General features: G+C 72.8%; 46 protein-coding genes, 2 pseudogenes and 1 riboswitch (1 of these 49 running past the window's edge). Of the genes and pseudogenes, 24 read left to right on the top strand and 24 right to left on the bottom strand.

Going from position 1 to position 57671, the window contains the following annotated elements; all coding sequences use genetic code 11:
* Window positions 1-2488, top strand: the 3' portion of a protein-coding gene (locus ACWEV0_RS13570; protein WP_453149318.1) for a DEAD/DEAH box helicase. 398 nt of this gene lie to the left of the window's left edge; only the last 2488 of its 2886 coding nucleotides appear in the window; the start codon falls outside the window, past its left edge; it ends in the stop codon at window positions 2486-2488.
* Entirely contained in the window at window positions 2485-3945 is a 1461-nt protein-coding gene (locus ACWEV0_RS13565; RefSeq protein ID WP_453149270.1) for an SWIM zinc finger family protein, read from the top strand. Before ACWEV0_RS13570 ends, ACWEV0_RS13565 begins: the two co-directional genes overlap by 4 nt.
* Window positions 3946-3998: 53 nt before the next feature.
* On the opposite strand, the gene ACWEV0_RS13560 is transcribed toward ACWEV0_RS13565, so the two are convergent.
* Both ACWEV0_RS13560 and ACWEV0_RS13555 read right to left on the bottom strand, forming a co-directional pair.
* The gene (locus ACWEV0_RS13560) at window positions 3999-4748 is read right to left on the bottom strand and encodes a hypothetical protein (RefSeq protein ID WP_453149268.1); all 750 of its coding nucleotides are present in this window, start codon (window positions 4746-4748) and stop codon (window positions 3999-4001) included.
* A gap of 123 nt (window positions 4749-4871) precedes the next feature.
* Window positions 4872-5726 carry a bifunctional 5,10-methylenetetrahydrofolate dehydrogenase/5,10-methenyltetrahydrofolate cyclohydrolase gene (locus ACWEV0_RS13555; protein WP_453149266.1) on the bottom strand — a complete coding sequence of 285 codons (855 nt, stop codon included), beginning with the start codon at window positions 5724-5726 and terminating at the stop codon, window positions 4872-4874.
* 28 nt (window positions 5727-5754) lie between these two features.
* Window positions 5755-5873: riboswitch (ZMP/ZTP riboswitch) on the bottom strand.
* A gap of 207 nt (window positions 5874-6080) precedes the next feature.
* On the opposite strand from ACWEV0_RS13555, the gene ACWEV0_RS13550 reads away from it, so the two are divergent.
* The 5 genes from ACWEV0_RS13550 to ACWEV0_RS13530 all read left to right on the top strand — a co-directional run bounded on the left by ACWEV0_RS13550 (window position 6081) and on the right by ACWEV0_RS13530 (window position 17512).
* Window positions 6081-7379, top strand: a complete 1299-nt coding sequence (locus ACWEV0_RS13550; RefSeq protein WP_453149264.1) for a GAF domain-containing protein — start codon at window positions 6081-6083, stop codon at window positions 7377-7379.
* 179 nt (window positions 7380-7558) lie between these two features.
* Window positions 7559-9082, top strand: coding sequence for an acetaldehyde dehydrogenase ExaC (exaC, locus tag ACWEV0_RS13545; RefSeq protein ID WP_453149316.1), 1524 nt, complete (start codon window positions 7559-7561; stop codon window positions 9080-9082).
* Window positions 9083-9738: 656 nt separating this feature from the next.
* The gene (locus tag ACWEV0_RS13540) at window positions 9739-16293 is read left to right on the top strand and encodes an amino acid adenylation domain-containing protein (protein ID WP_453149314.1); all 6555 of its coding nucleotides are present in this window, start codon (window positions 9739-9741) and stop codon (window positions 16291-16293) included.
* Window positions 16294-16418: 125 nt separating this feature from the next.
* Window positions 16419-16628, top strand: coding sequence for an MbtH family protein (locus ACWEV0_RS13535; protein WP_382534794.1), 210 nt, complete (start codon window positions 16419-16421; stop codon window positions 16626-16628).
* Window positions 16625-17512: a methionyl-tRNA formyltransferase gene (locus ACWEV0_RS13530; protein ID WP_453149261.1), complete on the top strand. Its 888-nt coding sequence runs from the start codon at window positions 16625-16627 to the stop codon at window positions 17510-17512. The genes ACWEV0_RS13535 and ACWEV0_RS13530 overlap by 4 nt, the downstream gene beginning before the upstream one ends.
* A 424-nt stretch (window positions 17513-17936) precedes the next feature.
* On the opposite strand, the gene menC is transcribed toward ACWEV0_RS13530, so the two are convergent.
* The 11 genes from menC to ACWEV0_RS13475 all read right to left on the bottom strand — a co-directional run bounded on the left by menC (window position 17937) and on the right by ACWEV0_RS13475 (window position 30831).
* Complete coding sequence (menC, locus tag ACWEV0_RS13525; RefSeq protein WP_453149259.1) at window positions 17937-19052, bottom strand: o-succinylbenzoate synthase; 1116 nt, start codon at window positions 19050-19052, stop codon at window positions 17937-17939.
* A 25-nt stretch (window positions 19053-19077) separates the two neighbouring features.
* Complete coding sequence (locus ACWEV0_RS13520; protein WP_453149257.1) at window positions 19078-19836, bottom strand: GNAT family N-acetyltransferase; 759 nt, start codon at window positions 19834-19836, stop codon at window positions 19078-19080.
* Entirely contained in the window at window positions 19833-20915 is a 1083-nt protein-coding gene (locus tag ACWEV0_RS13515; protein ID WP_453149312.1) for a M20 family metallopeptidase, read from the bottom strand. Before ACWEV0_RS13515 ends, ACWEV0_RS13520 begins: the two co-directional genes overlap by 4 nt.
* A gap of 243 nt (window positions 20916-21158) precedes the next feature.
* The gene (locus ACWEV0_RS13510) at window positions 21159-22181 is read right to left on the bottom strand and encodes a dipeptidase (protein ID WP_453149255.1); all 1023 of its coding nucleotides are present in this window, start codon (window positions 22179-22181) and stop codon (window positions 21159-21161) included.
* Window positions 22182-22263: 82 nt separating this feature from the next.
* The gene (locus ACWEV0_RS13505) at window positions 22264-22956 is read right to left on the bottom strand and encodes an ABC transporter ATP-binding protein (protein WP_453149253.1); all 693 of its coding nucleotides are present in this window, start codon (window positions 22954-22956) and stop codon (window positions 22264-22266) included.
* On the bottom strand, window positions 22953-24770 hold the full coding sequence (locus ACWEV0_RS13500; protein ID WP_453149251.1) for a dipeptide/oligopeptide/nickel ABC transporter permease/ATP-binding protein: 1818 nt from the start codon (window positions 24768-24770) through the stop codon (window positions 22953-22955). Before ACWEV0_RS13500 ends, ACWEV0_RS13505 begins: the two co-directional genes overlap by 4 nt.
* A complete protein-coding gene (locus ACWEV0_RS13495; RefSeq protein WP_453149249.1) occupies window positions 24770-25810 on the bottom strand; it encodes an ABC transporter permease in 1041 nt (346 codons plus the stop codon). Before ACWEV0_RS13495 ends, ACWEV0_RS13500 begins: the two co-directional genes overlap by 1 nt.
* Window positions 25807-27387: an ABC transporter substrate-binding protein gene (locus ACWEV0_RS13490; protein WP_453149247.1), complete on the bottom strand. Its 1581-nt coding sequence runs from the start codon at window positions 27385-27387 to the stop codon at window positions 25807-25809. The genes ACWEV0_RS13495 and ACWEV0_RS13490 overlap by 4 nt, the downstream gene beginning before the upstream one ends.
* A 244-nt stretch (window positions 27388-27631) precedes the next feature.
* On the bottom strand, window positions 27632-28546 hold the full coding sequence (locus tag ACWEV0_RS13485; RefSeq protein WP_453149245.1) for a serine hydrolase: 915 nt from the start codon (window positions 28544-28546) through the stop codon (window positions 27632-27634).
* On the bottom strand, window positions 28543-29484 hold the full coding sequence (locus ACWEV0_RS13480) for a serine hydrolase (RefSeq protein ID WP_453149243.1): 942 nt from the start codon (window positions 29482-29484) through the stop codon (window positions 28543-28545). The genes ACWEV0_RS13485 and ACWEV0_RS13480 overlap by 4 nt, the downstream gene beginning before the upstream one ends.
* A 21-nt stretch (window positions 29485-29505) precedes the next feature.
* Window positions 29506-30831: a serine hydrolase domain-containing protein gene (locus ACWEV0_RS13475; RefSeq protein WP_453149241.1), complete on the bottom strand. Its 1326-nt coding sequence runs from the start codon at window positions 30829-30831 to the stop codon at window positions 29506-29508.
* A gap of 195 nt (window positions 30832-31026) precedes the next feature.
* Here ACWEV0_RS13475 and ACWEV0_RS13470 point away from each other — a divergent pair, with 195 nt between their 5' ends.
* Complete coding sequence (locus ACWEV0_RS13470; protein WP_453149239.1) at window positions 31027-31614, top strand: isochorismatase family protein; 588 nt, start codon at window positions 31027-31029, stop codon at window positions 31612-31614.
* A gap of 6 nt (window positions 31615-31620) precedes the next feature.
* Here ACWEV0_RS13470 and ACWEV0_RS13465 read toward each other — a convergent pair whose 3' ends face one another.
* Window positions 31621-33312 carry a PucR family transcriptional regulator gene (locus tag ACWEV0_RS13465; protein ID WP_453149237.1) on the bottom strand — a complete coding sequence of 564 codons (1692 nt, stop codon included), beginning with the start codon at window positions 33310-33312 and terminating at the stop codon, window positions 31621-31623.
* A gap of 69 nt (window positions 33313-33381) precedes the next feature.
* A complete protein-coding gene (locus ACWEV0_RS13460) occupies window positions 33382-34125 on the bottom strand; it encodes an aspartate/glutamate racemase family protein (RefSeq protein ID WP_453149235.1) in 744 nt (247 codons plus the stop codon).
* Between the two features lie 602 nt (window positions 34126-34727).
* On the opposite strand from ACWEV0_RS13460, the gene ACWEV0_RS13455 reads away from it, so the two are divergent.
* The 3 genes from ACWEV0_RS13455 (at window position 34728) to ACWEV0_RS13445 (ending at window position 38524) form a co-directional block, all read left to right on the top strand.
* The gene (locus tag ACWEV0_RS13455; RefSeq protein ID WP_453149233.1) at window positions 34728-35261 is read left to right on the top strand and encodes a 2Fe-2S iron-sulfur cluster-binding protein; all 534 of its coding nucleotides are present in this window, start codon (window positions 34728-34730) and stop codon (window positions 35259-35261) included.
* Window positions 35258-36259, top strand: coding sequence for an FAD binding domain-containing protein (locus ACWEV0_RS13450; RefSeq protein WP_453149232.1), 1002 nt, complete (start codon window positions 35258-35260; stop codon window positions 36257-36259). Before ACWEV0_RS13455 ends, ACWEV0_RS13450 begins: the two co-directional genes overlap by 4 nt.
* Before the next feature lie 141 nt (window positions 36260-36400).
* A complete protein-coding gene (locus tag ACWEV0_RS13445) occupies window positions 36401-38524 on the top strand; it encodes a xanthine dehydrogenase family protein molybdopterin-binding subunit (protein ID WP_453149230.1) in 2124 nt (707 codons plus the stop codon).
* Here the strand turns inward: ACWEV0_RS13445 and ACWEV0_RS13440 are convergent.
* The 5 genes from ACWEV0_RS13440 to ACWEV0_RS13420 are packed head-to-tail and all read right to left on the bottom strand — an operon-like array spanning window position 38499 to window position 44649.
* On the bottom strand, window positions 38499-38921 hold the full coding sequence (locus ACWEV0_RS13440) for a DoxX family protein (RefSeq protein ID WP_453149228.1): 423 nt from the start codon (window positions 38919-38921) through the stop codon (window positions 38499-38501). The two genes, ACWEV0_RS13445 and ACWEV0_RS13440, sit on opposite strands and share 26 nt — an antisense overlap.
* Window positions 38918-40891 carry an acetoacetate--CoA ligase gene (locus ACWEV0_RS13435; protein ID WP_453149226.1) on the bottom strand — a complete coding sequence of 658 codons (1974 nt, stop codon included), beginning with the start codon at window positions 40889-40891 and terminating at the stop codon, window positions 38918-38920. The genes ACWEV0_RS13440 and ACWEV0_RS13435 overlap by 4 nt, the downstream gene beginning before the upstream one ends.
* Window positions 40888-42504, bottom strand: coding sequence for a bifunctional 3-(3-hydroxy-phenyl)propionate/3-hydroxycinnamic acid hydroxylase MhpA (gene mhpA, locus ACWEV0_RS13430; protein ID WP_453149224.1), 1617 nt, complete (start codon window positions 42502-42504; stop codon window positions 40888-40890). The genes ACWEV0_RS13435 and mhpA overlap by 4 nt, the downstream gene beginning before the upstream one ends.
* A 19-nt stretch (window positions 42505-42523) precedes the next feature.
* On the bottom strand, window positions 42524-43462 hold the full coding sequence (locus tag ACWEV0_RS13425; RefSeq protein ID WP_453149222.1) for a fumarylacetoacetate hydrolase family protein: 939 nt from the start codon (window positions 43460-43462) through the stop codon (window positions 42524-42526).
* Window positions 43463-43494: 32 nt separating this feature from the next.
* Window positions 43495-44649 carry a VOC family protein gene (locus ACWEV0_RS13420; RefSeq protein WP_453149220.1) on the bottom strand — a complete coding sequence of 385 codons (1155 nt, stop codon included), beginning with the start codon at window positions 44647-44649 and terminating at the stop codon, window positions 43495-43497.
* Window positions 44650-44783: 134 nt separating this feature from the next.
* Here ACWEV0_RS13420 and ACWEV0_RS13415 point away from each other — a divergent pair, with 134 nt between their 5' ends.
* The 9 genes and pseudogenes from ACWEV0_RS13415 to ACWEV0_RS13375 all read left to right on the top strand — a co-directional run bounded on the left by ACWEV0_RS13415 (window position 44784) and on the right by ACWEV0_RS13375 (window position 52402).
* Entirely contained in the window at window positions 44784-45419 is a 636-nt protein-coding gene (locus ACWEV0_RS13415; protein WP_453149218.1) for a TetR/AcrR family transcriptional regulator, read from the top strand.
* 440 nt (window positions 45420-45859) lie between these two features.
* Complete coding sequence (locus ACWEV0_RS13410; RefSeq protein ID WP_453149310.1) at window positions 45860-46312, top strand: PAS domain-containing protein; 453 nt, start codon at window positions 45860-45862, stop codon at window positions 46310-46312.
* Window positions 46221-46463: pseudogene (locus ACWEV0_RS13405) on the top strand (PAS domain-containing protein); the annotation flags it as partial. The gene ACWEV0_RS13410 and the pseudogene ACWEV0_RS13405, both read left to right, overlap by 92 nt.
* Before the next feature lie 169 nt (window positions 46464-46632).
* Window positions 46633-47442, top strand: coding sequence for a hypothetical protein (locus ACWEV0_RS13400; protein WP_453149216.1), 810 nt, complete (start codon window positions 46633-46635; stop codon window positions 47440-47442).
* Between the two features lie 364 nt (window positions 47443-47806).
* On the top strand, window positions 47807-47914 hold the full coding sequence (locus ACWEV0_RS13395; protein WP_158688462.1) for a keywimysin-related RiPP: 108 nt from the start codon (window positions 47807-47809) through the stop codon (window positions 47912-47914).
* 112 nt (window positions 47915-48026) lie between these two features.
* On the top strand, window positions 48027-49898 hold the full coding sequence (locus ACWEV0_RS13390; RefSeq protein WP_453149214.1) for a lasso peptide isopeptide bond-forming cyclase: 1872 nt from the start codon (window positions 48027-48029) through the stop codon (window positions 49896-49898).
* Window positions 49899-49903: 5 nt separating this feature from the next.
* Window positions 49904-50161: a lasso peptide biosynthesis PqqD family chaperone gene (locus ACWEV0_RS13385; protein ID WP_453149212.1), complete on the top strand. Its 258-nt coding sequence runs from the start codon at window positions 49904-49906 to the stop codon at window positions 50159-50161.
* Between the two features lie 119 nt (window positions 50162-50280).
* Complete coding sequence (locus ACWEV0_RS13380) at window positions 50281-50625, top strand: lasso peptide biosynthesis B2 protein (RefSeq protein ID WP_453149210.1); 345 nt, start codon at window positions 50281-50283, stop codon at window positions 50623-50625.
* A gap of 4 nt (window positions 50626-50629) precedes the next feature.
* The gene (locus tag ACWEV0_RS13375; protein ID WP_453149208.1) at window positions 50630-52402 is read left to right on the top strand and encodes an ABC transporter ATP-binding protein; all 1773 of its coding nucleotides are present in this window, start codon (window positions 50630-50632) and stop codon (window positions 52400-52402) included.
* Between the two features lie 132 nt (window positions 52403-52534).
* On the opposite strand, the gene ACWEV0_RS13370 is transcribed toward ACWEV0_RS13375, so the two are convergent.
* The 3 genes from ACWEV0_RS13370 to ACWEV0_RS13360 all read right to left on the bottom strand — a co-directional run bounded on the left by ACWEV0_RS13370 (window position 52535) and on the right by ACWEV0_RS13360 (window position 54836).
* Entirely contained in the window at window positions 52535-53419 is an 885-nt protein-coding gene (locus ACWEV0_RS13370) for a 2-oxo acid dehydrogenase subunit E2 (protein ID WP_453149206.1), read from the bottom strand.
* A 66-nt stretch (window positions 53420-53485) separates the two neighbouring features.
* Window positions 53486-54139: a hypothetical protein gene (locus ACWEV0_RS13365; RefSeq protein WP_453149204.1), complete on the bottom strand. Its 654-nt coding sequence runs from the start codon at window positions 54137-54139 to the stop codon at window positions 53486-53488.
* Window positions 54140-54161: 22 nt separating this feature from the next.
* Window positions 54162-54836, bottom strand: coding sequence for a hypothetical protein (locus tag ACWEV0_RS13360; RefSeq protein WP_453149202.1), 675 nt, complete (start codon window positions 54834-54836; stop codon window positions 54162-54164).
* A 146-nt stretch (window positions 54837-54982) separates the two neighbouring features.
* Between ACWEV0_RS13360 and ACWEV0_RS13355 the strand changes: the two genes are divergently transcribed.
* From ACWEV0_RS13355 to ACWEV0_RS13345, 3 genes are all read left to right on the top strand, one after another.
* Window positions 54983-55678 carry a hypothetical protein gene (locus tag ACWEV0_RS13355; protein ID WP_453149200.1) on the top strand — a complete coding sequence of 232 codons (696 nt, stop codon included), beginning with the start codon at window positions 54983-54985 and terminating at the stop codon, window positions 55676-55678.
* A 76-nt stretch (window positions 55679-55754) separates the two neighbouring features.
* Window positions 55755-55883 (top strand): hypothetical protein, encoded by a 129-nt coding sequence (locus ACWEV0_RS13350; protein ID WP_453149198.1) that lies wholly within the window; start codon window positions 55755-55757, stop codon window positions 55881-55883.
* 161 nt (window positions 55884-56044) lie between these two features.
* Window positions 56045-56350, top strand: coding sequence for a putative quinol monooxygenase (locus ACWEV0_RS13345; RefSeq protein WP_453149196.1), 306 nt, complete (start codon window positions 56045-56047; stop codon window positions 56348-56350).
* A gap of 132 nt (window positions 56351-56482) precedes the next feature.
* On the opposite strand, the pseudogene ACWEV0_RS13340 reads toward ACWEV0_RS13345, so the two are convergent.
* Window positions 56483-56686 (bottom strand): annotated as a pseudogene (locus ACWEV0_RS13340) (serine dehydratase beta chain); the annotation flags it as partial.
* 102 nt (window positions 56687-56788) lie between these two features.
* Between ACWEV0_RS13340 and ACWEV0_RS13335 the strand changes: the two are divergent.
* Entirely contained in the window at window positions 56789-57535 is a 747-nt protein-coding gene (locus ACWEV0_RS13335; protein ID WP_453149308.1) for an IclR family transcriptional regulator, read from the top strand.
* Window positions 57536-57671: the final 136 nt, after the last annotated feature.

Raw genomic sequence — 57671 nt, 5'->3', positions numbered from 1 at the left:
GCTGCTGCCCGAACCCGAGGAGCTGCTCCGGGCGTTCGCCGACGCCGTCGCCGACGTCCTGCCCCGCACTCCGGCCGCCGCTCTCGCCGCCGGCGGCCCCGCGTTCGCGGCCGACGAGCACCATGCGCCCGAGGCACTGCCGCACCAGCGCGCGTGGGCTGCGGACGTGGCGGCCGGCCATGACGCGGGCGTACGTCTGTCGCTGCGCGTGGAGTTGGTGGGCGCGGCGACGGACGTCGAGGAGTCCCCCGCCGACACCCCTTCGTTCCGTGCGGTCCTGCAGATGCATGCCGTCGCCGATCCCTCGCTCGTCGCCGACGCGGCGGAGGTGTGGGCCGGTACGGCTCCGGCGGGCGCGGCCTTCGGGTCGCGGGCGCGGATGGACGCGCTGCTCGCGCTGCGGCGGGCGGCACGCGCCTGGACGCCGCTCTCGCCGCTCCTTTCGGCGGCGGTGCCCGACGCGATGGAGCTGGCCGACGAGGAGGTGGCCGAGCTGCTCGGGCCGGCCGCTCGCGCGCTCGCCGCCACGGGCGTACGGGTGCACTGGCCGCGCGACCTGGCGCATCGGCTCTCCACGCGGGCCGTGATCGGCCCGCCGGACGAGCACTGCGCGCCCGGCGATTCCGGCGCCGTTGCCGGTGGCGATGGCAGGGGCCGGGGTGACGCGTTGCCGTCGTTCCTCTCCGCCGACGCCCTGCTCTCCTTCCACTGGCGATTCGCGATCGGCGACGAGGAGCTGACCCGCGAGGAACTCGACCGGCTCGCCGAGGCCGGCCGGCCGCTGGTCCGGCTGCGCGACCAGTGGGTGCTCGTCGACCCGGACGAGGTGCGGCGCGCCCGGGCGCGGCAGGACCGCAAACTGACCCCCGTCGGCGCGCTCGGCGCCGTGCTCACCGGCACCACCGAGGTCGACGGCCGCCAGGTCGAGGTCCAGGCCACCGGCTGGGTGGAGCGGCTGCGGGCACGGCTCACCGATCCGGACGGCGGCGAGCAGGACGTCGCCCAGCCCGCCGCGCTCGCCGCGACGCTGCGCGACTACCAGCTGCGCGGCCTCGCCTGGCTGCACCGCATGACCTCGCTCGGCCTCGGCGGCTGCCTCGCCGACGACATGGGCCTCGGCAAGACCATCACCCTGATCGCGCTCCACCTGCACCGGCAGACCGATCCGGCGGCGGCCGGTCCCACGCTCGTGGTCTGCCCGACCTCGCTCATGGGCAACTGGCAGCGCGAGATCGAGAAGTTCGCGCCCGGCACGCCGGTGCGCCGCTTCCACGGCGGAGCGCGGTCCCTGGAGGGGCTCGCCGACGGCGGGTTCGTCCTCACCACCTACGGCACGATGCGGCTCGACGCGGCCCGCCTCGCCGACCGGCCGTGGGGTCTGGTCGTCGCCGACGAGGCGCAGCACGTCAAGAACCCGTACTCCGCGACGGCCCGCGCGCTGCGCACCATCGGCGCGAAGGCGCGCGTGGCGCTGTCGGGCACGCCGGTCGAGAACAACCTCTCCGAGCTGTGGGCGATCCTCGACTGGACGACCCCGGGGCTGCTCGGCGGGCTCGGCACGTTCCGTACGCGGTACGCCTCCGCCGTCGAGGGCGGCACCGACCCGGCCGCGGCGGCGCGACTCGCCGCGCTCGTACGGCCGTTCCTGCTGCGCCGCCGCAAGTCGGACCCGGGCATCGCGCCCGAGCTGCCGCCGAAGACCGAGACCGACCGGACCGTGGCGCTCACGAAGGAGCAGGCCGGGCTGTACGAGGCGGTGGTGCGGGAGACCCTCGCGGCCATCGCCGAGGCGGACGGGATGGAGCGGCGCGGCCTGGTGGTCAAGCTGCTCACCGGGCTCAAGCAGATCTGCAACCACCCGGCGCAGTATCTGAAGGAGGACCCGTGGGAGGACCCGGCGCTCGGCGCCGGGGGGCGGCGCGTCTCGGAGCGCATCGCGGGGCGCATCGCGGGGCGCTCGGGGAAGCTGGAGCTGCTCGACGAACTCCTCGACACGATCCTCGCGGAGGACGCGAGCGTGCTGGTCTTCACGCAGTACGTGCGGATGGCGCGGCTGTTGGAGGCGCATCTGGCGGCGCGGGGCGTGCCGACGCAGTTCCTGCACGGCGGCACGCCGGTCGCCGAGCGGGAGGCGATGGTCGCCCGCTTCCAGAACGGCGAGGTGCCGGTCTTCCTGCTCTCCCTGAAGGCGGCGGGCACCGGCCTCAACCTCACCCGGGCCGGTCATGTCGTGCACTACGACCGCTGGTGGAACCCGGCCGTGGAGGCGCAGGCCACCGACCGCGCGTACCGGATCGGGCAGACCCAGCCGGTGCAGGTGCACCGGCTGATCGCCGAGGGCACGATCGAGGACCGCATCGCGCAGATGCTGGAGCGCAAGCGGGCACTGGCCGACTCGGTGCTCGCCTCGGGCGAGGCGGCCCTGACGGAGCTGACGGACGCGGAGCTCTCGGAACTGGTGCGGCTGCGCGGGGAGGACGGACGATGAGCGAGTACGGGACCCACGGGGACCACGGCCACGACGCGGAGGAGCGCGACCGGTCGGACCACCGGGACCACGGTGACGCGACGCGGACCTTCGCGGCGCTGCCGCCCGTCCAGGGCGGGTCGTTCGCCCGCACCTGGTGGGGCCGGGCGTGGCTGCAGGCCCTTGAGGACACGGCGCTGGACGGCCGGCAGTTGAAGACGGGGCGGCGACACGCCCGGGCGGGAGCGGTGGGCGCGGTCTCGGTGCGGCCGGGCCGGATCACGGCGCTGGTGCGGGACCCGGACGGCACGGCGTACCGCAGTGACGTGCTGCTCCAGGAGCTGTCCGAGGCGGAGTGGGACCGGCTCGTCGACCTGGCGGTGGCCAGTGCGGGACACATCGCGGCCCTGCTGGACCGCGAGATGCCGCCGCATCTGGTTGAGGACGCGGCGGCGGCCGGGCTCGAACTGCTGCCGGGCATCGGCGACCTGGAGCCCCGGTGCGGCTGCGAGGCCTGGGACCACTGCCCGCACACGGCGGCCCTCTGCTACCAGGTGGCGCGGCTGCTCGACGAGGACCCGTTCGTGCTGCTGCTGATGCGGGGACGGGGCGAGCGCGCGCTGGTCGAGGCGCTGCAGGAGCGCAGCGCGGCGTGGGCCACGGCGGGGTCCGACGGGCCGCGGGACGGGCGCTCCGGCGCGGTGGGCGGCTTCGGCGCAGCGGGTGGCTCGGGCCCGGCGGGAGGCTCGGGCATGTCGGGCGCAGTGGGCGCGTCGGGTGTCTCGGGCGTCTCGGCGGCGGAGGCGTTCGCGGCGGGAGGCATCCTGCCCCCGCTGCCCGCGCCGCCGGTCCCGTCCGCCGCGCCGGGTGAGCCGCCGTCCCTCGACACGGAGACCGGCCCGGAGCCGGGCCTCGATCCGGCGGCCCTGGAGTTCCTCGCGGCGGACGCGGCTGCCCGGGCCCACCGGCTGCTGTCCGAAGCCGCCACAGGGGTACCGTCGCCGCCCGGCCCGGCGCAGGCGCAGGCGGAGTCGAGCGCCGCGACGACGCTCGCCGACCCGCCCCTGACGGTGGCCCAGGACGCGGTACGGCTGGCCGCCGGCTCCCCCGTGCCGTGGATCGCGGCCCGCCTCGCCACCGGCTCGGGCCGCACCCGGACCGGCCTCGACCTCGCGGTCCGCGCCTGGCGCCTCGGCGGCCCGGCCGGCCTCGCGGTCCTGGAGGAGGAGTGGACGCCGGGCCCCGACGCCCTGCGCCGGGCCGAGGCCCGTCTTCTGGAAGCCTGGGAACCCGCCGACCGTCCCGCCCTCCACCCGTCCGGCCCGGCCCGCTGGACCCTCACCGGCACGAACCTCCAGCTGCGCCTGGGCGAGGACGGCCGCTGGTGGCCGTACCGCGAGGAGGACGGAACGTGGACCCCCGCGGGCGCCCCGGAACACGACCCGGCGGCGGCGCTGTCGGGAGTGGCGGAGGGGTAGCGGCGCGGGCACCTCGAACCGGCGGCGGCGCCACACGGGTCGGGCGCCGCGCCTCACTGCAGCGGCGCCGTCAGCTTCCTGCCCGTGTCCGACGGTGCTGCCAGGCTGCAGGCGATCCTGTCCTCGCCCAGGAGGTAGCTGGTGCGGTACGGGTACTGGACGAAGGTGGTCCAGCGGGTGCCGAGGGGCTGCTCTGCGGCCTTGACGCGGAGAGGGGCGCGGCAGAGGGCGGCGGCCGCGTCCCGTACCGCGCGGTCGTCGGCGTAGCTGCCGGTGAGGACGGGGCGGGCGACGACCTGGGCGTCGTGGGGCGTGTCGCAGGCGCGGCGGATGACGGTGCCCGGCGCGTCGCGGTCGATGTCGAAGCAGTCGCCGACGCGCAGGGCGTCGTACGGCGTGCGTGCGGGCGGGGCCGCCGTGGCGCGCCGCTGGTGCGGGGGCGTGGCGGTCGCGGACGGGCGCGGCACGGCGGTGGCCGTCGCCGTGGCCTCAGTGCGGCCCTCCGCCGTGCGGTCCGCGGTGCGGACGGGCATCGGGCTGGGGCTCTCGGCCTGCGCCGAGGGGTGCTGACCGGGTGGCGCGGCGGACGGGTCGACCGGGTTGACCGGGTCGGCTGTCCCGCTCGTGTCGTGTGCCGGGGGCGGCGCGCCGTGCAGATCTCTTTCGGCCGTACCACCGTGTGCGGTGAAGGCCACCGAGAGCGCCACTATGGTGGCGAGCGCGGCGACCGGCAGGACGACGACGCCCGGCCGTCTGGGTGGCCGGGCGTCGCGGGACGGGGTTTCCGTCGGCGGGCGGAGCATGGGAATCAGCCTCGCCCGCGCGCGCCCATGTGGCGAGCGATACCGGCGCGTTGGGCCCCGCTCGTACAGAACCGTGACAATCCCGCTGCTCGCACGAGATCCGGGGCCCACGCCATGGAAGACCTACAGCCCGAGCTGGCGCTCGGCCGCGTCGACGGTCTGGGCGAGCAGCACGGCGATGGTCATCGGGCCGACGCCGCCGGGAACCGGGGTGATGAGGGAGGCGCGCTCGGCGGCGCTGTCGAAGTCGACGTCGCCGACGTTGCCGGCGTTGTAGCCGGCGTCGATCACGACGGCGCCGGGCTTGATGTCCTCGCCCTTGATGAACTGCGGCTTGCCGACGGCGGCGACCAGGATGTCGGCCTCGCGGACGGCGGCGGAGAGGTCGGTGGTGCGGGAGTGGCAGTAGGTGACGGTGGCGTCACGGCCGAGGAGCAGCAGGCCGGCGGGCTTGCCGAGGATGGCGCTGCGGCCGACGACGACGGCCCGCTTGCCGCTGAGCTCGACCTCGTACTCGTCGAGCAGCCGCATGATGCCGCCGGGGGTGCAGGAGACGAAGCCGGGCAGGCCGAAGCCCATGGCGGCGAAGGAGGCCATGGTGACGCCGTCGACGTCCTTCTCCGGGGCGATGGCCTCGAAGGCGGCGCGCTCGTCGATGTGCGGGCCGACCGGGTGCTGCAGCAGGATGCCGTGGACCTCGGGGTCCTCGGAGAGCGCGGTGATCACCGCGACGAGCTCCTCGGTGGTGGTCTCGGCGGGCAGCTCTACGTGCTTGGAGCGGATTCCGGCCTTCGCGCAGCGGTTCTGCTTCATCTTGACGTACGTGACGGAGGCCGGGTCGGCGCCGACGAGGACGGTGGCGAGGCAGGGGGTGGTGCCGGTGCGGCGGGTGATCTCGGCGGCGCGGGCCGCGGTCTCCTCGACCGTGCGGCGGGCGAGCGCGGTGCCGTCCATGAGGCGTGCGGTGCTGGTGGACATGGGCCACTCCTGGGCGTCGTCGAGGAAGGTGGTTCGCCCAGGCGCACGGCTGCGACACGGCCGCGTGCACCGGTACTGCGAGTACGCGCGTCCGCCGGGCCGCTCCCCGGTGGTGATCCACCTCAAGCGCCAGTCACGGCCCGGTCCCACTCTACGGGACGCCCGGGTGATGGGTACCGGTCAGGGCGCGTATGCGGGCCGGTCCGGACGCTTGTCGGCCCGCCCTGCGCGCATGACGATGGCGTCCACGACGACGTCCACGACGGTCCGGGACGACATCCGGGACGACGCCCAGGACGACGTCAAGGACGACGTCAGGATGCCGACGACCTCGACGGGGAGGCCGAGTTGAGCGTGAGCGACACGTGGCGTGACACGTGGGGGGACACGGACGGTGCGGCGGTCCGGCGGGCGCACGAGGCGTTCACGGCCGGCGGTCCGCTCGCGGCCCCGCCGGGCAGCCCGCCCGTCCGGCCGCTGGTGGCGGAGTCCTGGCGGCGTTCGCTACGGGCGCGGGTGAGCCCGGACGGCGCGGCGCGGGTCGAACTCGACGAGGAGGAGCTGGCCGGGCACCGGGAGGAGCATCCGCTGGCGGCGGCGATGCCGGTGATCCGGGAGCTGATGGGGGCGTACGCGCGGGACGGCGAGCATCTGCTCGCGGTGTGCGACGCGGCGGGCCGGATGCTGTGGGTGGAGGGGCATCCGGGAACGCTGCGCCTCGCGCGCGGGATGAACTTCGTCGCCGGGGCGCGCTGGTCGGAGTCGGCGGCGGGGACGAACGCGCCGGGAACGGCCATGGCGGTGGACCGGCCGGTTCAGGTGTGTGCGGCGGAGCACTTCCGGCGGCCGGTGCAGGCGTGGACCTGTGCGGCGGCGCCGGTGCACGATCCGCACTCCGGGCGGCTGCTCGGGGCGGTGGACATCACCGGCGGGGACGGGCTGGCGCATCCGCACAGCCTGGCGTTCGTGCAGGCGGTGGCGCGGGCCGCCGAGTCGCAGCTCGCGCTCGTCTCCCCCGCCCCGGCCGCCGGCCGGCCTCGGCTCACGTCCCTCGGCCGGGACGAGGCGCTGCTGCACGTGGCGGGGCGTCGGCTGCGGCTGAGCCGCCGGCACAGCGAGATCGTGGTGATCCTGGCGCAGCGCCCGGAGGGCGTGTCCGGGGACGAGCTGCTCACGCTGCTGTACGAGGACGAGTCGGTCACGCCGGTGACGCTGCGGGCGGAACTGTCCCGGCTGCGGGGCCTGCTCGGCGCGGAGGTGCTCGCGTCCCGTCCGTACCGGCTGACGGAGGCGGTGGACGCGGACTTCGCGGTGGTGGACCGGCGGCTGGCGTCGGGGGCCGTGTCGACGGCGCTCGCCGGCTACGCGGGGCCGCTGCTGCCGTCGTCGTGCGCGCCCGGGGTCGTACGGCTGAGGGAGCGGCTGGCCGGGCGGCTGCGGGCGGCGCTGGTGGACCGGGGCGATCCGGGGCTCCTGGCGGACTGGGCGTACAGCGCGTGGGGCGAGGACGACGTGACGGTGTGGCGGGCGCTCGCCTCGGCGGTACCGGCGGCGCAGGCCCCTGCCGTACGGGCGCGGCTGGCCGCACTGGACACCGAACTGGCCTCGGGCGCAACGGGGTTGCAACGTCCGGCGGCGCACACTCGGCACTGACCGCCGGCCCGGCCAGGGACGGCCGGCGGGGTCGCGTCGCACGCGTTCGCGTCGCAGGCGGCGCGCACCACACAGCCGCAACGAACGCAGCCGCACCGCGAGCGTTCGCGTCACACGCGGCCGCACCGCAGGTCGCACTGCAGCCCGCACCGCGGGTCGCACAGAGGGAGGCCATGTCCATGACCCGTTTCGCCGCACCCGGTACCGAGGGTTCGCTCATGTCGTACGCGGGGCGCTACGACCACTGGATCGGCGGTGAGTACGTCGCCCCGGCGCGCGGGCAGTACTTCGAGAATCCGAGCCCGGTCGACGGCCGCCCGTTCACGGAGGTGGCCCGCGGCACCGCCGAGGACGTGGAGCGCGCTCTCGACGCGGCGCACGCGGCCGCCCCGGCGTGGGGCCGTACGGCGCCGGCCGAGCGGGCGCAGGTGCTGCTGCGGATCGCGGACCGGATGGAGCAGAACCTGGAGGCGCTCGCGGTCGCGGAGAGCTGGGAGAACGGCAAGCCGGTCCGCGAGACGCTGGCCGCGGACATCCCGCTCGCGATCGACCACTTCCGCTACTTCGCGGGCGCGCTGCGCGCCCAGGAGGGCGCGCTCAGCCAGATCGACGACGACACCGTCGCGTACCACTTCCACGAGCCGCTGGGCGTGGTCGCCCAGATCATCCCGTGGAACTTCCCGATCCTGATGGCGGTCTGGAAGCTGGCGCCCGCCCTCGCCGCGGGCAACGCGATCGTCCTGAAGCCCGCCGAGCAGACCCCGGTCTCCATCCACTACTGGATGAGTCTGGTCGCCGACCTGCTGCCGCCCGGCGCGATCAACATCGTCAACGGCTTCGGCGAGGAGGCCGGCAAGCCCCTGGCGTCCTCCCCGCGGGTCGCGAAGATCGCCTTCACCGGTGAGACGACGACGGGCCGGCTGATCATGGGGTACGCCGCCGAGAACCTCAAGCCGGTCACGCTGGAGCTGGGCGGCAAGTCGCCCAACATCTTCTTCGACGACGTCTCGTCGGCCGACGACGACTTCCTCGACAAGGCGCTCGAAGGCTTCACCATGTTCGCCCTCAACCAGGGCGAGGTCTGCACCTGCCCGTCCCGCGCCCTGATCCAGCGCGGCCACTACGCCGAGTTCCTGGAAGCGGCCGTCGCCCGCACCGAGAAGATCGTCCCCGGCCACCCTCTGGACACCGACACCATGATCGGCGCCCAGGCCTCCGCCGACCAGCTTCGCAAGGTCCTCTCGTATCTGGAGATCGGCCAGAAGGAGGGGGCGAAGATCCTCACGGGCGGCCAGATCGTCCAGCACGGAGGCGAGTTGGCAGGCGGCTACTACGTCCAGCCCACCGTCTTCGAGGGCGACAACCGCATGCGGATCTTCCAGGAGGAGATCTTCGGCCCTGTCGTCGCCGTCACCTCCTTCGACGACTTCGACGACGCCATCCGCACCGCCAACGACACCCTCTACGGCCTCGGCGCCGGCGTCTGGACCCGCGACACCACCACCGCCTACCGCGCGGGCCGCGCGATCCAGGCGGGCCGCGTCTGGACGAACTGCTACCACATGTATCCGGCGCACAGTGCTTTTGGAGGCTACAAGCAGTCGGGCATCGGCCGGGAGACCCACAAGATGATGCTGGAGCACTACCAGCAGACGAAGAACATCCTTCAGAGTTACTCCCCCAAGAGGCTGGGGTTCTTCTAGCATCCCAAGGCTGGAAGCCGGCGCCGCCTGTGCCGGACCAAAGCGGCGCAGGCCATGCGCACGGCTCAGAGCGCCCGATCCGGCCGGCGAGGGCAGGCGGGCGGGCGTGTCTCGCGGATGGCGTGGTGGGTTCCGGCGTTTGCCTGTGTCTTGGCTGGGGTTGCGGCCTTTGCGATGGCAGGGCGGCGGGGCGGCTCCCGGCCGAGCTGGGTTTCGGACGAGGTTACGTCGGTTCGGGCCGATGGTGCTGGTTGCCGCTGCTCCTGGATCGATGGATGAGCCCTTCGCGGCCGAGGCAGGGCAGGCCCGATGGTGGAGTTGGGCGCGGATTCGCGTCCCGAGTGGGTGCGTGGGTACTGGCCGGCAGCCCTGAGCGGCGACCGACCGTCAACTTCTCAAGCAGCCCTGCTGGGACAAAACACTCTTCAAGAGATGACCTGCGCGCCGGGTCGTGCTCCAAGGACAGCTACTGACGGCCGCCCCGGGCAAAGCGCGCTCCCTTGCATGAAGAGCTTGGTCTCGACGACCTCCGCGTCACCTTCGACGCAGCAGACGCTCCGCGTCGGCGGCCGGGAGCGCACAGTAGAGGCCGCACGCCCCCCTGACCGGTGGATACCGTCGAACTTCGCGTCGGAGAAGTGGAGTTAGCCGGGCCAATGGGGGCGCGAAGATCTTGTGCACCCGTTCGGATGGTCCGGTTGCGCCATCCGGGTGGCGCCCGGACGGGGCATCACTTCGATGCCTCTTGGATGGCGTCCATGATCTTTTCAGCAGCGACGCGGGCACCCGCCCATCCGTTCGGCGACACCGGTGTCCCTCTGCCCGTGCACCGCGCCGTCGCCACAGTCGCACTCCGCGAACCGGACCGGACCGCAGTCATCGAAGACGGCGGAAGGAGTTGGTCGTACGGCGAACTCGTGTCTGGCGCAGGGCAGTTGGCTGGTCAACTGCGTCAGGCCGGGGTCGCTCCGGGGGCGACGGTCGCAGTGCGGCTACCGCGCTCGGCCCGGCTGGTGGTCGCCTTGCTCGCGGTCTTCGAAACCGGCGCCGCCGCCGTGGTGCTGGACCCGCGTACGCCGGCCGAGCGGCTGGCGGCCGTCGAGGCCGACGCGGGATGCGTGGCGGTGCTCGTGCCGGCAGAGGAGACCGCGCGCCCGGGCGGTCCGCGGCCCGTCGCCGTGACGGCTTCTCCCGGTGCGGCGTCCTTCTCGGCCGAGGCGCTGTGCCCGGCCGTACCGGACGGCGAACTCGACCGCATGGCCTGCGTGTTCTACACCTCCGGTTCCACCGGCCGCCCCAAAGGCGTCCAGATCACCCACCGCAACCTGGGGCGTTTCGCCGCCGATCCGCACTGGGACGGGCCCGGGCACCGGGTGACGGCGCTGGTCTCAGCGCTCGGTTTCGACGCGCTCAGCCATGACCTGTGGCTGCCGCTCACCCGAGGCGGCACGGTGGTCGTCCCGGGCGAGGACCGGGTGGACGCGCACCGGCTGGCCGCTCTGGTCGCCACTCATGGCGTCACCGGCGTCTTCCTCACCACCGCCTGGTTCAACCAGATCGCCGCGGACGACCCGGGCGCGCTGCGAGGGCTGCACACGGTCCTCACCGGTGGCGAGGCCGCCGACCCGCGGGCGTTCGCGCAGGTCCGGGCCGCCTGTCCGCAGGTCGCGCTGGGTCACGTCTACGGCCCGACGGAGTGCACCACCTTCACCACCCTGCACCCCCTGCCGCCAGGGCAGCCGGTACCGGAGGCACGGGTGCCGATCGGCACCGGCCTGCCCGGGACCGCCGTACGGCTACTCGGCGCCGATCTGGCCGAGGTGCCGGCCGGCGAGGCCGGCGAGGTGTACGTCGCGGGGGAACAGGTCGCCCGGGGCTACCTGAACCGGCCCAGCCTGACCGCCGAACGCTTCGTCGCCGACCCGTACGGCCCGGCCGGTGCCCGCATGTACCGCACGGGCGACCTCGCCGTGCGCGGCCCCGACGGCGCCCTCGAGTACCTGGCGCGCGACGACGACCAGGTCAAGATCCGCGGCCACCGGGTCGAGCCGGGTGAGGCACGCGCCGCCCTGGCTGCCCTGCCCGGGGTCGCCCGGGCGGTCGTGGTCGCGCGGGACGGTCGGCTGATCGGTTACGCGGTCGCCGAGCGCGACGCCACAGGGGTCACCGGGGAGGATCTCCGCGACCGGCTCACGCGCGTACTGCCCGAGTACCTGGTGCCCACCGCCGTGCTGCTGATCGACGACATCCCGCTGACCGTGAACGGCAAGGTGGACCGGGCGGCGCTGCCCGCTCCCGCCGCCGTCCGAGCGGGTTCCGGCACGGCGAGCACGGCCGCCGAGCGGGCACTGTGCGCGGCCTTCGCCGAGGTGCTCGGCCTGCCCGATGCAGGTACCGACGACGACTTCTTCGCGCTCGGCGGCGACAGCATCACCGCGATGCGCCTGGTCAGCCGGGTGCGCCGGGAGAACGTGGCCATCAGCTCGCAGGACGTCTTCCGGCTGCGCACCCCTGGCGCCCTGGCCGCCGCCGCGCAGGCCGCGGTACCGGCCGCTGACCTCCTGCACCAGTCGGCCACCGGCAGCCTTGGGCTGCCGCCCATCGCCCTGTGGCTACGCGAACAGGGCGACGGCGTCGCCGAATTCGTCCAGTCGGTGCTGGTCGAGACGCCGCCCGGCCTGGAGCGCGGGGCGCTCGTGGCGGCCCTGCAGGCGGTGCTCGACCGGCACGACGCCCTGCGTACCCGGCTCCCCGACCCCTCCACCGAGGCCGTGTGGCAACCCGAGGTGTTGCCGCCGGGCGAGGTGGTGGCGAGCGCCCTCCTGGACGTGGTGGACGTGCGGGAAGTCCTGGAAGCGCCCTCCCCCCGCACCGTCCAGGAGGCGGTGGGGCGCGCGATGCGGACGCTGGACCTGCCCGCGGGGCGTACTCTCCGCGCCGTGTGGTGGGACGCCGGCTCCGCACGCCCGGGACGGCTGCTGCTGGCCGTACACCATCTGGTCGTGGACGGGGTCTCCTGGCAGGTCCTCACCCAGGACCTGGCCAGGGCCGCCGAGGACCCGAGCAGTCTGGGCGCCTGGGGGACGGCCACTCCGTACCGCCGCTGGGTGGAGACGCACAACGCCCGGGCGGACAGCGCCGAGGTGCTGGCTACGCTGCCGCACTGGCGGGCGGCGAGCGTCCCGGCGGCCACGCCCTGGCCCGCGCGCGGGCAACTCGACCCCGGACGGGACACCATCGCCACCTCCCGCACCCTGGATTCGGTGCTCCCGCCCGAGGTCGGCCGGGCCCTGCTCACCACGGCCCCGGCCCACTACGGCGCCACGACGCAGGAGCTCCTGCTGGCCGCGCTGGCGGTGGCGGCAACCCGCCGCGGCGGTCCCCGGACGCTGGTGCTGGACACCGAGGGGCACGGCCGGGACGCATTGGCGGGCGCCACCGACACCGAAGTCTCCGCAACCGTCGGTTGGTTCACCTGCATGTTCCCCGTCCGTCTCGAGTGCCCCGCGCAGGCCGCCCGCCCGGCGGCGGACCCGGGTGCCGAGGAGTCGGCCCTCGCCGAGGCGGTGCGCGCCATCCAGCAGCAGTGGCGACGGTTGCCACAAGACCGTGCGTCGTACGGCCTGCTGCGCCACCTGCACCCCCAGACGGCCGGACTCCTGGCCGCCGCACCGGGCCGGCCGGTGCTCTTCAACTATCTGGGGCGGTACGCCGTTCCGGGCCGTGATTTGTGGCCGTACGCCGCCGAGGCGCCCGTCCTCGGCATCCATCGGGCCTCCCGGCAGCCTTTGTCCCACCCGCTGGAGGTCAACGCCGTCGTCGACGAGCGCACCGGGGAGCCGTTGCTGACCGCCGTCTGGCGCTGGTCGACCCGGCTGGTGGACGACGACGACGCTGCGGGCCTGGCAGCGGAATGGGCCGGGGTGCTCGCCACACTGGCCCGCGTGGCGGACGCCGGCACGCGGGAGCGGGAGCGAGCCGGTGCACCGGCCGTGCCCGCGCAGCGCACGGAGGAGCGCTGGCCGTGCTCCCCACTCCAGGAAGGGCTGCTCTATCACGCCCACCAGGGCGACGGAGCCGCGGATCCATACCACGTCCAGACCGTGCTCGACCTGGAAGGCCCGGTGGACTCGGCCGCGCTGCGCACGGCGCTGTCCGCGCTCACCGACCGGCATCCGGCTCTGCGAGCCGGGTTCCGGTGGGACTGCCAGGGGCGGGCCGTGCAGTCCGTGCCGGAGACGGTCGAGGTCCCGCTGAGGGAAACCGACCTCACCCGGCTGCCAGAGCCGGACCGGGAACGTGCCGCCGACGAGGAGAGCCGACGGGACCGGGACGAGCCGTTCGACCTGGCCGTGCCGCCGCTGCTGCGGGCCGTGCTGCTGCGCCTGGGCGAGGGACGGTCCCGGCTGCTGCTGAGCTACCACCACATCCTCATGGACGGCTGGTCGATGCAGGTGGCCCTGGCCGACCTGGCCGACCTGTACGGGCAGGCCGCCTCGGGCGCCGTGCCAGGACTCACCGCCCGGCCGTCAGCGCTTGCCTATCTGCGCCATGTCACCGATCAGGACGTGGAGCTGGCGGGCAAGCACTGGAAGGCCCTGCTCGGTGGCGCGACCGAACCGACGCTGCTGACCTCGCCCGGCGGCGAGGGCCGGGCCCGTCCGCACCAGGTGCTGCTCGAACTGCCGGCCGAGCGCACGGCCGCCCTGCGGGCGAAGGCCCGCGAGCGGGCGCTGTCCCTGAACACCTTGGTCCTGGGCGCCTGGGCACTGGTCCTCGCCCAGCTGACCGGCCGCACCGACGTGGTGTTCGGCACCGTCGTCGCCGACCGCCCGCCCCACCTGCCCGGCGTCGAGTCCATGGTCGGCCTGATGAACAACGCCGTGCCGGTACGGGTGGACACCACGACGGCCGGCGACCGGGGCGGCCTGCTGGCGGCCCTCCAGGAGCAGCGGACCGAGATGATGCCCTTCCAGCACCTGGGCCTGGCGGAGATCATCCGGGCGGCCGGGCTGCGCGAGCTCTTCGACACCGTCGTGGTGCTGGAGACGTACACCGACTCCTTCGCCACGCGGTGGGGAGCGGATCTGCGGGTGACGTCCAGCCGGGTGGAGAACGGCACGCACTACCCGCTGTGCGTGCTGGTCTCGCCCGGCGAGCGGATGAGGATCCGGGTGCAGTACCAGCCGGACAAGCTCGGCGAAGACGGAGCCCGGGAGATCGGCGCACGGTTCGTCGAGGCTCTGGACGCGCTGGCCGCCGATCTGTCCGTGCCCGCCACCCACCCGGTCACACCCGCGATCGGGGCGGGCCGACCGCAGGGGGCCGAACGGCTGCCCGACGTGGTGCCGGTGCTGGAGCGGTTCGCGGCGCACGTGCGCACGGCCCCCGGGCGGGCGGCCGTGGTGGACGGGGACGGGGTACTGGACTACCGGGGTCTGGACGCGGCCTCGGACCGGCTGGCGGAAGAGCTCGCCGCCCGGGGCGTGGGGGCCGAGGACGTGGTGGCCCTGTGCCTGCGGCGCGGCCGGTACGCGGTGACCGCGATGCTCGCGGTACTCAAGGCCGGTGCCGCCTACCTGTGGTTGGACCCGCGCCATCCCGCTCCCCGCGTGGCGGCCCTGGCCGCGGAGGGGCGCCCCGCGCTCCTCGTCCAGCAGCCGGAGTTCGACGAGGCCCTGGCGCTGGTCGACGCCGCCGTGCCGCGGATGCCGCTGGAGCCCCGCCACGTGTCCCCCGAGCCGCTGTACGGCGACCGCACGGTACGACCGGCACGGCTGCCCGGTCACCCGGCCTATGTGGTGCACACCTCCGGGACGCAGGGCACGCCGAAGGCGGTGGTGATGCCCGGCGCCGCCATGGACCGGCTGGTGGACTGGCACGAGCGCCGCTTCCCCGCCGAACCGGGCGCGGTGACGGCCCAGTTCACCTCGATGGCCTTCGACGTCGCGACCCAGGAAGTCCTCACCGCGCTGTGCACGGGGCGGACGCTGGCCGTCCCGGACGCCGACACCCGGGCCGACGCCGCCGCGTGGACCGCCTGGCTGCGGGACCACCGGGTGACCGAGCTGTTCGCCCCGACGCCCGTGCTGGCCGCCCTGTGCGAGTTCGCCGACGGGGACCGGGAGTTGCTGCCCGACCTGCGGCACCTGGTGCAGGCCGGTGAGGCGCTGGTAATCGGACCGCAACTGCGCGCCCTGTGTACCCGCGGCGACAAGCGCCTGCACAACCACTACGGCCCGGCCGAGACGCACGTGGTGACCGCCGGCGAGGTCGCCGGGCAGCCGGCCGACTGGCCGGCGCGTCCCGGCATCGGCGTCCCGGTGCCCGGATCCCGGGTGATGCTGCTGGACGCGGGTTTGCGGCCGGTCCCCGACGGGCTGGCGGGCGAGCTGTACCTGGCGGGCGACCAGGTGGCCCGCGGCTATCTGGGCCGGCCGGGGCTGACCGCCGCGCGGTTCGTCGCCGATCCCTGGGGGCCGCCCGGCTCGCGGATGTACCGCACGGGCGACCTGGCCCGCAGGCTGCCGGACGGCACGCTGGAATTCACCGGCCGCAACGACGACCAGGTCAAGATCCGTGGGCACCGGATCGAGCCGGACGAGGTGCGGGCCGCCCTGGCCGCGCTCCCCGGCGTGGTGCAGGCCGCAGTGGTGGCCTGGCCGGACGGACGCGGCGGCAAGGAGCTCACCGGTTACGCGGTGGGCGCGTCCGAGACCGGTGCGCCTCTGGAGGGTGGGGCCCTGCGCGACGCGCTGGCCCAGGCGCTGCCGGACTTCATGCTGCCCGCCCGGGTGATCGTCCTGGACGGCATGCCGCTGACCGTCAACGGCAAGGTGGACCGCCGGGCCCTGCCCGAACCACAGCGGACCCCGGCCCGGATCCGGGAGCCGCGCACACCGGCCGAGCGGGTGGTGACCGAGGCGTACGCCGACGTCCTGGGCCTGGAGCGGGTCGGCATCGACGACAACTTCTTCGACCTGGGCGGCCATTCGCTGCTCGCGGCCCGCCTGCTCCAGCGCCTGCGGGAACACATGGGCCCCGCGGTCACCTTGGACCAGGTGATGCGGCGGGCCACACCGGCCGCCCTGGCCGCCACCCTCACCACGCCACCCGCGCCGGCGGGGAAGCCGGGCATCGCGCCGGCCGCATCCACCACGCGCACCGTGCCACCCGCTCCCGGCGGAGTCCCCGCATCCCCACGCCGCTGACCGAGAGCCGGTCCCGGCCCGCAGCGGCAAGGACCGGCCGGGCTCATCGACACCATTCCGCTCCTCCCTTGACCAGTCACAGCACCATCCGATGGCGGATCGAGCCGCCCCCGGCAAGGAGACTCATGAACCCCTTCGACGACCCCGACGGCACGTTCCTCGTGCTCGCCAACGACGAGGATCAGCACAGCCTCTGGCCTGCCCACATCACTGTCCCGGACGGCTGGCGCGAGGTGCACCCCCGCGCCGACCGGACCACCTGCCTGGCCTGGATCGAGACGTCCTGGACCGACCTGCGGCCGCGTTCCCTGCGGACTGCCGAGGCCGCTCGATGACCGCCCCGCAGACACCACAGGCGGCGACGCGGCACGATCAGGACGCTCCCGCACTGGACATCGCCATCGTGGCGGCGCTGCCACAGACGGCTCCTCCACTGGTCGACGCGCTGCGCACCCTGGGACACCGGGTCCCGGTCGTGATCGGCCACCGGCGCCCCGCCGACTGGCCCGGGCACGTACTGGGCGAGCACGACCTGCCACCGGGGGTGGATCTGGCCGTACCCTCCCGAACGGAATCCGTTGCCGGGCTCCTGCGCGCCTACGGTGTGGACGTGGCCGTCAGCTACGGCTATCCAAGGAAGCTGCCCGCCTCGGCCGTAGCCGCCCCACGCCTCGGAACGATCAACTGCCACCCCTCCGACCTGCCCTCCTACCGGGGCCCGAACCCTGTCGGCTGGGCCGTTCGCAACGGGGAGCGGCAGATCGGCGTGACCTGGCACCGAATGGACGCGGAACTGGACACCGGCTCCGTACTGGCCCGTACGACGATCGCCCTGGACGAACAGGTCTGGTCGTTCACCGGAGTCAACTCCCGTGTGCTGGAGGCCGCTTCGGAGATGCTGCCGAAGGTGCTGCGGCGACTGGTGCGCGGCGACGCGGGCGAACCGCAGCCGCAGCGCGAGGCCACCTGGGCCGGATTCTTCTCGGAGGACTACGCCACAGTGGACTGGTCCGCTCAAGCCGCGCACATCCACACCCAGGTGCGCGCGTGGAACATCGCCGGCCACCACCCCCGCGTGCAGGGACCGGTAGCGATGATCGACGGAACACGCTGGCGGCTGCGCCGCACCACGCTGGAACAGCCACCGGCCAGCACCGGACGCCGCATCACGTGCGGCACCGGTGACCTTTGGGTCCTGGCCGCCGACCCGCTGGACTAGGGCCCGCGGCAGAGGGCGTTCGCCCCCGAGCGCGCCCCTGCCCTCCAGGCGGAGCGGGGGACCGATGAAGGGGCCGACATCGGCGGATGCCTCGGAGAACGGCTCGCGGAGAGCACGCGGGAGGGGGCGCCCTCTGTTCCTCTACGCAGAGGGGTGGAGGGCCCGCCCACCGTCGGGAACTGTGGTTCAGCCGAGTCGACAGGGCGGGCGGGCTGCGTGACGTCGTGGATGCTCACGGGTGTACAGGCTCCTGGCGGCACGCGGTGCGGTGGTTCCAATGTGCCGGAGCAGCAGGCTCTTTCGTTCGTGCTGGGGGCAGAATCCAGCACGGTTGTTCCGTCCCCGTCGACGAGGAACGGCAAAGGCTCCCTGGGCGTGGTTGCGCCCAGGGAGCCTTCGGGAGGATCCGGCCATTCTCGGTGGGTTATGAGAGCTCGATCCACTCGGTGGAGGTGGTGACCTCCTTCAGGACGTCAGGGAGCGGCTCGATGCCGAGCCCCGGGCCCGTCGGGACGTCGAGGTGGCCGTCCGCCAGGACGAACGGCTTCGTGATGTCCGTGGCGAAGTAACGGTGGGAGCCCGAGGTGTCGCCGGGCAGGGTGAAGCCGGGGAGGGCGGCGAGGGCGATGTTGGCGGCGCGGCCGATGCCGGTTTCCAGCATGCCGCCGCACCAGACGGGGACGCCGTGGGCGCGGGCGATGTCGTGGATGCGGCGGGCTTCGAGGTAGCCGCCGACGCGGGCCGGCTTGATGTTGATGATCGAGCAGGCGCCGAGGGTGATGGCCGCGGCCGCGTCGGCGGCGGACTCGATGGACTCGTCCAGGCAGATCGGGGTGCGCAACAGCTTGGCGAGCTGGGCGTGCTGGACCATGTCGTCGTTGGCGAGGGGCTGTTCGACGAGCAGGAGGCCGAAGTCGTCGAGCTTCGCGAGCTGTTGGGCGTCGACCAGGGTGTAGGCGGCGTTGGCGTCGACCTGGAGGAGGAGGTCGTCGCCGAAGCGTTCGCGGACGGCGCGGACGGGTTCGACGTCCCAGCCGGGCTCGATCTTCAGCTTGATGCGGACGTAGCCCTCGGCGACGTAGCCGTCCACGGCGTCCAGGAGCTCGGGTATCGAGTTCATGATGCCGACGGAGACGCCGCAGGGGACGCGGTCGCGGGCAGCGCCCAGATGGGCCGCGAAGGACTCGCCGGACAACCGGAGTTGGGCGTCGAGGACTGCTGTCTCCAGGACCGACTTCGCCATGTGGTGGCCGGTGAAGGGTTCCAATGCGCGGCCGGCGGTCGCCGCGTCCACGCCCTCCTTGGGCAGGGCCGGGACGAGGAAGCGACGCAGGACGTCGTGGGCCCCGTCGACGTACTCGGAGCAGTAGCGGGGCTCGGACATGGCCGCGCACTCGGCCCAGCCTTCGATTCCGTCGGAGGTGACGACGCGGACGAGGAGGACGTCGCGGCTGGTCTCGATGCCGAAGGAAGTGCGGAAGGGGGCGACGAGCGGCATGGCGATGCGGCGCAGTTCGACGCCGGAGATCGTGGTCTTCATGTGCGGGTGGCTCCTGGTGCGTCGGTCAGGGGGTGGTGCGGTGGATGACGTAGCTGCGTCGGTCGTGGAAGCCGGCGACGCGCGCTCCCTCGGCGAGCAGGCCGCCGAGGGTGTGCCGTACGGCCAGCCGCCAGTCGCGGGCGGCGCCCGGGTCCGTTCGGCGCAGGGACTCGATGTCGTCGGGGAGGTCGATGAGGACGGTGTGGGCGTCGGTCGGGCCGATCACGGGGCGGCCGTCGTCGTCGCGGACACCACGGGCGACATCGGCGGGCAGGTCGAAGGTGTACGGCCCCGGCGCGGTCAGGTCCCAGGCGGTCAGGACGCGGTCGGACTCGTCGCCGCCGTTGATCGCGTCGTCCATGGCGCCGTAGAAGGACCGCAGGTACTCCTCGGGGCGGGCGCCGAGCTTGACGAGGTTGAAGTGGGCGTTGCGGCGGATCAGCGGGTCGTACGTCCAGGTGATGCGCCCCAGTCCGCGGGCGAGGGCCCATTGGCGCTGGTGCAGTTTGAGGGCGAGGCCGATGCCGCGGCCCTGGGAGGCGCCGGTGATGTGGGAGTGCAGGGTGGTGCCGACGGGGTCGCCGTAGAAGCCGACGGAGGCGCCGACCAGGCGGCCCTGTTCGTAGGCGCCGGCCACGTAGTTGCCCGCGTGGGACAGGGCTCGCATCACCTCGGCCGAGACGGGCGGGCTGTCGGCGGCCGTGCCCCATATGCCGGCGTAGAGGCGGCTGACGGTGTCGAGGTCCTCCATGGTGTGGAGTTCCCTGACGTCGAGTGCGGTCACTGCATCGCTCCGACGAGGTGGGCCAGGAGCCGGGCGCGGGCCGGCATGGTGGCGGTGACGACGTGTTCGTGGTCGGCGTGGGCGCCGTCACCGACGGCGCCGAGGCCGTCGAGGGTGGGGCAGCCGACTCCGGCGGCGTAGTTGCCGTCGGAAGCGCCGCCGACGGCTGCCTGCCGCAGGGGGTCAAGGCCGAGTCGCGTGGCGATGTCGCCGGCCAGGGCGAAGAGCCCGCGTGAGGCGTCGGGGTCCAGAGGCGGGCGGTTGGGGCCGCCGGTGATGTTCAGGCGCGCGTCGGGGTGTTCGGGCCGCAGGGTCCTGATCAGCCGGTCGACAGAGTCCTGGGCTGCGGCGCTGGGAACACGTACGTCCACGCTGAGGTCGGCGCGGGCGGGAACGGTGTTGTTCGCGGTGCCCGCCGAGGCCAGCGTGGGGGTGACGGTCGTCCCCGGACCGGTTTCGGCGGTCACCGTGTCGGCGATCCGGCTCAGGGCGAGGATCTGGTGCGCGAGTTCGGTCGCGGCGTTGATGCCCTTCTCGGGTTCGAGCCCGGAGTGGGCGGCGCGGCCGTGGACCGTGATGTCGTAGAGGGAGACGCCTTTGCGGCCGGTCTTGAGTGCTCCTCCGGCTGCGGAGGGCTCCAGGACGAAGGTGGCCGTGCACTGACGCGCCAGGTCCTCGACGAGCGGGCGGGAGGTGTCCGAGCCGACCTCCTCGTCGCCCGTGACGAGGACGCACACCCCGTCGAGGGAGGGCAGGGCGGCCAGTGCGTGGAACATCTGGACCAGGCCGGCCTTCATGTCGAAGACGCCGGGACCGCGGGCGATGCCCCGTGCCACCGACCAGGGGTGGGTCGTGAGGGAGCCGATCGGCCAGACGGTGTCGTGGTGGCCCAGGAGCAGGACGCGCGGGGTTCCGAAGGTCCACTGGACGTGGGTGACGCCGTCGATCACGAGCGTCTCCGGGCGGGCGCCGAGCAGTCGGGCGCCCAGATCGGCGACCACCTGAGCGCTGCGGGCCACAGCGGCGTGGTCGGCGGAGTACGACTCGCAGGTGACGAGTTCTTCGAGGTCGGCGAGCATGGCGTCGAGCTCGGGCGCGGGGGCGGACGCGTGGTCCGCTCGCAGGGGGTGAGTTTCTTGGTCAACCGGCACGGTGGTTCCTCCAGGTTGGGATGACCGCCACGCTAGGCAGGACGGACACGGCCCGGTTGGTGGCGCGGTGACAACCTGGGCGCCCGATTCGTACCGGGGACCCAATGACCGTGGAACGGGAGGTGCCCGGCGGTTCGTACGACCCGCCGGGCACCGCTGCAGCACTGGCCGTCAGCCCATGTGCTTGGTCATGAGCTGCCGCGTGTTCCCGCCGAGGATCTTCAGGATGTCCGCTTCCGACAGCCCTCGGCGGACGAGTGCCTCGGTCACCAGGGGCATTCCGGCAGGGCCTTCGAGGCCGGGGAAGTCGAACATCGGGTCCTCGTCGTCGAGGTTCTCGCAGCAGGGCGGAGTGACGTCCGCCATGACCTCGCGTACGAAGTCCGAGCCGAGGCCGACGTGGTCGATCCCCGCGACGGAGACGATGTGCTCGATGTGGTCGACGATCCGGTCGGTGCTCACCTTCGCCTGGTCATCGGTGAGGAAGTCCGGTACGAAGTTCACGCACACCACGCCGCCCGTGGCTGCCACGCCGCGGATCTGTTCGTCGGTGAGGTTGCGGTGGTGGTCGCGCAGGGCGCGGGCGCAGGAGTGGGTGGCGATCAGCGGCCGGGCGGCCAGCTCCAGGACGTGGGCGACGCCGCTCGCGCCCAGGTGGGAGATGTCGAAGAGCATCCCGAGGCGCTCCATCTCCCGCAGCGCCTCGACGCCGGGCACCGTGAGCCGGCTGCCGGTGGCGTCCTCACGGCTGCCGTCGGCGAGCGGGGTGCGCCCCCAGTGGGCGATCGAGGCCATCCGCACACCGAGCCGGAAGAGGGTGGGGAAGAGCTCCACGGAGGCGTCGATGCCGGGCGCGCTCTCCAGGGCGAGGACGAGGGCGATCCTGCCCTCGGCGAGGGCGGCGTCGATGTCGTCGCCGTTCAGGCACAGGGCGACCTGGTCGGGGTTGGCCTCGGCGAGGACGTGGGCGCACTCGATCATGCGGAGGGTCTGCCGGAGAGCGCCCTCGGGGCGGTACTGGTCGTCGATGAAGACCGGCAGCACCTGGATGTCGATGCCGCCCGCGCGCAGCTGCGGCAGCCAGCGTTCGCGGAAGAAGGAGCCCCAGCGCTTCGGGGGACGTGCGGCGACGGCCATGAGGAGGTCGTTGTGCGCGTCGGCGACGACGGCACGGTGGTGGAGGTCGTGGGACACGACGGTCCTTTCGGGCGACGAGGAGACGTCCGGCGGCCCTTGCGGGGGTGTGGGCCGCCGGACAGGAGGAGGAGCGAGTGGCTCAGGCGCGGGCGAGGCGCGGGACCGCGTCGAGCAGGGTGCGGGTGTACTCGTGCCGGGGCGCCCCGATCACCTCTTCGACGGGGCCGGACTCCACGAGCCGGCCGTGGTGCATGACGGCGACGGCGTCGCAGACGTACCGCACGACGGCGAGGTTGTGCGAGATGAAGAGCATGGTCAGGCCGAGTTCGCCGCGCAGCTCGCGCAGCAGGTTGAGGACGGCTCCCTGAACGGAGACGTCCAGGGCGGAGGTGATCTCGTCGGCGATGAGCAGCTCGGGCCCGGCCGCGAGGGCGCGGGCGACGGCGACGCGTTGGCGCTGGCCGCCGGAGAGTTCGCGGGGGTACTTGCCCGCGTACGTGGCCGGCAGGGAGACCAGTTCGAGGAGCCGCCCGACCTTCGCCGCCCGTTGGGCGCGCGGGGCGCGGGTGCCTTCGGCGATGGCGTCGCCGATGCTCATGCGCGGGTTCAGCGAGGAGTAGGGGTCCTGGAAGACCATCTGGACCCGGCCGGGCGCGACGCCGGTGACCGTGCCCCGGTAAGGGGTCAGGCCCGCCACGGCGCGGGCGAGGGTGGACTTCCCGGAGCCGGACTCCCCGACGAGACCGGCCACGGAGCCTTCGGGGACCTCCAGGCTGACGCCGTCGACGGCGGTGAAGGAGCCGTATCGGACGGTGAGTCGGTCGATGTTCACTGGACCTCCCAGCAGGCCACGGCGTGGTCTTCCGTACGGGCGAGGAGCTTGGGCCTGATCGCGCAGCGGGCGGTGACGAAGGCGCACCGGTCGGCGAAGGCGCAGCCGTCGCCGACGTCGCCGGGCGCGGGCTGGCGGCCGGGGATGGTGCTGAGCGGACCCGACCGGTCGGTGTCCATGTCCGGCAGCGAGCCGACCAGTGCGCGGGTGTAGGGGTGCCGGGCGTAGTGGAGGCCGTCGGCGGGGAGTTCCTCGACGATGCGGCCCGCGTACATGACGGCGATCCGGTCGCACAGTTCGCTGACGACGGCGATGTCGTGGGAGATGAACAGGGCGCCCGCGCGCGTCTCGTCGACCACCTCGCGCAGCACCCGCAGCACCTCGCGCTGGACGGTGACGTCGAGCGCGGTGGTGGGCTCGTCCGCGATGATCAGACGGGGCGTGCCCATGAGGCCCATCGCGATGACGGCGCGCTGGCGCATACCGCCGGACAGCTCGTGCGGGTACTGCCGGGCGACCTCGGCCGGCTCCTTGATGCGGACCGTGCCGAGACGTTCGACGGCGCGGGCCCGTGCCTCGGTGCGCGTGACGCCGTCGTGCAGAGTGGCCACTTCGGCGAGCTGGCCGCCGACCCGCAGGGCCGGGTTGAGCGAGGAGGTGGGGTCCTGGAAGACCATCGCCAGGGACGAGCCGAGCAGCTTGCGGCGCTCCGCGTCCGTGAGGCCGTCCACATCCACCCCGTCCAGTCGCGTGCGGGCGCTGCCGGCGAGTCCGGGGTAGGGCACGATCTGCCCGATGGCGGCGGCGGTCATGCTCTTGCCGCTGCCCGATTCGCCCACCAGGCCGACGATCTCGCCCTCGAGGACGGTCAGCGACACCTGGCGCACGGGGGTGATGTCGCCGGGGAAGGCGACGGTGAGGTCCCGTACCTCCAGGACGGCGTCCGGCACTGGTTCGTCCCGGACGGGGGTCACCACGGGGGCGACGGGCTTGCCGACGGGTTCGTTCGTGTGCGCGGCGGCCTTGGCGAAGGTGTCGCCGAGCAGCATGAAGCCGAGACCGGCGAGCGTGACGGCCAGCGCCGGCGCGACGACCACGGACGGGGTGACGTAGACGTGCCCGAAGGCTTCGTTGAGCAGGCGCCCCCAGTCGTACGAGGGTGCCTGGACGCCCATGCCGAGGAAGGACATCGCGGACAGGCCGAGGAGGGCGCCGCCCATCGCCTGGGCGGTGTTGAGAATGAGCGGTTCGGCGATGTTGGGGAGGATGTGCCGGGTGAGGATGCGGCGGCGGGGCACGCGCAGCATGCGGGCCGCGGCGATGTAGTCCGACCCCGCGACGGTCGCCGTCATGGTGTGGGTGAGGCGGGCGAAGGTCGGTGCGAGGGCCACGCCGATGCCGAGCACCGCGCCCTGCGCGCCGAGCCCGGCGACGACGGCGGTGAACATGGCGAGCAGCAGGGCGGGGAAGGCCACCAGGAGATCGACCGCGGCGACGACCGCGCGGCCGGCCGGTCGCGGCAGGATCTGCGGCAGGGTGCCGAGGAGGATCCCGGAGACGGTGCCGATCAGGGTGGCGAGGAAGGCCAGGCCGAGGGTCAGCCGGGTGGCGACGAGGGTTCGGGCGAGCAGGTCCCGGCCGAGGGCGTCGGTGCCGAGCAGGTGCGCGGACGACGCTCCCTGGCTGATCTCCTTGGGGTTGATCTGGTCGGCGGCGTCCTGCCAGATCAGCGGTCCGACGATCGCGAGGAGGACCATGAGGGCGACGAGTACGGCGCCCAGCAGGCCGACGGGGTTTCTCAGCAGGCGGCGCATCAGCCCTCCCTGCGGGTGGAGGCGGACGGGGTGGGCAGTGTCGACCTGGGGTCGAGGATCCCGAGCAGGATGTCGACGAGGAAGTTGACGACGAGGACGAGCGCGCCGTAGACGAGGATCATGGCCTGCGCCACGGGGTAGTCCTTCTGCGTGATGGCCTCGACGGTGCGCAGACCGAGACCGGGCCAGGCGAAGACGTTCTCCACCAGGACGCTGCCGGTGATCAGACCGCTGAGCAGCAGGCCGCCCATGGTCAGAGTCGCGGTGAGGGTGTTCGGCAGCAGGTGCACCGCGTACAGCCGCCATGCGGGCAGGCGTTTGGCGTGGGCCAGGCGCATGTAGTCGGTGTCCAGTTCGCGCAGGGTCTCCACCCGGGCCAGGCGGGCGATCATCGCCGCCGGTGCGATGGCGAGGGCCGTGACGGGCAGCACGAAGGAGGCGGGCCCGGTCAGACCGGCCGGCGGGAACAGGCCGAGGCCCAGGGCGAGGACGAGCAGCAGCGCCAGACCGTAGAGGTACTCGGGGATGGCGACGGCCGCGCCGGTGAGCGTGGTGAAGGCGGTCTCGGTGCCTCGCCGGCGTCCGTTGTGGGTGCGGACGGCGGCCCACAGGCCGAGCGGGACGGCCACGGCGAGGGCGACGAGGGTGGCGAGCACCGCGAGGGCCAGGGTGTTGGGCAGGCCCTGGCCGATGAGGTCGGTCACCGGCTGGGAAGAGAAGAAGGAGGTGCCGAGGTCTCCGGAGAGGAGCTGCTTGACATAGTGCGTGAACTGACTCGGCAACGGCTGGTCGAGGCCGAGTTCGCTCCTGCGCTGGTCGACCAGTTCCTTCGGCGCGGTGGGGCCGAGCATCTGGCGCAGCGGGTCGCCGGGGATCAGGTGGATCATCGCGAACGAGGCGACGACGAGCACGGCGAGGGAACCGGCCAGGCGCAGCAGCTGTCGCGCGAAGAAGAGCGGGGTCAACCGTCGGCCGCGGCGGCGCGGTTCGGCCGCTGGGGCCGTCTCGTGCGGGGTGAGGGCATCGGTCGTGGTGGTCACTTCCGTCCTCCCGTCATGCGGATCGATGTCGCGTCGAAGAGGCCCGACGTGATGCGGAAGGTGGCGTTGTGGGCGGCGACGGTGACGGTCTTGTCGACGACGGGGACGATGTCGCCGCTCTCGAACAGGGCGTGCTCCGACCGGTCCCACAGGGTGCAGCCGGCGGGGCCGGGCAGCTTGCTCGCCCGGGCGGTGAGATTCTCGTACTCCGTGTTGGTGAGGTGGGCGAAGTTGCCGCCGTCGGGGGTGAAGGGGCCGGACAGGGTGCCGAACAGCTGGGTGGGCAGGGTGACGCCGAGGGGTGCCCAGTCCACGTCCCAGTCCTGGGTGACCGCTTCGATCTCGCCGTAGGCGGCGTCGGACACGGCCCGCAGTCGGACGTCGGCGCCGATCTTCTTCCATTCTCCGGCCAGGTACTCGGCCGCTGCCGCCATCGTCTCGCCCGACGACGTGCCGTAGATCATGCGGATCGTGAGCCGCTTCCCTTCCTTCGCCCAGACGCCGTCGGGACCTCGGACCCAGCCGGCGGCGTGCAGCGTCGACTTGGCCTCGATCGGGTCGTAGACGGGCAGGTGGCCGGTGACGGTGTCGCCGGGGCAGGGCTTGGGGTCCATGACCAGGCCGGTGGGGGTGCGGCCGGTGCCGCCGGTGGCGATCGCCCCGAGGGAGTCCATGTCGACGGCCTGGAGCAGGGCCTTGCGGACGGCAGGGTCGCTGCCGGGGTGGCCCTTGCCCTGGTGGAAGAAGAACTCCTGGGTGCCGTTGGCCTGGACCGTGGTGGTCACGCCGGGGATGTTGGTGACGCGGGCGCGGTCGGGGCCGGCGACCTGCGCGCCGTTCAGCTCGTGGGACTGCAGCAGGTTGGCGGTCGTCGGCTCGCTGCCGACAACCTTGAGCACGACCGAGCCGGGCATGGCGGGATCGGCGGTGGTCGCCCCGTCCGGTCCCCAGGCGTAGCCGTCGCGCTTGGCGAAGGTGTAGCTCTGGTTCGGCTCGGCGGAGGTGAGCCGGAAGGGGCCCGATCCGGACGTGCCGCTCGCCAGCAGGGCGCGGTCCTTCAGACCCGCCCCGCAGACGATGAAGAGGTAGCGGGTGCTCTGCAGGATGAAGGCGAAGGGTTCGGGCGTCGACAGGGTCACGGTGCGGGCGGTGTCGTCCGCCTTCGCGGTGAGACCTTCGGGGACCACGACGCCGTACGCGGGCGACTTGGTGGCGGGGTCGGTGATGTGGGCGACGTTCGCGGCGACGGTGCTCGCGGTCACCGGGCTTCCGTCGGCGCAGGTGACGCCGCGGCGCAGGGTGAAAGTGACGGAGGCGGGCCTGACGTCCCACTTCTCGGCGAGTCCGGAGACGATCCGGCCGTCGGAACCGGCGTGGACCAGGGTGTCGTACGCCAGCGACAGCGCGGTGTACGTGGTCGTGTTCTGGACCTGGGCGGGGTCGAGCAGTCCCGGGTCGCTCTTGATCGCGTAGCTGAAGGCGTCACCGCCGGACGACCCGGCCTGTGCGACGCTGCCGCAGCCGGCCGCCAGCAGTGACACCGCGAGACAGGCGGATATCGCCTTGGCTCTTTTCATCGGGGGCTTCATAGGGGGACTCCTTGGAGCGGGAGAGTTGCCCCACAGTCGCGGCTCGTGGCCGGAAATGATTCAGTCGGGGCGACGAAAGCCGCGGGGTTCGTTGGGTGTGGGATCCCAAGCCGGGCGGCGGTCTCGGAGACGCGTCGGCCCCGGACCGCGGGCGATGCGGTCCGGGGCGTGGCGTGGCGTGTCCGTACGGAGGGGCGGCGTGCACGGGGTGGCTCGACCCGGCGTGGCTCGTTCAGATTCCGGCGCGGAGACGGTCGACGGCGGCCCGGGCGGCGCGACCGATCGCACGGTCGGCGAGGGGTTGCCGCGTGGCCGCGGTCGACGTACGGAGGAAGACGCCCACGGCGTACCGCTTGCCGTCCGGGTACTCGACGACGCCGGCCTCGTTGCGTACGGCGAAGTCGGTGCCCGTCTTCCCTGCGATCCGCACGTCCGGCTCGGGGAAGCCGGAGACGAGGCGGTGCTGCCAGACCTGTTGGCTCATGATCTCCCGGACCTCGGCGCAGGCGCCGACCGGTCCGGCTTCGTCGCGCCAGACGGCGGCGAGGAGCGCGGTCACCTCGCGTGGAGTGCTCGACGGGCTGGTGCCGGGGGCGCAGGCGCGGAGGGTGAGGAGCCGTTCGTCGGGGATGCCCGCGAGCTGGTCGTCGAGGGGGCGGTCGGGATCGAGCCCGAGTTCCCGGCGGATGTCGTCGTCCAGGGCGGCGCAGGAGGAGAACCCGAACTCGGGGAAGCCCAGGTCGTCCAGTGTCGCGCGGACCCGGTCGGGTCCGACGACGTCCAGGAGCAGGTCGGTGGCGGCGTTGTCGCTGATCGTCATCGTCATGAAGGCGAGGTCGCGGGCGCTCATCTCGACGTCGTACGCGCAACCGTCGGTGCCCTTGCCGCCGGCCCTGTAGGCGGCCGTGACCCTGTGGCGCCGGGCCGGGTCGAGCTCCCCCGCCGCTGCCTGCCGGGCGTACTCCAGGGCGATGGGGATCTTGAAGACGGACGCGAGCACCACCTGGGTGTCGGCGCCGTGGCCGAACTCCGCTCCCGTGTCGAGGTCGCGGACGTGGACGAACCCTTCGGCGCGCGCCTGCGCGAAGGTGGACGAGAGGATGGTGTGGACCTGGTCGGCGTCGGCCGTCCGCGCGGCTGTGGTCATGTCGTCTCCTCGAGTGTGGTGGTGGCCGGTGTCCGGCGCAGGTGGTCGACGGCGGTCCGTGCGGCGCGACCGATCGCGGCGTCGGCGGCCGGGTTGCGGCCGCCGAGGGCGGCGGTGCGCAGGAAGACCGCGACGGCGTAGCGGCCGCCGTCGGGGTACTCGACGACGGCGGCTTCGTTGAGGACGCCCCACAGGGAGCCGTTCTTGGCCGCGACGCGGATGCCGTCGTCGAAGCCCGCGACGAGGCGGTGCACGGACAGCTGATGGCTCATGAGCTCACGGACCTCGGCGCACGCTTCGGCGGGTCCGGCCCGATCGCGCCAGATCGCCGTCAGCATGGACGTGATCTCCCGTGGCGTGCTGGACGCGGAACGGGCGGGGTCGAGCATGGCGAGGCCCCTGATCCGGTCCTCGCTCACCTGGTCGAGCTGGGCGGCGATGTCGCCCTCCGGGTCGAGGCCGAGCTCCTCCCAGACCGGGTTCCACAGCTCGCGGTAGCGCCCGACCGGAAGGCGCGGGCAGCCGAGTTCGGCGGCGACGGCGCGTACCCGGTCCGTGCCGAGGATCTCCATGAGCTTGTCGGTGGCTGCGTTGTCGCTCATGGAGAGCATGAAGAAAGCCAGGTCGCGGGTGCTCATGGTGACGTCGTGCCGGCAGCTGTCGGTGCCGATGCCGCCGCCCTCCCGGTTGGCGGCGGTGATGGTGTGGCGGGCGGCCCGGTCGAGCGCTCCGGCGGCGGCCTGACGGGCGTAGGCGACCGCGACGGCGATCTTGCGGATGGAGGCGACGATGACGGGGGCGTCGGCGCAGAAGGCGACCTCGCGGTCTCCGTCGGCGTCGTCGACGTCGCGGGCGTGTACGAAGCCCTCGACTCCGGCCTCGTCGAAGATGGCCCGAAGGGCTGAGGTCGCCGCATCTGCGGTGGAAGGTGGTGCCATGGGGATCCAATTCTGCGGAGGTCAGCTGGTCTTGGGGGTGGCGCGGCCGCTGTAGTGGAGGTACGAGGTGCCGTCGGGGCGCCGCTCGAACACCACCGCGTCCCAGATCGAGTCGCCTTCGTCGCGGCCGACGAACGTGGTCGCGTCGACGGCGACGAGGTCGAGGGTGCGGGACCGGGCGAGGCCGACGAGGATGCCGGTGGGTTCGGTGCGCAGGCGCAGCCCGCCGTCGTGCGCGGTCACGTGGATCCTGCTGCCGGCCCGCTCGTACACGCCGGTGACGGGTTCGACGTCGACGTGGACGGACGGCTCGGGGGGTCCGATGGGGGCGGGGACGTCGATCGCGTGCAGGTCCGCGAGGAGCTCGGTGACGAGACGGTGCTGGAACTCGACGCTCCGGCCGCCGTTGATCAGCGCGGCGACGACCGTCCCCAGCTCGGGCAGGACCCAGAGGGCGGCGTGCTGGCCGATGGTGTCGCCGGTGTGGGAGACGACCTCGTGGCCGTCCCACTCGTCCAGGCTCCAGCCGATGCCCCACTGCCGCCCGCCGCCGTATGGATTGGGCAGATCGACCTGTGCCTGCCGCAGGACGGCGGGGTCGGCGAGGAGCGCTCCGGGGGTGAGGTGGGCACGGCCGAAAGCGACCACGTCGGCGGCCCGCGCGCAGATCAGTCCCGCGGGGCCGACGGACCGGGGCAGTCCCCACTGCGGCACCACGGCGCCGTGCTCGTCGTGGCCGACGGCCGCGCCGAAGCGCAGGACGTCCTCCGGCAGTGTCCAGGTGTGTGTGAGGCCGAGCGGGTCGCAGATCTGCTCGCGCAGGGCCTGGTCCCACACCTTTCCGGTGAGCTGCTCGACGACACGGCCTGCGATGACGAAGCCGGAGTTGCAGTACGAGTGGGAGTCCCCGACGGGGAAGGTCTGCTCCAGGTCGGCGCACGCCTCGACGTACCGGCGCAGGCAGTCGTGGCCGCGCCCGGTGTCCAGGAACAGGTCGCCGTCGATGCCCGAGGTGTGGGTGAGCAGGTGGCGCAGCGTGATCGCCTCGGTGGCGCGGGGGTCGCCCACCCTGAACTCCGGCAGGATCTCCGCGACGGGGGTGTCCAGCGTGACACGGCCCTGTTCGGCGAGGAGCATCAGCTGGGTCGTGGTCCACACCTTCGTGACCGAACCGATCTGGAACAGCGAGTCGGTGCGCACCGGCGCCCCGGTCGCGGTGTTGAGGACGCCGGTGGCGGACTCGTACAGCTCGCCGCCGTACCAGAAGGCCAGGCTCGCGCCGGGCACGTCGGAGTCGGCGGCGAGCTCCGCGAGGCGGCTCGTCCAGTGCTCGATGTCGGCCTTCACGCTCGCCCTCCGGGTGGCTCGGGGTGTCTGGTTGCGGCTCGGTGAGCTTGACCGGAAGCGTACGTACGAAGGTGCCCGCACGGTTCGTACCGGGATACGAACGTGCAGGTCGGAGCTTGTTCTGGTGGACGACTCCGGGGGCGTCCGGCCTTCCTAGGGTGGCGTGCACCCGACGTACGAGGAGACGAGACGACGATGCCGCTGATCGACCGCGACGACTGCGCCCTGGTGATCATCGATGTGCAGACCGATTTCTACCCGCCCCACCGCCTCGACGTGGACCGGCAGCGGTTCCACGACATGGTGCGGCGCATCGCCTGGATCACGTCCGTGGCGGACCGCCTGGAGGTCCCCGTCGTGGTGACCGAGGAGGACCCGGCGGCCGGCGGCCACACCGTGCCGGAGATCCGAGAGGCGCTGCCGGCCGAGGCGGTCACGCTGCCGAAGAACGCCTTCGCCGTGTGGGACAACCCCGGCATCGCCGCCGCGATCGAGGCCACCGGACGCACGACGATGATCCTGGTCGGCATCGAGACGGACATCTGCGTGGCGCACTCGGCGATCCAGCTGCACCACGCGGGCAAGCGCGTGGTGGTCGTGGACGATGCCGCGTACTCCCCCGGTCAGGCCCACGAGCGGGGCCTGCGGCGCCTGGCCGGCCGGGGCATCGAGACGCTGTCCACGAAGGAGCTGTTCTACGACTGGGTGCGCACCATCCAGGACGCGGACGCCTTCCACGACACCCACGCGGACCTGACGCTCCCGCCGGGCGTGCGGCTCTGACCCCGTTCAGTCGACAACGGCGGCGCGGCCCGGGCCTTCGGTTCCGGTCCCGCCGCCCTTCTGCGTCCGTCCCGGTTCCAGCAGGCGCAGCTGCAGCATCGCGGCGAACCGGGCCGACGGATCCTGGAGGTCGATCTCTCCGACCTCGGCCACCCGGCGGATCCGGTACCGGAAGGTATTGGGGTGGACGAACACGCTCGCCGAGGCGGTGATCACGTCCCCGAAGGCGTCCAGCCAGGCCCGTAGCGTCTCCACCAGGTGGGCGTTGTGCTTGGCGTCGTAGGCGACGAGGCGGGCGAGGGGGCCGGACAGCTCGTCGCGGTTGGCAACGGCCAGGTCCCGCATCTCGAGGAGCAGGGCGTCGACGTACACGTCGGCGATCGAGGCGACGCGCTTCCCCGTCCGGCCGGTGAACAGCACGCGCAGCGCCCGGTCGGCGTTGGCCCGCGATCGAGGGAGGGCCGCGGGTTCATCGGCGACCGAGCCGATCCCGATGACGGCGCCGGTGCGGTCGCCGGTGCGCTGGAGGAAGTTCGCCGCCACCTGCAGGGCGCGTTCCCGGGTGTGGGCGTTGTCGCCGGGGACGGGGAAGAGTGCGTACGCTACGTCGCCGAGCAACGCCACGGCGGAACGCGGCTGTACTGCGGTGAGGTGCACGGCCAGGGCGGCGGCCAGGCGCTGGCGCTCGGCCGTGACGTGGGCGTGGTCCTCGCCCTGCTCGGGTGCGAGCCCCATGGCCATGACGAGGGTGGGTTCGTCGACGAGGCCGAGCCGGCCGAGCGCCTCGACCGCCCCGGCCCCGCCTTCGAGCGCGGTCGTGACGAGGTCGGCCCTCAGCCGGTTCTCGGCGTCGGTGCCCGCCCGGAAGCGGAGCATGTGGAGGGCGACGAGCTTGGCCGCCTCCAGGAACGCCTTCTCCCGCTCCGGTGTGAGGGGCTTGCGCAGGGCCGCCCACACGGAGCCGAGGAACTCGTCCCCGGCCCGGACCGCGACCGCCACGCGCGGCAGCGCCGCCTCGTCGCCGAGGGTCGGCGCGGGGACGTGCACCAGGCCCTCGCTGCGGTACAGCTCCTTGAAGACGCCGTGTTCCTCGTGGTGGCGCAGATAGCGCTCGGGGACCTGGCGGGCGAGGATGCTCTCCACCCGGGGGGCGTCCGCCTCGTCCTGGCGTCCGGAGAAGGCGAGGATGCGGGAGCGGCGGTCCTCGATGGTGACGGGGGCGTCGAGGAGGGTGGCGATGGCGTTGGCGAGGGCGAAGAGGTCCCCGGACGGCACCCCGCCCAGGGTCTGCTCCTCGCCCTCCCCCGCACTGCCCACGTCGCCTTCGGCGAGCAGGGTTCGCAGCATGGCCGCGAGCTGGGCCCAGGAGGCCCCGCGGGTCAGGGCGAGCAGAGCGACGCCGGTCTCGTCGACTACGGGCTCCAGCTCGTCGGCGTCGTCGACCGGGCCGCGGACGACGAGGGCGGTGGCTCCGAGGGCGGCGAGACTTCGCAGCAGCCGGGAGGTCGCCTCCGCGCCGTTGACGCCGACGCCGAGCACGATGGCACGCTCCGGGTAGTGCTGTTCGTCGTACGGATCGTGGATGCCGACGCCGCCGATCTCGCCGGCTTTGTCGGGGTCGCCGTGCAGCAGGTCCAGGAACGTGTGGCCGAAGTCCTCGAGCACCCGGCTGAGGCTTCGGGCGGGGTGCGTCGACATGTGCCTGATCATCTCCGCAGGTTAGGACTCGCGCAGCCCTGCGATGTGGTGCGTGCGGACGAGGATACGTCAGCCGGTTCGTCCGCCGATACGAACTGCGCTCGTGGGTCGCCAGAGGCGGGCGACGGCGGCTTCGGCGAGGGCGTCGGTCGAGTCGACCAACGGCAGCACACGGGATGCCGCCGAGCTGATCAGCGGTATCTCGGTACAGGCGGCGACGACCGCCTGCGCGCCCCGCTCCTTGAGGCTGTCGGTCGCCGCGGCGATCCAGCGTTCGGGCCCGGCCGGGTCGGCGCCACCCTTGACCGCGCGGATGGCGGCGTCCACGTACTCCTCCTGTACGGGGCCGGACACCTGGACCACGTCGAGCCCGAGCCGGGCGCCGGCCCGCTCGTACAGCCCGGTCAGGCGCGTCCCCCGGGTCGCCAGGACGCCCACCCGCTGAAGCCCAGGCGTGCGGCGGGCCGCTGCCTCAAGGGCGGCCCTGATCATGTCGAGGACCTCGACGCCGGTAGCCCTGGACAGCTGCTCGACGTAGGCGTGCGCGGTGTTGCAGGGGACGGCGATGCAGCTGGCTCCGGCGCGCTGGAGCCAGCGGGCACCCTCGACGAGGGCGGGAACGGGCGAAGGCCCTTCTCCGAGCAGCGCCGCCGTCCGGTCCGGGACGCCCGGATCCGCCCACATGAGGACGGGCAGATGCGCCTGGTCGGATCCCGCCGGGGTGCGCTCGACGAGCCGCCGGTAGAAGTCGGCCGTGGCGAGGGGGCCCATCCCGCCGAGGATGCCGAGGGTCGGGCGGGTGACGTGACGCATGCGGGTCAGCCTTTCCGTTCTTCCCGCCGTACTGCGCGGGGTCTCCACGTGATCGTCGCCCGATCGGAACAGCGGGGTGTCGTCGCCGAAGCCAAAAGACCCGGCCGGGATTGGTACCGGGCGCCGGAAGAAGAACCTGCTGGTCTCCTACTCGCCGAAGAAGCTCGGCTTCTTCCAGGGACCCGAAAAGAGGCGCCTGACCTGGACTTTTACCCGCCAGGCGCCTCTCGACAGCCTCACCGTCGCAGCAGCCGACTTGCGTCGGAACTCCCGGTTCATCCCACCCGTATCCCGCTCCTGCCCAGCTGTTCCGGTCTATTTCCGGTCCAAGCCCGGCCCACCGGCGGGAGTCCACTTTCCGGACACACCCCAGGGCCGGACGCTTCGCTCGCGGGAGGCGGGGGAGGCGGTCGTCGCATAGCGTCGACGCAGGCCCGTACGGATGGACACGCCGACGGACGGACACGAGTCCGCACCCGCGTGCGGACAGGTCGGCGGGCGTGGCGAGCGGCGACCCGGTCGGTCGGGCCCGCCCGCGTACCGCCACGCGGCGGACGTTCGGGCCCGCGTCGGCAAAGACTCCGAGGTGAGGAGGAAAACCGGTGGACCAGACCCTGCCGGAGCGCGCGTCCACCGTGGCGCTGCGCGTCAACGGAACGGACCGCTCGCTCACCCTGGACCACCGCACGACCCTCCTTGACGCGCTGCGCGACCACCTCGACCTCACCGGCACCAAGAAGGGCTGCGACCACGGGCAGTGCGGTGCCTGCACCGTCCTCCTCGACGACCGGCGCGTGAACAGCTGTCTGCTGTTCGCCGTCGCGTGCGCGGGCCGTTCCGTCACCACCGTCGAGGGCCTCACGGACGGCGAGCGCCTCCATCCGGTCCAGAAGGCGTTCGTCGCCCGGGACGCCCTTCAGTGCGGCTACTGCACACCGGGCCAGATCTGCTCGGCCGTGGCCCTGCTGGACGAGGCGGCGCGCGGCGAACCCTCGCACGTGACACCGCCGGAACGACTGCCGGGTGAGCCCGTCGCCCTCACCCCGGACGAGATCCGGGAACGCATGAGCGGGAACATCTGCCGCTGCGGCGCCTACCCGAACATCGTGGCCGCGATCGAGGAGGTCGCACGGTGAAGCCCTTCGCGTACGTGCGCCCCGAACGCACCGAGGAGGCCATCGCGCACCTCGCGGCCCACCCCGGCGCCCGTTTCCTGGCGGGCGGCACCAACCTCGTGGACCTGATGAAGCTGGGCGTCACCGGCCCGCCGCTGCTCGTCGACCTCGGCGCCTTGCCCCTCGACGGCGTCGCGGAGACCCCCGACGGCGGCCTGCTGATCGGGGCGACCGCGCGCAACAGCGACGTCGCCGCCCACCCCGACGTGCGCACCCGCTACCCCGTGCTGTCCCAGGCCCTGCTGGCCGGCGCCTCGCCCCAGCTCCGCAACGCGGCCACCACCGGAGGCAACCTCCTCCAGCGCACCCGCTGCCCCTACTTCCAGGACACCTCCACGCCGTGCAACAAGCGTCTGCCCGGTTCCGGCTGCCCCGCCCGGGAGGGCGTCCACCGGGACCTCGCGGTCCTCGGCCACTCCACCCACTGTGTCGCCACGCACCCCTCGGACATGGCCGTCGCCCTCGCCGCCCTCGACGCAGAGGTCCGGCTGCGCGGGGCGGACGGCGAGCGGACGGTGCCCGTCGCCGCGTTCCACCGGCTGCCCGGCGACCGCCCGGACCTGGACACCGTCGTCGAGCCCGGCGAACTCATCACGGGCGTGGCGCTCCCCGCGCCGCCGCCCGGCGCGCGCAGCGCCTACCGCAAGGCCCGCGACCGCGCCTCGTACGCCTTCGCGCTCGCCTCCGTAGCCCTCGTCCTGACCGTCGAGGACGGCCGGGTGGGGCACGCCGCCCTCGCTTTCGGCGGTCTCGCCCACAAGCCCTGGCGGGCGCGGGCGGCGGAGGAGGTGTTGCGGGGCGCGCCGGCCACCACCGAGACCTTCCGGCGGGCCGCCGACGCCGAACTCGCCGCCGCCGAGCCCCTCCGCGACAACGGCTTCAAGGTGCCGCTGGCCCGCAACCTCGCCGTGAGCCTCCTGGGTGACCTCGCGTCCCGCGCCGCCGCGGCCGCGCCGTGACGACCGCGACGCGCCCGCACCCGTCTGCCACGCCCCCTGGCGTCCTGCCCGGCGTCGTCCCGCCCGCCCGGCATCCGTCTGCCCGCCGACCGTCCGACCGCGCACACCCCGCCGTACGCCGACCGGAGGAGGCACCACGCCATGACCCGCCGTGAACCCGCGACCGCGCAGCCTTCGGCGCCCGTCAGGCGTGACGCCCTCCCGAAGGTGACGGGCGAGGCCCGCTACGCCGTCGACCGGACGCCGCCCGGCTGCCTCCACGCCTGCCCGGTGCCCGCCGCCGTCGCCCGCGGGCGGGTCACCGCCGTCCACGCCGACGAGATCCTGCAGCGCCCCGGCGTTCACGCCGTCCTCACCCACGAGAACGCCCCGCGCCTCGGCGACGCCGACGACCCGACGCTCGCGCTGCTCCAGGAGGACCGGGTCCCCCACCGGGGCTGGTTCGTCGCCGTCGTGGTCGCCGACACGCCCGAGAACGCCCGCGCCGCCGCTGACGTGCTGCGGATCGACTACGCGCCGAGCGAGCACGACGTCCGGCTGAGCTCCGACCACCCGCGTCTCTACACGCCCGAGAAGGCCAACGGCGGCCACCCCGCCGTACGCGAGCGGGGCGACTTCGACACCGCCTTCGCCGCGTCGCCGGTCCGCATCGACGCCACCTACACCATGGGCGCCCTGCACAACCACCCGATGGAACCGCACGCCGCCACAGCCTGGTGGGACGACGACGGCCTGACCGTGTACGACTCCAGCCAGGGCGCGACGACCGTACGGGACGTCCTCGCGCGCCTGTTCCGGCTGCCCCAGCAGAAGGTCACCGTCGTCTCCGCCTACGTGGGCGGCGGCTTCGGCTCCAAGGGCACCCCCCGGCCGCCGGCCGTCCTCGCGGCGATGGCCGCCCGGCACACCGGCCGGCCCGTCCGGCTCGCCCTGCCCCGCCGCGACCTGGCCGCCACCGTGGGGCACCGCGCGCCCACCATCCAGCGCGTCCGCATCGGCGCCGCCGCCGACGGAACGATCGCGGCCCTCGCCCACGACGTGGTCACCCAGACGTCCACGGTGAAGGAGTTCGTCGAACAGGCCGCCGTCCCGGCCCGCACCATGTACACCTCTCCTCACAGTCGCACCACCCACCGGGTGGTCGCCCTGGACGTGCCCACCCCGTCATGGATGCGCGCCCCCGGCGAGGCGTCCGGGATGTACGCCCTCGAAGCGGCCATGGACGAACTCGCCGAGGCGGTCGGCGTCGACCCGGTGGAGCTCCGGCTGCGCAACGAACCCGACACCGAGCCCGACAGCGGCAAACCGTTCAGCAGCCGGGGCCTCGCCGCCTGCCTGCGGGACGGCGCGCGCCGGTTCCGCTGGGCGGACCGGGACCCGCGCCCCGGAGTCCGGCGGGACGGGGACGTGCTGGTCGGCACGGGTGTCGCCGCCGCCACCTACCCCGTACTCCTGAGCCCGTCCCGCGCCTCCGCCCACGCCGCCCCGGGCGGCCGCTTCGTCGTCCGCGTCAACGCCACCGACATCGGCACCGGGGCGCGGACCGTCCTCGCCCGGATCGCCGCCGACGCCCTCGGCGCCCCGCTCGACTCCGTAGGCGTCGAACTCGGCAGCAGTCGACTGCCCGACGCCCCCGTCGCCGGCGGCTCCTCCGGGACCGCGTCCTGGGGCTGGGCCGTGCACAAGGCCTGTGCCGCGCTGCGCGCGACTCTGGCCGCCGACCCCGGTCGTCCGCTGCCCGCCGAGGGCGTCACGGTCGAGGCGGACACGGATGAGGAGGCGAGGCGGACGTCCCCGTACGCCCGCCACGCCTTCGGCGCCCACTTCGCGGAGGTCCGCGTCGACACCGTCACCGGCGAGGTCCGGGTGAGCCGGCTGCTCGGCGTCTATGCCGTGGGCCGGGTCCTCAACGCGCGCACCGCCCGCTCCCAGTTCATCGGCGGCATGACGATGGGGCTCGGGATGGCGCTCACCGAACACAGCACCATGGACCTCGAATTCGGCGACTTCCGCGAACACGACCTGGCCTCCTACCACGTCCCTGTCTGCGCCGACGTCCCGGACATCGAGGCACACTGGGTGGACGAGCACGACCCCCACCTCAACCCGATGGGCAGCAAGGGCATCGGGGAGATCGGCATCGTCGGCACGGCGGCGGCGATCGCCAACGCCGTCCACCACGCATGCGGCGTCCGCCTCCGAGCCCTCCCCCTGACCCCGGACCACCTCCTCCCGCGGCTCACCGCCCGGGCGTCCACCCCCTAGGGTGTGTCCGTAGAGTCGATCGCGCGTTGCTCCGTTCGTGTCGCCACACTGTCTCGGCGACATCGCTCTCCTTGGTGAACAGGTCCTGGGCCATAAAGTCGCCGATGGCCTTCTTCGCCCATGGCGCGCAGGGCGCCGGGACCAGTTCGTCCAGCGAGGCGCCGGCGGGCAGAGCCCGTACGGGCCGGCCCACCCCGATGGAGGCGAAAGCCGGTCCGAGTACCAGCCCGACCGCTCCAGCCACTTCCAGGGCGCCGGCGAGGCGGTAGAGGCCCGGCGACATGCCGAGGTGCGCTGCCGCCCGGCGCATGAACGGCACCGGGGCGATCTTCGCCGCTCCCAGTGGAAGGAAGACCAGGGGCAGGAGGGCGGTGAGGGTCGTCTGCGCGGTTGTCATGCCGACAGGCCCCGGCGTTCGGCACCCAGGCGGGCGAAGTAGTCGATGAGGTCGGGGGCGTCCACGGCTGCCGGGTTGACGACCTGGTCGACCGGGGCGCCCTGAAGGAGGCGCTTGACGGGGACTTCGAGCTTCTTGCCGGTACGGGTGTGCGGGATGCCGGGGACTTCCAGGATCTCGTCGGGGACGTGACGGGGTGAGGCGCCGGCCCGGATCGCCTCCTTGATCTTCTCGCGGAGCGGGTCGTCCAGGGTCACACCGGCTGCGAGGACCACGAACAGCGGCATCCAGTAGCCGCCGTCGGGTTCTTCCGCGCCGATGACGAGGGCCTCGGTGATCTCGGGGAGGCGTTCGACGACGTCGTGGATGTCGGCGCTGCCCAGACGTACGCCGTTGCGGTTCAGGGTGCTGTCGGAGCGGCCGTGGACGATCACGGAGCCGTGTCCGGTGACGGTGATCCAGTCGCCGTGCCGCCACACGCCGGGGTGGGAGGAGAAGTAGGCGTCGCGGTAGCGGGTGCCGTCGGGGTCGTTCCAGAAGTACAGCGGCATGGACGGCATCGGGCGGGTGACGACCAGCTCCCCCACCTGGTCCACGATCGGGACGCCCTCGGCGTCGTACGCGGCCAGGGCCACGCCGAGGTGGGGCGCCGACAACTCTCCTGCCCAGACCGGTGTGTTGGGGGCGCTGCCGGCGAAGCCGGAGACGACGTCCGTGCCGCCGCTGGTGGACGCGAGCAGGACGTGGTCGCCGACGTGGTGGCGGACCCAGGGGTAGGCGGAGGCCGGCAGGGTGGAGCCGGTGCAGCCGACTACGCGGATCGACGACAGGTCGTGCCGGGACGGGCAGATGCCGTACTTGGCCATGCCCAGCAGGTACTGGGGGCTGGTGCCGAAGACGGTCACCCGGTGGCGCGCGGCCAGCTCCCACAGGATGTCGAGCTTGGCGAAGGGCGCCGGGCTGCCGTCGTAGGTGCATGTGGTGGCGCCGGTGAGCAGCGTGGAGGCGACCAGGTTCCACATCATCCAGTGGGTGGTGGTGTACCACAGGAGGCGGTCGCCGGGGCCGAGGTCGGAGTGGAGGCCGAGGGTCTTGAGGTGTTCGAGCAGCACGCCGCCGTGGCCGTGGACGATGCCCTTGGGCAGGCCGGTGGTGCCCGAGGAGAACACGACCCACAGCGGGTGGTCGAACGGCACCGGTATGCAGGTGAGTTCCTCGGTGCGGGTGGAGGCGTCCTCCCACGGCACCGCCGGCGACGGGTACGCCTGTGGCGGCCACGGCAGGCCCACGTGGTTCACCAGCAGGGTGGCTTTCAAGGTCGGCAGCGCGCCGGCCAGTTCGAGGGTGGCGTCGCGGCGGTCGTGGGTGGTGCCGTTGAAGAGGTAGCCGTCGGCGGAGATCAGGACGGTGGGTTCGAGCTGGGCGAAGCGGTCGGCGGCGGCCTTGGGGGCGTAGTCCTGCCCGCAGACCGACCACACCGCGCCCAGGCTCGCGGCGGCGAGGAAGGCGACGATCGCGTGCGGCGTGTTGGGCAGGTAGCCGACGACCCGGTCCCCCTTGCCGACGCCCAGGTCGCGCAGGGTGGCGGCGACGGAGGCCACCTGTGCCCGCAGCCGGCCACCGGTCACCTCGTATCCGGAGCCGGTCTCGTCGAGGGCGATGATCGCCACGGTGTCGTCGGCGAGGTTGCGCAGGGCGTGGTGGGTGTAGTTGAGGGTGGCGCCGGGGAACCAGCGGGCGCCCGGCATCCGCTCCTCCGCGAGCACCTGCTCGTACGGGGAGTCCGCGTCGATGCCGAAGTGGTCCCACACCGCGCCCCAGAAGCCTTCCAGGTCGGTGACCGACCAGCGGTGCAGGGCGGCGTAGTCGGTGCCGTCGAGCCCGGCGTGGCGGGCGAAGTCCATGATGCGGCTGTCGGCGACGGCCTGCGGATCGGGCGTCGTGAAGGGTTCCGGGTGCGGCCTGGTCATCGTGTGGCGCTCCTCAGCAGGCTGTTCTCCACGGTCCGTGGGGAAGGGTGGGTGCTGCGCGTGGTGTGCAGGAGAGACGCCCAGCCGGCGGTGTCCGTGAAGTCGTACCTCCCGGCCGGGACGACGTCCATGACGACGCGGTCGGGGCGCAGCAGGACGGCGTCCGCCCGGCCGGCGCGCAGCCAGGCGGCGAGGGTGCCGTCGTCACGGAGGTCGGTCACGGGGATCGCCGGGACACCGAGCCCGTGCGCGAGGGCGCGCAGCGAGGGCGAGGGTTCGGCGGCGGTCAGGACGGTGAAGCTGTCGCCGAGCAGTTCGTCGAGGCGGCTGCGCCGGCCGTCGAGCGCCACCCATGGTTGCGGGCAGTGGGTGCCCACGAGGCTCCTGCGCAGACGGCGCCGGACGAGGGGCCCGGCGGTCAGGGTCGGGCTGAGGTCCCGGCCCGCCGCCGCGGTGAGTCCGGGTATGCGGCAGGCCGCGGCCAGGATCCTGCGGCGCAGTGCGGCGGCGCCGTCCTGGCCTCCGGTCATGGCCCAGCCCATGGCGACCGCGAGCCGGATCGCATGCCGTGCGTGCGGCTTGCGCTCGCTCTCGTAGGTGTCCAGCAGCCGCTCGTCGCCGCCCTGGCCCAGAACGCGGGCCAGCTTCCAGGTGAGGTTGTAGGCATCACGCAGGCCAGCGCACAGCCCCTGCCCGATGAACGGCGGGGTGAGGTGGGCGGCGTCACCGAGGAGGAAGACCCGTCCGCTGCGCCACCGGTCGGCCACCCGCGCCCGGAAGGTGTACTGCGTCTCCCGTACGACTTCGAAGTCCCCGTCGTACGAGGGCGACAGCCACGGGGCGATCAGTTCGCGGACCGGTTGCTCGCCTTCTTGCAGCCGGAACTCCCAGCGGTAGCGGTCCTCACCGACGCGCATGAACGTCGCCGGCCGGTGCGGGTCGCAGACCTGGTCGACGCCTTCCCAGCAGCGGACGTCGGCCTTCGTGCGGACGTCGATGACGGTCCAGCGTTCCTCGAAGCGCAGGTCCTCCCATGCGGCGCCGATGGCTTCGCGGGTGAGGCTGCCCGCGCCGTCGCAGCCGAGGACCGCCTCGGCCCACAGATGATGGTCACCGTCCTCGTCGCGGTAGGTCACGCGCACGGGGCCGGCCGGGTCCGGGCCGACACCGGTGACCTCGACACCGCCCAGCAGTTCGCACTCCGGGCGGCGGGCGAGGGCGTCGCGCAGCAGTCGCTCCAGCTCAGGCTGGTCGAACATGCTGGTCTGCGGGTAGCCGTGACGGCCGTGCTCGGAGCGCCGGAACTCGGCCATGACCCGGTGCCGGGCGTCCAGCAGCCGAAGGCCGTTCGCGGGGCGGGCGATCGCGGCGAACTCCTCGCCCACGCCCGCGGCCTGGAGGATGCGGCGCACCTCGTCGTCGGTGGCGACGGCACGCGGGAGCGGGTAGACGTCCTGGTGGCGTTCCAGGATGACGGTGCGGATGCCGCGCCGGGCGAGGAGGAGGGCGGCGGTCACGCCCACCGGCCCGGCGCCGATGATCACCACGGGTGCGGGGTCTGTCTGTGCGGGCCCGGGTGCGGTGCCCCGGGGTCCGGCCTGGTCGTCGGTCATGTGCGGCTCACCTCGGGTCTTACTTCGTGTCCGTGACGGGCGTGCGCTGCTCGCCGAGGTCGATCCGCCCGTCCGGGGTCGAGATCGTCGCCGTGATCACGTCACCCGTGTGCAGGTAGTGCGGGTTACGGGCCTGGCTCTTGAAGAACGCCTTCCACTTCACGGCGGGCGGCAGCAGCGCGCCGATCTTCTCGACCGCCTTGGGCGGGGCCTTGAGGGCCGTGCCGCCGGGGGTCCCGGTGAGCAGCAGGTCGCCGGGGTCGAGGGTCTGGAAGCGGGCCAGCAGGGTCAGCGCCCGTGCCGGGCGGACGATCATGTCGGCGAGAGTGCGGTCCTGGCGCAGCTCGCCGTTGACCGACAGCTTCAGCCGCAGATCGAGGAGGTGGGCGAAGTCCTCGGGCTCCAGCAGCGCCAGGAAGGGGCCGGTCGGTGTGAAGGTCGGGTACGACTTGCTCTCGTAGAACTGCGTCTTGGTCAGCTGCACCTCACGGGCGCTGACGTCGTTCGTGATCACCAGCCCGGCGACGTACGACGGCAGGTCACGCTCCTCGACCACGGTGCCGACGGGCAGGGGTGCGCCCATGACGAGCCCGAGTTCGATCTCGTAGTCGAGGAACTTCACGTGCGACGGCCGGACGATCGCCTCGCCCGGGCCGCTCACCGACCCGGACGCCTTGCGGAAGAAGGCGGGCGGGATGTCGCCGGTGAAGCCCGAGTCGCGGGCGTGGCTGCGGTAGTTGACCATCTGCGCGACCACCCGGCAGGGTGTGGTGACCGGCGAGAGGGCGACCAGGTCGGCGACGGGCGTGCCCGCCTCCCCGGAGAGGGCGGCCTCGCGCACGGCCGCCCGGTCGGCGATCAGCTCGGCGGTGGTGGCGGCCTTGGTGTCGACGGGGACGGCCCGGTCGCCGCGGAGGACCCACCATCCGTCGGCGGTGCGCAGGACGTTCGTACTCATGTCAGTGCCTTTGTTAGGGGATGGGTCGGGGTTCAGGACTTGGCGGCTCTGAGCAGGCCCAGCAGGCGTGCCGGGTCCATCTCGTTGTCGCCTCGCAGGGCTTCGATGACGTCACGGACCCGTTGCGGGGAGGGGCTCGCGCCCAGGAAGTCACGGGTGGCAGGAGGTCCCCACTGGGCGAGGCCGCTGGTCGACATGGGTGCCCAGCCGGGCTCCAGGTCGCAGGAGAACAGGTCGCCGTCGGCGAAGTGCTCCAGCATGAAGCGGTCGGGGTCGCGCCAGTAGTCGAAGAGCTGGCTGCCCTGGATGTGCCGGCCGATGCCCCAGCTGCGCTGGTAGCCGCGCTCGGCCAGGTACTCTCCGCCGGCGGCGATCGAGTCGAGGTCGGTCACCTGGTAGGCGGAGTGGACGTAGCCGTTGCCCGGGCCCAGGTGCATGGCCAGCGTGTGGTGGTCAACGGCCCGGCTGCCCTGGTCACAGCGGATGAACGCCATCGTCGGGCCACGGCCGCGCTGGCCGTCCAGGAACAGGAAGTCGGAGACGATCATCCCGAGGGTGTCCAGGTACCAGTCGAGGGCGCGCCCGAACACCCGTGTCTCCAGGACCACATGCCCCAGACGCTGGATGCGGGAGGGTTCACGCGGCGCGCGCTGGGCGACGTTCGTGCGACGGTGATCGGTGCCGAAGTTGAGCAGCAGCGGCTGCTGCTCGGGCAGCGCCGGCAGTTCCTCCCCGCAGTGCACGACCCGGACCGGGAAGCCGGAGGGGTCGAGCAGGTCGACCGCCCTGCCGCCGCCGGGCACGTCCGCGTCCCGTACGGACGTGCCCGTGGCGCGGGCCAGCCGGTCCAGGTCGGCCCGCTCGGCGGCGCGGAACGCCGGGCCGATGAAACGGGAGGTCCGGCCGCGCCGGATCACCATGCACGGTGAGCCGGCGAAGGTGCCCCGCAGCCACAGCTCGTTCTCGCTCCGGGCGGCGATGCCGAAGCCGAAGTCCCGGGCGAAGACCTCGGCCCGGTCCAGGTCGGGCTTCTCGAACTCCAGCCAGGCCAGGTCGGCCACCTTGATCACGGGGTTGCGGGACCGCCCGGGGTGTTCGCCGCGCAGGGCACCCTGCGCGCTGTGGAGGTCCTGATGGGCCGTCCTGACGTCCGGGACGCCGACTGCGTCGACGCGGGTTTCGGACATGGTGTCCTCCAAGCAACATTGCCGTAATGATGAAATCATCAAGTCTGACAGTCCCGTCGTCAAGGTGCTGGGGACTGGAAATGATGGATTCATCAGGACTGCGATGGTCATCGCCTCGCGGTTAGAATCCGGACATGCCTACGTCAGCCCCGCCCGGTAACCGATTCGAGCGGCGTCGCGCCGAGACCCGCGGGGCTCTCGTCCGCGCGGCTCGCCAGATACTTGCCGAGGACGGCGACACCAGCGCCAGCATCCAGGCGATCGCTGAGCGCGCCGACGTCGGCTTCGGCTCCTTCTACAACCACTTCGAGTCCAAGACGGAACTGTTCGAGGCCGCGGTGCAGGACGCCCTGGAGGAGTTCGGCCAGAGCTTCGACGAGCACCTGGCCGGCATCGACGACCCCGCGGAGCTCGTCGCGACGGGCTTCCGGCTCAGCGCCCGCATGGCCGAGTCGCACCCGGAGCTGATGCAGGTGCTGCGCCGCCGCGGCCTGGGCCACATCCACTCGGACAACGGCCTGACCCGACGGGCCCGCCGGGACGTCGAGGTCGGCATGGCCTCCGGCCGCTTCACCGCCGTCGACCCGACAGTGGCCCTGTCCGCACTGGGTGGAAGCCTGCTGTCCCTGGTCGAGCTGCGATTCGCCCGCCCCGACGTGGACGGCGACGACGCCGCGGTGAACCTCGCCGAGATGGTCCTGCGCATGCTGGGCGTCCCGCCGGACGACGCCCACGAGGTCGCCCGGCGTCCCCTCCCCGACCTCGCCTGACCGACCCCCGGCGTCCGCTCCCCCACGCGGTGGACGCCGATCTTGGACGGAAGGTGACCGAGCGGCCGGTGAAGCGGGCCTCGACCGGAGCTCTGACCGCCCCGTGAACACCTCGGCACTGCCGGACCCGTGGCAGCTCCATCTGTACGGCTACGCCGCCGATTTGACGGTCGGCGGCACCGGGCACGCGATCCGCCCCGACGATCCGCTACCCGGGCGGCAACTTCGTCTCCGGCTTCCTGACGAGGCTGAACCGGGTGGAGGATGTGGCGCCGCCGAGGTCGGCGGCGTGGCGGAGGGCACCGGACAGCACTCCTGACCATTCGGTACCTACCGTGACCGAGTCGGCGCACCGGACGGAGCGGACCTAGGCTGGAACCAGCCGCTGGAAACCGGCCCTTGCGAGCACCGCTGTCCGGACGGAGGCGTGGCGCGTGGAGATGGCTGCCGAGCAGGACGCCCCGACTGCCGCTGCCGTGGTCGACCCGGACGGCATGGTGAGTGGTTGGAGCGAGGGCGGGCGGCTGCTGCTGGGCTGGACGGCGGAGGAGACGGTGGGGCGTCCCCTGACCGACCTGTTGGTCGATCGCCCACGCGGCTCCCCCGAGAATCTCGGCATCGGCTCCGACCCCTCGGGAGTCGTCCCGCTGCGCCACCGGGACGGTTCCACGCTGGACGCCGTGCTGACGGCCCATCCGCTGCGCGGCGCGGACGGCCGTTCGCTGGGCCACGTGGTGACCGTCCAGCAGTGGGGACGCCGCCCCGTGATCGCCGACCGGGCCTTCGAGCAGTGCCTTCGCTCTGGGCGTCTACGACCCCGAGCTGCGATTTCTGTGGGTCAATGCCTCCGCGTGCCGAGTGATGGCGCACTCCGAGGAGCAGGTGCTCGGTGAGAAGTACCGCGAGCTTTTCCCCGAACTGGACGACATGGCATACACCGACCGGCTCTCCGAGGTGGCGAGGACGGGCGAGCCCGCACGCCTGATCACCGTCTTCCGCCCGCTCGGCAGCAACTACGCCAACGCCTGGGCCACCAGCATGTGGCCCGTCCGGGATGCCGAGGGCAAGGTCCGCGCGGTCGCCAACTGGGGATTCGACATGAGCGCCGAGTACTGGGCTCGGCAACGCCTGCTCATCCTCAACAAGGCCAGCGGCGGCATCGGCCTGACACTCGACGTCATCGGCACGGCCCAGGAACTGGCCACGACCCCCGGTGCCGGGATTCGCCGACCTCGTCACCGTGGACCTCTTCGACGAGGTGCTGCGCGGGGAGGAACCGCCCTCCGCGTCCGTGTTCACCCCCGGCGAGACCATCGCGCTCAGCCGTGCCGCCCAGCGCAGCGCGAAGGAGGGCACCGACCGGGCGCCCGGGCCCGCGACGCCGGTCAGTCACACTCCCGGTTCCGTCGCCGCCCGCTGCATGGCCACCGGCAGGTCCACGGTCGAGCTCGCCGCTGAGCCCGGCCAGGGCGGCGAATGGGCCTTCGGGCCCGGGCTCGCCGCCGACCCGGCCCACTGGCCAGCGGGCAACCCGTTGATCGAAGGGGCCATCGCCGCGGACGGGCTGACCGGCCGGATCACCGTGCCGCTCCGGGCCCGCGGCGCGCTGCTCGCCGTCGTCGCCTTCTCCCGCCTCGACCGGCCCGAGGCCTTCACCGCCGACGACCTGATCCTCGCCGAGGAGATGACCGCCAAAGCCGCCGTCGCCATCGACAACGCCCGCCGGTACTCGCGCGAACGCACGACCGCGCTGACCCTGCAGCGCAGCCCGCTCGTCCAAGGGGCCCCGGCCGGCGAGCCGGAAGCCCTCCGACCCGGCCGCGAACCGCAAGCGACGCGGCCCGCTCGGTGGCCGCCATCGCCAGACCCGCGAGCCGCCCACGATCGGCAGCCACGTCAGCGCACCAGGCATACGGGGATCCCTGGGCGCCCGAATCCCGAGCAACCACCCGACGTCGACCGGAGGCGAAGGCGTCGCGCAGTTCCGGGACGACGTGGGAGAGCGCAGGATCGTCCGGTGTGAGGGTGTGTGCGGGGTGCAGGTGCGGGGTGACGTCGTGCTCGCCCTTCTTGTCAGCCGCCTGCACGGCAGCAAGTCCTACCGCGCGCCATGGGACTACGGCGACGAAGCCGTCGACGTCACCCGCGCGTAGGGGGGCGTTGCGCACGCGGTCGGGTTCCCCGCGCATGCGAAGGCGGGCGGAATCGTTCGGGGCGCGCACGGCGAATCGCGCGCCGCGGGTGTGCTGCGCGCGGGCCGGACACGCCATTGTGGTGGTCCGGTCGCCCTACGTAGCGTGGTTAAGCGGAATGACCGGTCTCCGGATCGGAAAACCGCCGCATGCGCGTGCACGCCCAATCCCCCCGAAGCGAAAAGGAGTTCGACCATGACGTACGAGCGTCCCACCCTGACCAAGGCCGGCAGCTTCCGCAAGGTGACCGGGATCAAGAACACCGGGCCCAAGGACGTCCTCGGCGGCAAGCAGCTCCTCTGACGCGAGTCCCCGTGCCGCCCGCTGAACCGGCGGCCGGGGCCACCGGGTGGCGGCCTCCAGCCGCCACCCGGCCACCCTGCTTCCCGTACATCGCCGACCGAAGGCCGTAGCCGTGGAAGACTCGCTGTCACTCCATGCCCTGCCCACCTGGTTCGCCGTCCTGCCCGACACCGACGCGGCCGCCGCTGTCGCCACCAAAGCACTCGCCCACGCCGCCCAGGGTCTGCGCCACCCGTCAGGGCGCCTCTGGCTGGTGGGGCGCTGGGCACCCTCGAGCATGGTGGTGGGCGAGTGCCGAGGGACCCGCATCGCCGTGCTCGGCGAACACTCCGTCACCGCCGAAGCGGCCCGACGCGCAGCCGCAGCCGCCGACACGTCCCTGTCGGCGCTCGACCGCATCTGTGCCACCTGGACGGGCAGCCTCCACCTCGTGGTCAGCCGCGGCGGACGGGTCCGGGTCCAGGGCGGCGTCGTCGGCATGAGGCGGGTGTTCTTCACCAGTGCCACCCTCCCGGAGGCCGGCCGCGTCAGCCTGGCCTCCGACCGGGCCGACGTACTCGCCGAACTGGTCGGCGCCGAACTCGACGAACGCAGGCTCGCCCTCGAACTGCTCACGCTGGGCGTGCCGCACCCGCTGTCCGGCTCCCCGATGTGGAAGGGCGTACACGCCCTGCCCGGCGGCCACCACCTGACGCTCGACTCCGACGGACGGGCCGAGGAGACCCGCTGGTGGTCGCCCCCCGAGCCGCACCTGCCCCTGGCCGAGGGCGCCGGGCGCTTCCGGGAGGCGCTGACCGCCGCCGTGGCCACGCGCACGCGCGGGCGCGAGCTGGTGACGGCCGACCTGGGCGGGCTCGACTCCACCGCCGTGTGCTGCGCCGCCGCCCGCGGGGACGCGAAGATCGCGGCGTACACCGCCGCCATCCACGACGAACTCGGCGACGACGTGTACTGGGCCCGCCGGACCACGGAGGCACTGGGGACGATCGAGCACCACATCGTCCCCGCGTCCGACCTGGCCATGACGTTCGACGGGATCGACACCCTCGACGACCTCCTGGACACCCCCAGCATCCTCACGGTCGACCGCAACCGTCGCATGCACATCATCGCCCTGGCGGCAGCCCGCGGATCGCGGCTGCACCTGACCGGCCTGGGGGGCGACGAACTCCTCGCCGGAGCGCCCGCCCGCCTGCACGCGCTGATGGGCACGCATCCCCTCACCGCGCTGCGGGATCTGCGCGGATACACCGCGAAGTACCAGTGGTCCCGGTGGCGCGTGCTGCGCCAGCTCCTGGACCGCCGCTCCTATCGCGCCTGGCTCGGCAGGGTCGCCCGCGACCTCGACGCGCCCCCGGCCCCGGCGGACGAACCGCTGCTCGACTGGTCGGCGCCGCCGCGCATGCCGGGCTGGGCCACGCCCGAGGCCGTGGAGGCGGTACGCGAGCTGCTCCGCGCGCACCTCCCCGAAGCCGAGCCCCGCGGCCGCGGGCACGGCGAGCACCGGGAGATGGCCGCGATGGACGGCATCTCCCAGTGGACCCGGCACATCGGCCAGATGGCCGCCCCGCTGGGCATCACGGTGGCGGCCCCCTACTACGACGACCGGGTGATCGAGGCCGCCCTTGCCATCCGGCCGCAGGAGCGGATCACTCCCTGGCGGTACAAGCCGCTGATCGTCGAAGCCATGCGCGGCATCGTCCCCGAGGCCAGCCGCACCCGCGGCACCAAGGCCAACGCCACCTTCGAGGAGGAGGCGGGGCTCCGCCGGCACCGCGCCCGCCTGCTGGCGCTGTGCGAGGAGTCGCGTCTCGCCCGGCTGGGCCTCGTCGACGTGGAGGTCCTGCGCGAGTGGTGCCGCCGGGCCCTGTCGGCCGAGACGGAGAGCTACCTGCTGCACCCGACCGTGGCCTGCGAAGTATGGCTGCGCTCCCGGGAGACGACACCGTCCTGGACGCGACCCCTGACGGAACGGGAAAGGTGAAGCCGATGTGCACGTTGAAGCCCGGAGTGCTGCTGACCGAGACCGAGTACGGCATGGCCCTGCTCGATCAGAAGAGCGCCGAGTACTGGACTCTCAACCCCGCGGCGGCCGTCGTGCTCCGTGAGCTCCTGGACGGCCACGGCACCGAGCGGGCGGCGGCGGCCCTCGTAGAACGGTACGAGGGCGTGGACACCGAAGTGGCCGCACAGGACGTCGTGAGCATCGTCGAAGACCTCCGCTCCGCCGGGCTCATCACGCTGTAGCCCGCCTCGGCCGCCGACCGCCGACCGCCGAGAGAAGGGATACACAGATGTCGACGCCGGAAGCTGTTCCCTATCGCCCTCGCTCCGTCCCTCCCGCCCGCCGTCTCAAGGCGCGCATAGTGATCGGCTGCGCCCACGTGCTGGCCACCCTGCCGCCCCAGCGGATCCGGGCCGTCCTGGCTCGGCTCCGCCGCGGAGCCCGGCCCGCGACGCTGGCCGAGGCGGAAGCGGCCCGGGAGACGGTGCTCGCCGTGAGCCTGGCCGCAGGCGGGCACAAGGGGTGTTTGCCGCGGTCCCTGGCCACGGTGCTGCTGTGTCGCTGTCACGGCCAGTGGCCCACCTGGTGCGTGGGGGTGCGCACCCGCCCGCCGTTCGCCGCGCACGCCTGGGTGGAAGCCGAGGGAGAACCCGTCGGCGAGGGCACGCCGGCCGGATACTTCCAGCGCTTCTTCGCGGTGGAGTGAGCCCGTGACCACTGCGTCGCTCGCCCTCATCGGGCACCTCCGACCGCAGCGCGGCCGTATGACGGCGGGTGTCCTGTTGGGTCTGCTCGGCAGCGTGATGGGCCTGGCCCAGCCCATGGCGGCCAAGCAGGTGATGGACGACATGGGCCGAGGAGGTCCGGCGTACGGCTCGGTGATCGCTCTCAGCGTGCTGTTGGCGGCGGGAGGGATCCTCGCCGGCCTCGGGCACTACGTGCTGGACCGGTCCGCGGAGTCCATCGTCTGCGCCGCCCGGCGCCGGCTGATCGACCGTCTGCTGGCGCTGCGCGTACCGGTGGTGGAGCGCACCGAACCGGGGGATCTGATCTCCCGCGTCACCTCGGACACGGCGCTGCTGAGGCAGAGCGCTCCTCAGGCGGTGTCGGCCGCGGTCACCGGCACACTGACCACCCTGGCGACGGTGGTCATGATGGGCCTGCTCGACGCCGTGCTGCTCGGCGTCACGCTCGGCGTGATCGCGTTCATCGGCATCGTCGTCGCTGTCGTGGCCCCGCGGATCGGCCGCGCGACCCGGCATACGCAGGAGGCGGTCGGCCGCATGGGCGCCGCGCTGGAGCGAGCCCTGGGCGCCTTCCGTACGATCAAGGCGTCGGGTGCCGAACAGCAGGAGGCGGGAGCGCTGTACCGGGCGGCCGAGCACGCCCGGCGTACCGGTGTCCGCGCCGCCGCCTGGGAAGCGGTGTCCGCGACCCTGTCGGCGGTCGTCGTGCAGGTCTGCTTCCTGGTCGTGCTGGGAGTGGGGGGCGCGCGCGTCACCTCCGGCGCCGTCGACGTCTCCACTCTGGTCGCCTTTCTCCTCTACCTCTTCGCGCTCGCGCCCCGGATCGGCCAGCTGGTGGAAGGCGTCGGCCAGTTCCAGATCGGTTCCGCCGCCGCCGCCCGGATCCGGGAGGTCGAGAACCTGGAGGCCGAGAAGCTGCAGGCCGAGCGGGCCGCGGAGGCCGAGGACGAGCAACACGGAGGAGAAGGAGGTGCGAGTCGGCCGAAAGCGGATCCGCTGCCCGCCCGTGTGGCCTTCCGCGATGTCCGCTTCGCCTACCGCCCCGGGCTTCCCCAGGTCCACCACCGTGTCTCCTTCACCGTTCCCGGCGGAGGCCTGACCGCGTTCGTCGGGCCGTCCGGCACGGGCAAGACCACGGTCTTCTCTCTCATCGAACGCTTCTACGACCCGGACGCCGGCCAGGTACTGCTGGACGGGAAGGACGTGCGCCAGTGGCCCCTGGCGGAGCTCCGCGCAGCCATCGGATACGTAGAACAGGACGCACCCGTCCTCGCCGGCACCCTGCGCGAGAACCTGACGCTGGGCGCCGTCGACGCCACGGAGGAAGAACTCCGCCACGCCCTGCGCCTTGTGCGTCTCGACGGGGTGACGGACCGCCTGCCCCGTGGCCTCGACACCGAAGTCGGCCACCGCGGCAGCAGACTCTCGGGCGGTGAGCGCCAGCGCGTCGCGATCGCCCGGGCCCTGCTGCGCCGCCCGAGACTGCTGCTGCTGGACGAAGCCACCTCGCAGCTCGACGCGGCCAACGAGGCGGCACTGCGCGACACCATCACCGACATCGCCGGTCGCATCACCGTCCTCGTCGTCGCCCACCGCCTGTCCACGGTCACCACGGCCGACCGCATCGTCGTGATGGAGGCCGGCCACGTACGGGCGGTGGGCACTCACGCCGAACTCCTCGAAGCGGACGCCCTCTACCGCGAACTGGCCACCACCCAGCTGCTGAACAGCCGGTGAGCGGCACGGTCCGGGACCCGGCACCCCGGCTTGTATCGCCGGACTTCCTCCCGTGAACCCTGGCCCATGGCCAAGCCCCCGCGGCCTTCGCCGTCCACGTGTGGTTCTGGGGCTCCGGTTGGGCCGTTGACCCTACTCAGCCGTACCAGTCGTGTGTCCATCGCTCGTGCCGACGGCGGGTGCACGGATCACCTCGGCGTTCTCGATGATGTGGCGCAGCTCCGCGACGAACCGGGCGGCGGGGGCGCCGTCGATCACGTTGTGGTCGAAGGTGATCGTCAGGTCGAGCACGTCACGGACCTCGATCCGTTCGTCCACGGCACGGGGGCGCTGGGTCGCACCACCGATGACTACCTGGAGGGGCATCAGACTCGGCGGGGCAATGCCGAACCCGCCGCCGGCGCCGAACATTCCCACTGCTGTGACCGCGACCGTCCCGGTCAGTTGGCGGAGCCGGACGGACCTGGCCAGCACTGCGTACATCGTCGGCACGAGGCCGGGGAGGCGGGTCATGGTGGTGCCGAAGCGGTCAAGGAGACGCCCCGTGTCCGTGGTGGCGTAGTCGCGCTTGGCGGCGCGCAGTTCTGCCGTGAGGTCCTGTACATCGCGGATGTCGGCATCGTGCAGTACATGCGGGAGAGTGAAGAGGCCTTGCGGTGTCGTGACCTCCACGAGCGTGTTCACGTCGACATGACGGTGCCGGACCAGTCGGCCGCGCCAGTTCCGGTAGGCGTGCACCTGCGGGTGTGCCGCTGCTGCGCGTGCGACGGACGCCACGATGAACGCAGTGAACGACGCCGGTTCCGTGGACCGCCTGAGCAGGTTCCGCGCCGTCGTGACGTCCAGATCGACGAGGCTGTGCATGGCCGCCATGTGTCGGCCGGCCCGCACGGCCGCGATCACCAGCCGCCGGCTCGACGGGACGGGCCTGACGTCGACCCCGCGTGGCCGGTGCGCGGCAGCGGGGGTAGTCGGCCGGCGGATGCGGTCAGGGGTCATGCCGTGCTTGCGTCGCATCGAACGGCTCCTTGCTGTGGGGTTCGGTCGTCACCTCCCGGAGCTGTAGCCCAGGCCGCGGTCCCGTCACGCGTCACCGTCCTGGGCCCCTGTGGGCCGGGGTCCCTGTTCCGCAGCCGTCTTGACCGCGCGGAGCGTCCCGCGCAGAACGACGCCGACCCCTGCGGAGACGAGCGTCCAGTAGCGGGCGAAGCGCGCGGTGGATTCCGGGTCGGTGCAGGCGGTGCGTGCCTCGTAGGTGAGCAGGGACCGCTGGGCACCGTACGGATGGACCACGAAGGCGGCCGCGATCTTCGCCCAGCCGGCCTCGTCGAATGACGTGAAGTGCTCCGGTTCGACCCGCCGCCACTCGATCGAGGGCTGCCACGGCTTCCCGACCGCCCCGAAGACGAGTTCACGGCCTGGACGCTCGCCCAGTGCCACCCAGGGCTGGTCCTCCCAGGCTTCTCCGCCGGTGTCGAACAGGTCGGCCACCCGCATGGAGGGCGGGGTCGGCATGGGCCGGCGGCGCAGCCGGTCGGGCAACCCGCGCACGCGCATGGCCGCGTCAAGGAGCGGGGAGTGAATCGTGAGCAGGTCCAGCCCGCGCGCTGCCTCGTAGGCGACGGACGGCGCCGCACTGATCGCCACACATTCGATTCGGGAGAACCTGAACGCGGGCAGCGCGCCGTCCAGGAGCAGCGGGCCTCCGGCGGGCTCGAAGGTCGAGTCGGCGCACATCACAGCCTCCCGGGGTGTGCGGTCACGCGGTCCGCCGTTGCCGCGCCCGGAGGTTGTGGAACTGGCGGGTCTGCATGATGAAGTGGGCGGGTTCCCAGAACATCAGGTCCATCGGACCGGTGAGCACGCGCGGGCGGCTTCGACCGAGGGTGCGGACGACAAGGCGGGTGCCCGCGCCGACCGGTTCGAGGTGGAAGCCCCAGACCGAGCTGATGAACGCACGGGGCGCGGGTCCATGGGATGGGTCGAACGGGCGGCCTGAAGGAAGGCGCGTGTCGTCCCGCAGCACCAGGGTCCGTTCCGGTACCAGCATCGCGACGGTGAACCAGGCGCGGCCGCCGGGCACCGAGGCAAGCCGCTGTCCTCGCTCCAGGCTCTGCCACTGCGGAACGATGTGATCCGCGCTCGGTCGTCCACCGTTGTCCAGCCGGTCCCAGCTGTACCAGCCGCCGCGGTCGCAGCCCATCTGGGCCAGCCATGGCCAGACCTTCGACGGCGGCGCGGGCAGGGTCGTGGCCATGGTCGAGCTACTGCCGGCACCGGGGATGAGCTCGTCCCCGGGATAGGAGCGTGCAGCCTCGTCGCGAGTCGCGCCCCAGGTCAGCATCCTTGGCCGCAGGATCAGTCCGTGCAGCGCCAAGGCGGCCGCGGCGGAAGCGACGGCAGCCGGCCCGAGCCTGGCAAGGTGTTCGCTCACACTTCGAGCGTTACTCATCCGACTCCGTGGCGCCATGGGACCGCCGCGCCGCACCGGAGGTGGCTTTCTCGACCACCACCGGGCAGCGCCCCTCGCGAAAGCCCGAGGCTGGACCACGCCGTTACCGCGCTGTAATAATTAACGGCATGCGGGTGCCGTCACGAGCGCTTGCTGCCTTGTCGTGCCTGGTAGTGGGTGCCTATGCGATCGCCGTGCGCCCCCGGCTGGTCCGCTGGGGCGCCACCGACGAGGAGGTGGCAGAGCCATACCCCGGCGCCGATGTCGTTCCGAACGGCGACCGCGCCGCGACGATGGCGGTAACGATCGAGGCGCCGCCGCGGCAGGTCTGGCCGTGGCTGGCGCAGATGGGCTACGACCGCGCTGGCTGGTACTCCTGGGACCGCCTCGACAACGGGGGCCGCCCCAGCGCTGACCGCATTCATCCCGAGTGGCAGGAGATCAACGTCGGGGACCGGCTGACGGCATGGTCACCGGGGGGCCCAGTGAGCGCGTGGGAGGTGGCGGCGCTGGAGCCGGGACATTTCCTGGGGTTGCGCGGGCTGAGCGACCTGCGCGGGCGCCAGCTCGACCCCACAGGACCGCTGCCACGCGTCTATTTCCATGGCCTGTGGGGCTTCCTCTTGGAGGAGCTGTCCGGCGACCGGACCCGGCTGGTGGTGAGCGGATACCAATCAACCCGGCCGCGCTGGCTTCGGGCCGCTGTGGACTTCTTCGTCTATCCACCCGTGCACTGGGCCATGCAGACACGCCAGTTCGCGAACATCAAGCGGCTCGCCGAACTCGACTGGGCCCAGGCATCCGCCTCTCAGGCGCAGCGGTAGGACACCCCAGCACCCTGACCCAGTTCCGGACCGGGACGGTCTGCCGGGACGATCTGTTGGGACGGTCTGCCGGGACGTGCCCGAGCGTTACGGGCCGCGGGCCACGCTGCACACGCGTTTCCGCAGGTGGGCGACGGACGGAACGTTCTACCGGATGCCGCAAGCCGCTCAGGCCAAGGCGGACGCGGCGGGCGACGTCGAGTGAAGTAGCCCACACATAAAGGGTCCCATGCCTGCAAAAGGTGTCAAAATGGGCTACGCCGGAGGGACATCGACGCGGCTGAACAGGAGACCCGGTCGACGCCAACCGGTCGTCGCAGTGCCCGGCCGCTCCCGGGCGGCCGAGCACCGGAAAGGAGTCCCCTCATGGCCGACATCAACGTCGCGCTCCACGTACAGGTCAAGGCCCTGCCCGGCAAGGAGGAAGAGGTCGCCGCCTTTCTCCGCGAGGGACTTGCCCTCGTGCAGGAGGAGCCCGACACCGTGGCCTGGTTCGCCGTACGCCTGAGTCCGTCCACCTTCGCCATCTTCGACGCCTTCCCCGACGACGAAGCACGCCAGGCACACCTCGCCGGCCGCCTGGGCAGCGCCCTGATGGAACGAGCCGGAGAACTGTTCGCCCAGCCCCCTTCCGTCGAGCAACTCGACGTCCTCGCCCACAAACTCCCCTGAAGACCAGACGGACTGGTCCACGCCCGGCACGTCGGACGGACCCCGAACCAGCCCAACGTGTCTGCCCGGAAGCGGAAGTACAGGGAAGACCGGCGACACGGCCGTAAGTGCCCCGCGCTGCCGAAGACCTTGACCGGGCAGCACGGCCTTAGGGGTGCCGTGGCCGGTCGCGCCGAGCGAGCCGTACAGCTCGGCCCGGACCGTGGCGACGTGCGCGAGCAGGCCCTCGTTCTTCAGGCGACGGGCGAACATGCGGGCCGCGCGCATCGGGCCCACCGCGTGGGAGCTCGACGGTCCGATGCCGATCGAGAACAGGTCGAAGACCGAGATGGCCACGAGGGGGCTCCTTGTGGGGCTGGATGATCCGACCTTGCTTATAGTTGCGTCATGGGCAACCACTCGGCATATGGCGAAACGCAGGCTCCCGCAGTGAACGGGGTGCAGTCCGTCGACCGTGCCGTCAGCGTCCTGGAGATCCTCGCCCAGCGCGGTGAGGCCGGCGTCAGCGAGGTCGCCGCCGAGATCGACGTCCACAAGTCGACCGCGTTCCGCCTGCTCGGCGCGCTGGAGGCGCGCGGTCTGGTCGAGCAGGCGGCCGAGCGGGGCAAGTACCGGCTGGGCTTCGGGATCGTACGTCTGGCGGGGGCGGTCACGGGCCGTCTCGACATCACACAGCAGGGCCGGCCGGTGTGCGAGCGACTCAGCGAGGAGATCGGCGAGACCGTCAACATCGCCGTCCTGCAGGAGCATTACGCGGTCAACCTCTACCAGGTACGCGGCCCGGGCGCGGTCGGCACGCACAACTGGGTCGGGCAGCTCACCCCGGTGCACGCGACGTCCAGCGGCAAGATCCTGCTCGCCCATCTGCCGACGAGGGAGCGCGCCGACGTGCTCGCGGCGTCCAGGCTGCGGAAGCTGACGCCGCACACCCTGACCGCCAGGACCAAGCTGGAGAAGAACCTCGCCGAGGCGCGGGAGCGCGGGTACGCGGTGACACTGGAGGAATTCGAGATCGGGCTGCACGCCGTCGCGGCCCCGATCCGTTCCCATCAGGGCGAGACCCTCGCCGCCCTCAGCGCCTCCGGCCCCGCGTACCGCTTCACCGAGGAGCGCATCCACGAGCTCGCACCCCTGCTGGTCCGGGGCGCCGAGGAGATCAGCCACCGGATGGGCTACGTGGGCTGAGCCTCCCGGTCCCCATGGCCCCGGGAGGCGGCACGATCCCCGGTGCGGGGGCGCCCATCGCCGCCCCCACCCACCCGTCAAACGAATTACACCGCCGCGTCCAGGTGGCCAAACGGCAGGGAGACCCGGGAAGTAG

This window comes from Streptomyces sp. NPDC003943, assembly GCF_053605265.1.
This window is presented reverse-complemented; position numbering and strand designations above follow the sequence as displayed.

Excerpts from the sequence above, each read along its gene's own strand:
- ACWEV0_RS13565 (WP_453149270.1), top strand. The coding sequence starts at position 2,485 with ATGAGCGAGTACGGGACCCACGGGGACCACGGCCACGACGCGGAGGAG.
- menC (WP_453149259.1), bottom strand. The coding sequence starts at position 19,052 with ATGAAGACCACGATCTCCGGCGTCGAACTGCGCCGCATCGCCATGCCG.
- ACWEV0_RS13365 (WP_453149204.1), bottom strand. The coding sequence starts at position 54,139 with ATGTGCGCCGACTCGACCTTCGAGCCCGCCGGAGGCCCGCTGCTCCTG.
- ACWEV0_RS13515 (WP_453149312.1), bottom strand. The coding sequence starts at position 20,915 with ATGCTCGCCGACCTCGAAGAACTCGTCACCTGCGAGTCGTACTCCGCC.
- ACWEV0_RS13410 (WP_453149310.1), top strand. The coding sequence starts at position 45,860 with ATGGCTGCCGAGCAGGACGCCCCGACTGCCGCTGCCGTGGTCGACCCG.
- ACWEV0_RS13460 (WP_453149235.1), bottom strand. The coding sequence starts at position 34,125 with ATGCGTCACGTCACCCGCCCGACCCTCGGCATCCTCGGCGGGATGGGC.
- ACWEV0_RS13440 (WP_453149228.1), bottom strand. The coding sequence starts at position 38,921 with ATGACAACCGCGCAGACGACCCTCACCGCCCTCCTGCCCCTGGTCTTC.
- ACWEV0_RS13385 (WP_453149212.1), top strand. The coding sequence starts at position 49,904 with ATGTGCACGTTGAAGCCCGGAGTGCTGCTGACCGAGACCGAGTACGGC.
- ACWEV0_RS13530 (WP_453149261.1), top strand. The coding sequence starts at position 16,625 with ATGACCGCCCCGCAGACACCACAGGCGGCGACGCGGCACGATCAGGAC.
- ACWEV0_RS13490 (WP_453149247.1), bottom strand. The coding sequence starts at position 27,387 with ATGAAAAGAGCCAAGGCGATATCCGCCTGTCTCGCGGTGTCACTGCTG.
- ACWEV0_RS13535 (WP_382534794.1), top strand. The coding sequence starts at position 16,419 with ATGAACCCCTTCGACGACCCCGACGGCACGTTCCTCGTGCTCGCCAAC.
- ACWEV0_RS13395 (WP_158688462.1), top strand. The coding sequence starts at position 47,807 with ATGACGTACGAGCGTCCCACCCTGACCAAGGCCGGCAGCTTCCGCAAG.
- ACWEV0_RS13540 (WP_453149314.1), top strand. The coding sequence starts at position 9,739 with ATGGGGGCGCGAAGATCTTGTGCACCCGTTCGGATGGTCCGGTTGCGC.
- ACWEV0_RS13555 (WP_453149266.1), bottom strand. The coding sequence starts at position 5,726 with ATGTCCACCAGCACCGCACGCCTCATGGACGGCACCGCGCTCGCCCGC.
- ACWEV0_RS13485 (WP_453149245.1), bottom strand. The coding sequence starts at position 28,546 with ATGACCACAGCCGCGCGGACGGCCGACGCCGACCAGGTCCACACCATC.
- ACWEV0_RS13480 (WP_453149243.1), bottom strand. The coding sequence starts at position 29,484 with ATGGCACCACCTTCCACCGCAGATGCGGCGACCTCAGCCCTTCGGGCC.
- ACWEV0_RS13445 (WP_453149230.1), top strand. The coding sequence starts at position 36,401 with ATGACCCGCCGTGAACCCGCGACCGCGCAGCCTTCGGCGCCCGTCAGG.
- ACWEV0_RS13415 (WP_453149218.1), top strand. The coding sequence starts at position 44,784 with ATGCCTACGTCAGCCCCGCCCGGTAACCGATTCGAGCGGCGTCGCGCC.
- ACWEV0_RS13355 (WP_453149200.1), top strand. The coding sequence starts at position 54,983 with ATGCGGGTGCCGTCACGAGCGCTTGCTGCCTTGTCGTGCCTGGTAGTG.
- ACWEV0_RS13470 (WP_453149239.1), top strand. The coding sequence starts at position 31,027 with ATGCCGCTGATCGACCGCGACGACTGCGCCCTGGTGATCATCGATGTG.
- ACWEV0_RS13465 (WP_453149237.1), bottom strand. The coding sequence starts at position 33,312 with ATGTCGACGCACCCCGCCCGAAGCCTCAGCCGGGTGCTCGAGGACTTC.
- ACWEV0_RS13560 (WP_453149268.1), bottom strand. The coding sequence starts at position 4,748 with ATGCTCCGCCCGCCGACGGAAACCCCGTCCCGCGACGCCCGGCCACCC.
- exaC (WP_453149316.1), top strand. The coding sequence starts at position 7,559 with ATGACCCGTTTCGCCGCACCCGGTACCGAGGGTTCGCTCATGTCGTAC.
- mhpA (WP_453149224.1), bottom strand. The coding sequence starts at position 42,504 with ATGACCGACGACCAGGCCGGACCCCGGGGCACCGCACCCGGGCCCGCA.
- ACWEV0_RS13435 (WP_453149226.1), bottom strand. The coding sequence starts at position 40,891 with ATGACCAGGCCGCACCCGGAACCCTTCACGACGCCCGATCCGCAGGCC.
- ACWEV0_RS13420 (WP_453149220.1), bottom strand. The coding sequence starts at position 44,649 with ATGTCCGAAACCCGCGTCGACGCAGTCGGCGTCCCGGACGTCAGGACG.
- ACWEV0_RS13425 (WP_453149222.1), bottom strand. The coding sequence starts at position 43,462 with ATGAGTACGAACGTCCTGCGCACCGCCGACGGATGGTGGGTCCTCCGC.
- ACWEV0_RS13345 (WP_453149196.1), top strand. The coding sequence starts at position 56,045 with ATGGCCGACATCAACGTCGCGCTCCACGTACAGGTCAAGGCCCTGCCC.
- ACWEV0_RS13370 (WP_453149206.1), bottom strand. The coding sequence starts at position 53,419 with ATGCGACGCAAGCACGGCATGACCCCTGACCGCATCCGCCGGCCGACT.
- ACWEV0_RS13500 (WP_453149251.1), bottom strand. The coding sequence starts at position 24,770 with ATGCGCCGCCTGCTGAGAAACCCCGTCGGCCTGCTGGGCGCCGTACTC.